Raw genomic sequence first — 57,671 nt, 5'->3', positions numbered from 1 at the left:
CGATCGCTTTAAGCAGGCCTATAATGAATTTAAACCTTTTGATGGAAAGTTTAGGGATAATGTGATTATCCAGGTAAAAAATGGTCCGATAGATTTTCAGCCAAGAGAACCATTTCACCCATTGTTTGGTGCTATGCCCAATACCCCGCTGATGATGGAGTTCCAGCTTACCCAGGAATATCTTGGCTTTTCAACCCATTTGGTTTATGAAGCGCCTTTGTTTGCCGAATGCCTGCAATCGGATACATATACGCCTGGAAAAGGTACAACCGTTGCGCGGGTGATCAAGGGTGATTTTAACAAAAAACTGATAACCGGCATGGCGGGCGTGGCTAATATTGGCACTGATTTAAACTGGTGCGGTCATCCCTTTGCTCAGGCTAACTGGTATGCCTTCGGCCGCATGGCCTGGAACCCTGACCAGTCTCCAGGTGTAATTGCCGCCGATTGGCTCAAAATGACTTTTACTAATGACGATAGGTTTGTGTCGCCGGTAAAAAACTTCATGCTGCAATCGAGGGAAAATACAGTTAATTACATGACCCCGCTTGGGCTGCACCATATTATGGGGGTGTCAACGCACTACGGCCCTGGTCCCTGGGTAGATAATGCCGGTCGCCCCGATTGGAATGCCACTTATTACCATAAAGCCGATTCGGCTGGGATAGGCTTTGACCGTACCGGAACAGGCAGTAATGCGCTATTACAATATGCACCCGAAGTTAAGGCACACTGGGGAAACTTGCAAACCTGCCCTGACGAATACCTGCTGTGGTTTCACCATTTAAGCTGGACCTATAAAATGCGTTCCGGAAGATCATTGTGGGATGAGCTCGTTCATCATTACTATATGGGGGCCGATTCTGTTAAACAAATGGGCCTTACCTGGGATAAAATGCAGGGCAGGATAGATGCCGAACGTTTTACGGAAGTAAAACAACTGATGCAGGTTCAGTTAAGCGAGGCAATAACCTGGCGCGATGCCTGTGTTTTATATTTCCAAACATTTTCAAAAATGCCTGTCCCGGTTATCTACCCCAAGCCGGAGCACCCGCTGGACTATTATAAAAAGATGAAGTTTTATTATGTGCCGGGCATAGGGGGCAATAACTACATGACCAATTAATCACCACCATAAACCAAACGCCAATGAACAAGCAATTTATCACCGCAAAATTAATCCCCGCACTTTTTGCATCCTTATGCATTTTGAGTGCATGTGACTCATCAACAAAAAAGACAGCTAATGCAGGCGATAGTACAAAAACAGATACCGGCAAAAAAGTAAAATATCTTTCCGAGCCGCTCATCAGTTCCATTTACACAGCGGACCCATCGGCCCATGTATTTAACGGCAAAATTTATATCTATCCATCGCATGATATCGATGCGGGCATCCCCGAAAATGATAACGGCGACCATTTTGCCATGAAAGATTATCACATCCTGTCGATGGATAGTATTGGCGGCAAGGTTACAGATAATGGTGTGGCACTTGATATCAAGGATATCCCCTGGGCTGGTCGGCAGCTGTGGGCGCCTGATGCAGCTTTTAAAAACGGTACTTATTACCTGTATTTTCCGGTAAAGGATAAAAAAGATGTATTCCATATTGGTGTTTCGACTGCTGCAAGCCCGGTTGGCCCGTTCAAAGCCGAACCTGAACCGATAGCAGGAAGTTACAGTATTGACCCTGCCGTTTTTACGGATACCGATGGTAAAACCTACATGTATTTCGGCGGCATTTGGGGTGGTCAGCTTCAGCGCTGGATCTCCGGTAAATACGAGGCAGATGGATCGAAAACAGATTCGAAACAGGAAGATGCCCCAGCCATAAGCTGTAAAGTAGCCCTGTTAAAACCCGACATGAAAACTTTTGATGGTGCAGTAAAAGACGCGGTTATTTTAGATAGCCTGGGCAAGCCGCTGTTGACCAAAGATCACGACCGTCGCTTTTTTGAAGGTTCATGGATGCATAAATACAATGGTAAATATTACTTCACTTATTCAACCGGCGATACGCATTTGCTTTGCTATGCAATAGGTGATAGTCCGCTTGGGCCATTTACTTATAAGGGCATATTTATGAAACCGGTGGAAGGCTGGACAACCCACCATTCCATTATCCAGATAAAAGGTAAATGGTATATATTTTATCATGATACCCAACTATCGGGCAAAACACACCTGCGCAACGTGAAGGTAACCGAACTGCAGCATAACGCTGATGGATCTATTAAACTGATCGATCCGTTTTTGTAATCTCATCGATATGAAAATCCTTAAAGCTTTAACCCTGTTACTGCTATTGCTTGATTTGTTGGGGACGCATGGTTTTGCGCAGCAGGTTAAGCCGGTTACTATCCCCAACTCCGAACACCGGCAAATGCACTCTGAACTGGCCGGTAATGATTATGATATTTATATTCATTACCCGGCAGGCTATGATACCGCCAAACAAAAATTTCCGGTATTGTATGTGGTTGATGGTGATAACGACTTTTCACCGTCGCTGGAGTATTTGGGACTATTGATGGCCGAATATCATATTCCTGAACCTATATTGGTGGCCATTGGCGATGGCGGCCTGATTGGTACGCCCGGCAACAAACGTAACCGTGATTTCACACCGGTTGCATTTCCCAATGTGGCCGAAAGCGGTGGTGCGCCGGCATTCCTTGCTTTTATTGAGAAGGAATTGATCCCAGCGATAGATGCCGGTTTAAAGGCCGATCCTACAAACCGTACGCTGTACGGATATTCGATGGGGGGCCTATTTGCAACTTATACCTTGTTTGAAAAGCCAACGCTGTTTAAAAATATCCTGATAGGCAGCCCTGCATTGGGTTATGGTAACGGAGCTGTATTTGAAACTGAAAAGCAATATGCAGCCAAACATAAAAGCCTGCCCGTAAATGTATTTATGGAAGTGGGCGGATTGGAAACTCCGGGACAGGTTGTGCCTAACAAACAATTGGTGGCGTTATTGGAAAGCCGTCATTATGAAAATCTTGTTTTTAAGCATATCATTATTGATGATGTTACTCATTTATCGGGTAAACCTGTTACCATGCTCAAGGCTTTGGCATGGGCGTATGCACGTAAGTAACAGATAAGATTGTTTTTTATATCCGCGTATTCAAAAAGAGTTATGAAGGCTCGCATATTGATATTTGTTTTGTGCTGTTTGGTAGCCTTTAAACCTAAGGCACAAAATACCGTAAAAGCAATACCACATTTACAATATTATGGCGATAATGCTGAATTATTGGTAGATGGAGCGCCGTACTTAATGACAGGCGGTGAACTTGGAAACTCGAGCGCCTCAAGCGCGGCCTACATGACCCCAATTTGGCCCAAACTGCAAAAAATGCACCTTAACACAGTGATAGCGCCGGTTTATTGGGAACTATTGGAGCCACAAGAGGGCAAGTTTAATTTTACACTGGTTGATGATTTGATTAAAAGTGCCCGGCAGTACCACATGAAACTGGTGCTGCTTTGGTTTGGCACCTGGAAAAACAGCATGAGCTGTTATGCGCCAGGTTGGGTTAAAACCGATCAAAAACGTTTCCCACGTGTGGCAAACAGTGCATGTGGGCCTGAAGAGATCATTACGCCGTTCTCCAAAGATGCTTTGCAGGCAGATATTAAAGCTTTTAGCGCGTTAATGCTGCATATTAAGGAGGTCGATAGTAAGCTCCACACAGTGCTAATGGTGCAGGTTGAAAATGAGATAGGTATGCTGCCGGATGCGCGCGATCATTCGAAACTGGCCGATGAAGCTTTTAACCGGCAAGTCCCGACAAAGCTAATTTCCTGGTTAAATTCGCACAACGACAAGCTTGTACCCGAAATGCAAAAAATATGGCAGGACGGAGGGAGTAAAACTTCTGGTAACTGGGAATCGGTTTTTGGCAAAAGCCCGGCTACCGACGAGCTGTTTATGGCCTGTTACTTTGCCGGATACGCTAACGCTGTAGCTAAAGCAGGCAAGGCCGTTTACCCGCTGCCAATGTATGTGAACGCAGCCCTTAACGCTCCGGGTAAAAAGCCGGGACAGTACCCTTCTGCAGGCCCCTTGCCGCATTTGATTGACGTATGGAAAGCAGCAGCACCGGATATTGACTTGCTGTCGCCCGATTTTTATAACCCTGACTTTAAGTACTGGAATGACCGTTATACCCGGCCTGATAATGCCCTGTTTATCCCCGAGCATCGTTTTGAGGATGGGGTGGATGCCAAAGCCTTTTATGCCATCGGCCATTACAAAGCGCTGGGCTTTTCTCCTTTTTCTATCGAAACTGATAACAAAACGGCAGGAGAGCCACTTTCCCAATCTTACAATATCATTCATCAGTTATCAGGTGAGATTAGCAAGGCCAAACGCAAGGGAACTATGGAAGGTGTATTGTTAAGTAAGGATGCGGATACTATACGGCTGCAAATGGGCGATTACATGCTCACGGTTTCGCATGATTTAACCCTGGGCTGGTCGCCCAAAGCAAAGGATGCAAACTGGCCGTTAACCGGAGGTATTATAACGGCTTTGGCTAATGATGAGTTTTATGTAGCCGGCACAGGTTTGGTCATCAGTTTTAAGCCGGTAAAAGATGGATTACGTGCAGGTATTTTACAGGTATACGAAGGCGTGTTTGTTAACGGAAAATGGCAGCCGGGACGCCGTTTAAATGGAGATGAAGATCACCAGGGAAGGCACTTGAGGATCCCGCTGGGCGAATATGGGATCCAGCGAATCAAGCTTTATAATTATAAGTGATCCATACAAAAACAGACCGGGTTAATTTCGGCATGTTGGGAATAATTTCAGTTATATATTTTGCGGATGTTGCTCACCGTTAATGCAGAAGTCAATCTGTATAAAGCAAAATAAAACCCGCTCCGTTAAATGAGGTCAGTCATAAACGGAGCAGCCGGGATAAAATTTTTATTAAGCGAATGCTTTATTAAAATGTGGTTGGCACATTGTTATGGGTGTAGTTTGTCCAGCATAGGAAACCGATATCACCATTAGGCAGGCCGTTACTGTCGCATACATAATTGCTGGCGATGTAGCTGGTTTCGGCAGTACCATAGTGACGGTTAGCCACCTCAATGCCCGGCCAGATGGGGTTGTTTACATTTCCGTTAGGAGAGCATGGCGGCGACACGGTGCCATGCATCAATTTGTATTGATAATTAAACCCGGTTAACAAACGGCTGCTGCTGGCTGAGTAAATAGACAGATCCCCCTGGATGCCTGCGATGTTTCCGGCATAGCTCAATCCGGTAAGTGAGTACTGGTAATGCACATAATCATTGTGCGAGCCGCAGATCTCGCCGTTCATCGAGCCATCTGAGGCAATTACATTGGGCAATACAGTTTTTACAGCGGTAATGCCGTTTTGGTATACAGTTTGGCTATCTTCAAACACACCGATAGCCATTTTTGCATATCCGGCAGATACATTCCAGTTGTTGTTAAAGTTGGGCACGTTATTGATGTAATTATCTTTCATGTTGTTCAGAAAGTTTACAAACTGGGTATTTTCGGCTGTAGTCCAGCCGCCGCCAACGCCACTGGCCGGGATATAATATTTGATGATTTCGGCTGCTGCTGCAAAGGTAGGCGCTGCCCACGAAGCCTCAAGCGAAGCCTGGTTAGGCTGTGAGCCGGTTACACTGAAGTTTTGAAAGCTATTGGCCCAGCCATCAAGTATTTGTTTTACGGTAGTTGCATATGAGGCGTTACCGGTTTTAGCCCAGCGTAGTGCCAGGGCATAGCTTAACAAGGCATCGCCTTTAAAAGCAATTTCATCGGGCGTGGTAACGCCGCCGGCAACCTGTACAGTGGCCTTGTAGGCGCCGCTGGGACTGTGGTTGTGGCAATAGTTGAGTACAAACTGGTAAGCCGCAAGCCGGTTGGCATCATTTGAATTGGCTTGCTGCCCCACATAATCAAGCGTTTGCTGCGTGTTGAGGATGCCGGGATGGATAAAGCCGGTAGCCTGGGTTTTTAATGCCGGTGAGGTAGCATCATTGCTCGCCCCCGCCGGCGAGATTTGTTTTTTAGCGCAATAAGTAAAAAATAACGCCACAAAAAGGGCCAGGCCCAATAGAGTTGCAAAGGTAGTTTTTGGTTTGCTGTTCATAAATTGGTTTTTTTGTTTACAATTGGTTTTACTGGCATAGCTTATAAAACAAACAACTTAAGGTTACGAGGCGCGTTATTGCCTGCATTAGGTTTTGCTGTTGTTTTAAGAAGGTGCCGGATAATTGGTTTGATGAAGCAAAATTATTGTAAAGTATTGATTAAAAGCAAGATGTAATCTTGTCGATACGCTTTGTCCACAATGGCACTTCGCGATTGGGGGAGCTGTTTTAATGGGAAAAAAAAATTAAATTTTTTTTCCCTGATACGGTTTATCCGCATAATGAATGGTGGGTTGGGGCCCGATTAAGAGTAGAGATCAATATAAAAACAAAAGCCTGCAATTGATTACAGGCTTTTGATAAAATGATATCAAGGAAAGCAGGAGTCGTGCAGACAATACAGGCTTTCGGCCCTCTGCTTTTAACTTTCGGTTTTCCTGCTACTCATTGGTAAGAAAACCTCCTTTACCATGATAAAGATCAAGCTTGCCGTTAAGCTCAATTTTTATTACAGACATATATTTATCCTGCTGGCTTTCGGGAATGGGGATGTACAACAAGCCCGGTACCGCACTCCATGAAATTTTACCTACAATTTTATACGTTAACGCTGTATCGCTGCCGAGAACGGTTATTTTTTTGATGCTGTTTTTTAAACCTTTCACCAATACCGGCGCGCTTGTTTTAGCCGGAACAAACAAGTATACAGTTGTTGAGTCTTTTGACAGGGTACTTGCACCATAATAATGCCCTTGTGGCATACCGGCTACCGTATTAAAAACACCCTCGCCGTTTTTTTTGTTCCATGCACCCAATTCTTTAAGCATATTAACTTCCTGCGGCGGAATGCTGCCATCGCCTTTGGGCCCGATATCCAGTAGTAAATTGCCACCATAGCTTACGGCATCAGTAAAAATGCTGATGATTTCATAAGGGGTTTTAAAATTTGTGTCCTGTGGCTGATAGCCCCAGTTATCGTTAATGGTCATACAAAGTTCCCACCAATTGTAATTAGGCCTTGATACCGGGAAGTTTTGCTCAGGGGTATCATAATCGCCAAAACCCTGCAGGCGTCCGTTTATGATAGTGTTGGGGTTGTAGCTTAATAGTTTTTGTCGCACTGCCGGTGCGTTCCATTCTTCGGCACTATGTTCCCAATCGCCATCAAACCACCAAAGGTCGGGGTTATATTGTTTGGCCAGTTCATCCAGCTGTCCGTTCATAAAGGTTAAATATTTTGCCCATCTCACCGGCTGTGCATTTACCTGGTACCTGCTGCTGTCTTTCAAAAAGCCCGGATAGTCTGCATGGCTCCAATCTATCAGCGAAAAGTAGGCGCCTGCTTTTACACCACGTGCGCGCAAGGCATCATACAATGGCTTTAACAGATCTTTTTTGGCAGGAGTTTTTTGTACTACATTCAGCGGGCCGTGTTTGCTGTTCCATAAAGCTACACCATCGTGGTGTTTGGTAGTCATTACCGCATAACGGGCGCCACTTTCTTTAATCAGCTCTGCCAGCTCATCTGGGTTATATTGATTTGCCGTAAAGCCTTTTAGCTGGCTCATATAATCAGGGTAGCTGATCTTTTTGTTATGAAAACTCCAGCTTTCATCTATCCCTTTTACAGAATAGATGCCGTAATGAATAAATATGCCCAGCTTACCATCGGCAAACCATTGCATTTTTTCTTTGATCTCATCAGGATTTACACGGTGTTGCGCCTGCGCGTAACCAGTGTATAACATGGTAAAAAATACCATAAAAAGGTGTGATAGATTTCTTCTCATTTTCAAAAGTAATTATTGGTTTTATAAATCTAAGCAATACTTTTTAAAAAAAATAAAAAGTTTTCTTTCTTTATTAAATTAATTTATTTAAATATGCAGATATAAACCCCTGCCGCATGTTTCTTAAGCATATTGACCTCATTAAAGGCCTGTATTACAGTAAAACAGCTTCCCTTAACGACCTGAGTATTTATACGGGCCGAAGCATTCCTTATGTGACCAAGGGGATAGCCGATTTGATGAAGTTAGATATTGTTAAGGAATTCGGTATAAGGGCCTCAAGCGGGGGCAGAAAGCCTGCAACTTATTCATTGATAGCTGATACCGGTTTTATCATTTCGGTAGCTATGAACCAGTTTTTGACAAGAATTGTAATTGTCAATATGAATAATGAGTTTGTGGGAGGGGTGCAGGAGTTTGAGTTAAAACTGGGCGATAACAAGGATGCAATCCATTCAGTAATAACCTTTATCAAAGCAGTAGTTGTTAATTCAGGATTACCACAAGATAAATTTTTAGCTATAGGCATTACCATGCCTGGGTTTATTGACGCGTTTTTGGGTAATAACCTGAGCTTTCTTAAAGCTCCGGAAGAAACATTGGTAAGCTACATTACGAAACAAGCCGGACTTCCTGTATTTATTGAAAACGACTCGACGGCCATAGCCCTGGCCGAGCAAAAATTTGGGCTCCCTATTGCCCGTAATAATTCCATGATCATCAACCTGGGCTGGGGCGTTGGTTTGGGGATGATCATCAATAAAGAGATCTTTAAAGGGCACAGCGGTTTTGCGGGAGAGTTTAGCCATTTGCCGCTTCATAAAAACGGAAAGCTATGCTCATGCGGTAAGCAGGGCTGCCTGGAAACAGAGGCTTCTTTGCTGGCTATTGAAGCTAAAGCTGCTGAGGGCCTGAAACAGGGGCAGGTTAGCAGCCTCCTAAAATACGATAATGTATCGGCAGATAATATCATTGACGAAGCACTTAAAGGTGACGCCTTTGCAATAAAAATCATTGCCGAGGCAGCTTATTTTATTGGCCAGGGCCTGGCCATATTGCTGCATTTAATGAATCCCGAAAGCATCATTTTAAGCGGAAAGGGGAGCGTTATCGGTAAATTATGGCTCAGCCCCATTCAGCAGGCCATGAACGAGCACTGCATTCCCCACTTAACCACCTACACCCAATTAGCGGTTTCAAACCTGGGTAATAACGCGCAACTGTTAGGAGGCGTAACCACAGTGATTGAAAATCTATATAAACTTAATCCGCAGGCCAATATTTCTGAGCCGACATAAACATATTCAAGGTCTTTTTTTTAACTCAATTAATCAATTTTCATGCAACAATTTTATCTAAACTTGAAAAGGTGGGTGGTACTGCTACTGCCCCTTTTTATCTCGGCAAATTTATTTGCCCAAACCAATGTTACGGGAGTGGTGCGCGATGACGCCGGGCCTTTACCGGGTGTTACCGTGTTAGTTGTAGGTACAACAACCGGTGTACAAACCAACATAAACGGTGCATACAGCATTAAAGTGGCTAAAGGCGCAGTGCTTAAATTTTCATCTGTAGGTTATACACCAAAAGAAGTTACCGTTGGTGACGATGCCGTGATCAACGTAACATTGGTTGCGGGCAAAGGCGAATTAAATGAAGTAGTAGTTACTTCATTTGGTATCAAACGGCAGGAAAAAGCATTGGGTTATGCCACTACTACCATTACCGCAAAGCAATTAACGGAGGCCGGTAATACTAACTTTGCTTCGGCATTGTACGGTAAGGCTCCTGGTGTTAAAATTACTACTGCTCCAGGTGGTTCAAGCAGTGCTGTAAACGTGCAGATCCGCGGTATCAACTCACTTAACTACAACACTCAACCCCTGTATGTTGTAGACGGTGTTATTATCCGTAATAACAGCGAGGCAGGTGCCGGTGGTTCAAATAATGACGGATACTGGTCTGATCAGCGGATCAGGGGTAACGGTATCCTGGATATCAACCCACAGGATATCGAAACGCTTACCGTGTTAAAGGGCGCAAGTGCTACTGCGCTTTACGGATCTGACGCTATGAGCGGTGCCATTGTTATCACAACCAAAAAAGGTTCAAAATCAAGAGGCCTTGGTGTTGATTTCAACTATGTAGGCACTGCAGAGCAGGTTGCTTTTACACCAAATTTTCAAAACGTTTATGGCCCGGGTTATGACCGTGCTACCAACCTTGCAGGTGGTTTTACCGAAGATGGCTGGTTAGCTGATCCTAATTCACCATCAGGATACAGGCCGCGTTTTAGCTCATACGCGCAATTTGGCCCTAAAATGGAAGGCCAGAAAATCAGGTGGTGGGATGGCGAGATCAGGGATTACACTCCGCAGCCAAATAACTACAAAGATCTGTTTCAAACAGGCTATAGCTCAAACGCCAACATCGCTATATCAAACCAAACAGATAATGTTAACTACCGTTTGTCGGCAACCCGTTTGGATTATACCGGTATCCAGCGCGGTCAAAAACAACAAAAAAACTCATTTAACTTAAATACCACTGTTAAGTTAAGTAATAAAATTAGCGCGGATATCGTTGCGAGCTATGTAAATACCTTAACCCATAACCGTCCGTACCAGTTGGGCCGTGTTTTAGCCAACTTTGGTGGCTTTTTAAACCGTTCGGAAAAAGCGGATGTATTGCTTGATAATTATCAAACATCAGCAGGTTATAAATACGTAACGCTTGCCAATGCAGTTAGGAACCCAGTTGAAGCTTTCAAATATAATATGAGCGGTGCGGATATTATGGACTTTTTTTGGACTCAGTTAAAGAACAGCGAAGATGAAAACGAAAACCGTTTGATCACCAGTGCTACGTTAAACTGGGATGTACTTAAAAATGTAAAGTTCCGCGGACGTATTGGCAGTGATTATACCGGCCGTAATACCGAGTCACAACAATACAATGAATATCCTATAGCTTTTAACTCCCCGTCAAGCACAGGTTATTATGGTGTTACAAAAGGACAGTATTCAGTTACTTACGGTGACTTATTGTTAACCTATTCGCCCAAATTAACCAAAGATCTAAGTATGTCTGTTAGCGGTGGTTATACTTCGCGCAGCGAAACATACCGCGATCAATCATCAGGTACTAATGGGGGCTTGGTTACCGAAAATTTCTTTTCTATATCTAACTCATACGGTGTGGCAAATACAAGCGCTACCCGTGGTTTCCTGAAAAGCCAGGCCGTTTTCGGAATCTTGAACTTTAACTACAAAAACTATTTATTTTTAGAAGGTACCGCACGTAATGAATCGGCTTCGACGCTTCCTACACAAAACAATACCTATTTTTATCCATCGGTAAACTCGGGTTTTGTATTTACAGACGCATTTCAAATGCCTGAATTTATCAGCTACGGAAAATTAAGGGCATCATATGGTGTGGTTGGTAATAAAGCACCAAGATATGTCCCTAACGTATTGTACAACCAATCATCATTACAAACACAAAATGGCTCAGTTACCCAACTTACTTTTGATGCTACCTATGGTAACCTGCAGTTAAAGCCCGAAATGAAATACGAGCAGGAATATGGCCTGGAGGCCCGTTTCCTGAAAGACCGCATAGGTTTTGATTTCACTTACTACAGCAATCAGGTTAAAAACGTAATTATGGCGTTGAACGTTGCTCCATCAACGGGTGGTGGCAGCTTACTGGCTAATGCCGCTACTTTACACAGCAATGGTTTGGAGGTTGGTTTCAACGGCAAGCCAATTGTTGGTAAATTTAACTGGGATGTGCGTTTAAACTTTGCTATCAATCATTCAAAAGTAAACAACCTGGCACCAGGTTTTGACAGGCTTACCTTCTACACAGGCGATCAATCTGCATTATTGGTGGTGGCCCAGCCAAATCAGCCTATAGGTAACATATTGGTTTACCCTATAGCCAAAGATGCTAATGGCAACAAGATTGTTAATAGCGATGGTTTATACACTATTGATAAATCAAAATATGTGAACGTAGGTAATATACAACCTAAAATTGTAGGCGGTATTGCCAACACTTTCAACTATAAAGGCTTCTCTCTTGATGTATTGGTTGATTATCGTTGGGGTGGCAAAATGGTATCAAATCCGTTAAAATATGGTACTGCTGCCGGCATGTACGAAAGTACTTTACAGTATCGTGATGCAGCCCATGGTGGTTTGGCCTATTACATTGATGGCAGCGGCGACAAGCATTTAGGAACTGCTCCAAACGGAGGAAAAACCTATAACGATGGTGTTGTGTTGCCTGGTGTAAACGAAAACGGGCAAAAAAACACCACTATTGTTGATGCAGCTTCATATTACCTGAATACCTATGACTGGGGCGAAAACTCTGTAAACGAAAACGCAGTATTTAAAAACAACTACGTGAAATTACGTGAAGTTGTGTTGGGATACAGGTTGCCTGCAAGCGTAAGCAAAGCACTGCACCTAAACAACTTAAGGTTCTCTTTAGTAGGCAGAAACTTATTGTATGTATACCGCACACTTAAAAACCTTGATCCGGAAGCGCCGATTGGCGACAAATGGTACAGGCAAGGTGTGGATGAAGGTTCCTCACCTGCAACCAGGAGTTTTGGATTTTCATTAAACGCGAATTTTTAATAGTAGAAGTCATTAATTATGAAAAAGAATTTTAAATATATAGGATACGCGTTTTTGCTTGCTTTATCATTAGGGAGCTGCAAAAAAAGCATCGACGAAAAATTTAATAACCCTGAAAAAACAGCAACGGTAACTATTCCGTACATGTTTACCGGTATGTTAAATAATACCAGGGTAAGGGCCGAGTACTGGCAATACAGAACGTTTGTATTAACCGCTACATCTTATTTTGGGCAAACCTCTTATTTACCAAACACCAACACTGTATATCAGCCGAATGACGGCTACATGGGTAACCGTTGGGAGGACTTTTACCACCCTAACGGCTCAGCCAATGGTGTAATGGCGTTGTATCGCACAATGGAAGTTACGTATAACCAAATGTCGGCTACAGATAAGGCAACTAATGATGTGATCATGAATGCTGCCCGGGTAACTTTATATGATCAGGCATCACAAATGGTTGATTGCTGGGGCGATATTCCGTTTAGCGAGGCTGGCAGCCTTGAAACAAGCGCAACGGTTAAAAACCCTAAGTTTGATGATCAGGTAGCGCTTTACAAAAGCTTCATCGCTGGTTTGGACGCTGCTTCAACCTATTTTAAAACAGCTACATTATCAGATCAGGCCACTAAGGCGTTTACAAAACAGGATATTTTGTTAGGTGGCAGCGTTGACAAATGGAGAAGATATACTAACTCTATCCGTTTGCGATTACTAATGCGTATGTCTTTTTATGACGAAGCCGGATCAAAAGCTGAAGTAGCTAAAATGCTGGCTGACCCAACTTCATATCCATTGATTGACGGCGGCAATGCTGCTAATTACAATCCTGCTTCTACAGATGTGTTACTTACTCCATTAACCAACTACACAGGATCATTACAAGACGCTCTTACTGAAGGAAATAGTAATGGTGCACCTGATTATATGTTAAACACTGTGATGTTGCCGGCTAATGACCCCAGGATACCTGTAATATTTGATAAGGGTGTTGATCTGACAGATCCGAATAACCCTAAACCGAACACAGAGTATAAGGCACAGGTAGTAACAATGCCAGGTGAGGAAGGTTCAAGAACTTTTACTCAGTATTCAGTTGTTAACCCAACCACTTTTTTAACCAATAATAAACTTCCAGGTATCGTGATGACCGCGCCTGAAGTTAACTTCCTGAAAGCTGAAGCTTTTGAGCGTTGGGGAGGCGGTGATGCTAAAAAGGCATACGAAACTGCGGTAAGCCAGTCTGTTTATTTCTATTTTTATCTGAATAGTTTAGGTACCGGTGTTAAGCCAACGTTGAACGCAGCAGATGTACAAGCATTTCTTCTGAATAACACCACGACGGTTGCGGGCGGACCAACTGTGCTGTATACGGGTTCACAAACAGAGAAGCTGGCAAAAATATGGATACAGAAATGGGTACATTTTGGCTTTATGCAAGGCACTCAAGCCTGGAGCGAATACAGACGTACAAAATACCCTAAACTGACGTTTCCAAGTACTGGTAAACTGGCCAATTACACTACGCCGCCAACCCGCTTGGTATATCCAAGTGTCGAAACTGGTTTCAACAGCCATTATAATGATGTAAAAGCAAAAGATACACGTACAACAAAGATCTTCTGGGATGTAAAGTGAGATACCAGATAATAGTTGATTGAGGAGCTGCCCACGTTTGTGGGCGGCTTTTTTATTTGCAGATCGCGGCATGATATGCGTTGAATCAGTTGAACTTTCAAGTGTGCTATATAATACTATTTATATGGCAGTTCCATATTTCTCTAAAAGATCACGTATGAATTTATTGCACTCTTCGCCCATGGGCAACGGCCGGTAAAAATAATTTTGGAAATACCAGCACCACAGCATCGGGATAAATATACAAATCGAAAAACTCGATAATGGCGGCGATCAGGCTTGTTGTGAGGAACCGCTTTAAAGGGTTCGCGGAGGTGGGTTGCTGGTTCATAGTACCAAACAAATAACTAAACTATTACCTGTTGTTGAACTGGAACAGGGGAGATGTGGATGTATTTCCATTGGCGTCTTTAGTTACAACGCGCCAGAAATAGGTTTTTCCGTTTTCTACGGGCACAGGATAATAAACAATATTGGCATTGAAAGGCAAATCGCTCTTAAACAGGGGTGGATCATTAACATTACCGAAGTAAAGATCAAAATCCACAATATTATTGGATACAGAGCTTCCCTTCCAGGATACTGTTACAGTAGGAAACGATGTTACCAGGCTTTCGCCCTGGTATGGGCTTAGCAGTTGGGCCGGGAAAGGCGCGTAAGTAGTTACCCCTTTGCCGGCCAGGTAAAACCTTCGCTCTTCGCTTTGCCCTTCGCCTATTTTGTTCACTGCCACAACAGTCCAGCTATAAGGTTTGTTTCGTTTCAGTGTTATAGTAAACGAATTGGTATTTAAGATTTTCATAATCCCGGATTCATGAAATAAATCCTGTACATAAAACCGGTAGCTGCTAACGTTGCTAACGGCTCCCCACTTAAATGTTATAGCAGCGGTAGTATCAGATAATATGGTGCCGCTGGTACAGATCTCGTTTGGTGCCGGAGTAATCAGCAATGGGCCAGCCGGCTTATCATCAGGTTTAACGATTGGGTTGTCACTTTTTTTGCCGCAACCTGCTGTCACTATCAAAAGAGCCAATAATAACCACTTTATTTTCATTACTGCTTTATTATCTTGTAAACATTTTCTTTATTATCCAGCTTTAACCGCAAAAGGTAAACACCAAGTTGAAAATCGGCTATGTTTACCTGTAGTACGCCATAAGGGTTAGCTATTTCTTTACTGTAAAGCACCCTGCCGCCATTTATGCCGGTAATACTTATTGACGCGTTTGTGGCTGTGCGGCTACCAAGGTTAACATTCAGCACATCATGCACCGGATTTGGGTAAAGAACAATATTATCGGCCAAATCGATCAGCTTTTCAATTATACCCTGACAAAGTTTATCGGTGCTTATTGCAATTTTATTAACACCATTATCAAGGGGCAGTGTAGTATTACCCCCTACGGTGTATAGTTTATTATTAACGGTTATATTATAAACATCGGCTCCAGCCAGTTCAAGGCTAACGGTATTGTTGGTTTTGTTTACAGTGGTATAAGCCCAAAGGTCTTTAGGCTCGTTAACCAAAATGTTAAAGCACTGCTGATATTCGGGATAATCATCTACGGTAATACAAACGTAGTAATTGCCCGGAGGCAGGTCGTCAAACCGGGTGTCTGATTTAAACTTAATCGTTCGGTTAGTTCCCCCGCTTATCGTGGCCGTATAATTGATAGCTATGTTGGCATGAATAGCAATGCTGCCGTTATTGCTGCCTTTACAGGTTACACTTGTAGCCGACAGTCTGAAATTATCAACCGGTAACGATAATATCACACGTAGCCGCACCGGATCTGATGTTACTATATCATTGCCATAAAACATACTGGCAGTATAGTTGCCGGTATTCTTCACCGAAAGGCCCGGACTTGTTGCCTTGATTATCGCCTTACCGTCTTTATACCATTGCACCTTAAATTTCTCGTCATAGGGATAAACACTCATAAAAACCGAATCGCCAAGATTAACGGCGGCCTCGGTGGTGATATAACTATTTACGTAAACAGCAGGCTTAGTCAAAAAATGAAATACCGATAATGACGTGCCCGGACCGGATGGGCCATCAAGTGCGATATAGCCCTTGCTACCTTCACCTGCTACAGCGGTTATACTCGTTCTTGAATTTACTTTGAACGAGCGTACCGGCGTACCACCTATGGTAAGGCTTGTGGTACCTGTAAAATCGGTTCCCCTTATTTCAACGGTAGTGCCGGCCGGTCCACCATCGGGACTAAACGAGGTTATTTGCGGAACACCGGTTAGGTTACGCATAATGTTAATGCCAGGTTCGCCCCCTGTACCATCCAGCCCTATTATCTCAGGTTTGGCATCGCCGTCAAGATCGGCAAATGCAAGGTCCATAGGCGCACTTAGGTTTATAGTTACAGGTGTGCCGAAGTTAATGGATACACCACTCTTGTTTTGATAAAGCAATACTTTGCCATCGTTGGATACGCCTATATCCACCTTACCATCCCCATTAATATCGGCAGCAACAATAGCTGATGGTACGGCCGACGTGCTCATTGAGGTTGCTTTAACTAAAGCAATGTTGCCAGGAGTGCTGCTGTTTTTCCACACCGCTATGCCCGGCGTACTTTTCATGGTCATGGCAACATCGGTTTTTCCGTTATTATCAAAATCACCAACTGTGATACCGTTAATTGTACCACCAGCTAAAAAATCTACCCTCGGTGCATAAGTGGCACTGCCTTTGGTGCTGATATTACGATAAACCCCAAGGGTATCGGCAAGGTGCACTAATATGTCGGTTTTTCCATCTCCGTCTATATCAGCTAAGGTAACGTTGGGTAAAAATGGCTGCTGCGGAAACGAACCTGAAACCAGGTAATCTGACTGCCCATCGCCATCCATGTCTGAAACCGCTATACCTGTTGGGGCAAACCTGTCATCATAAAAAAAGTCGGCTTCCCACCCCGAAACTGTTTTTACCACACTCGCGCTGCCGTAAAAGTTAGTTGGGTTATAGGTTGATTTGATATAGGTAGGTTTCTGGTTGTTTAAACCCGCCAATATTACGTCAAGATCACCATCCAGATCCCAATCGGCCACTGCCAGGTGCGACGATCCATTCCGGTAACTATCCGAACCGCCCGAAATGTAAACACTTTGTACACGTTGAATGCTAATATTGCCCGGAGTACTTTTGTTATCTACAAAGTAGTTTAAATTACCTGCGTCACCATATGCAGAAACTGATATATCGGGCTTGCCATCGTTGTTGTAATCAACAACAACAAACGACCGGGCGTTGTTGCCGGCCCAAGTATTAGTAGGAGCGCCGAATAAATCTTCGCTTAAATCCCCTCCACCGTTAAAGGTAGGTGTAAAGTATCTTGTAGAAGTGCTTGTTGCATAGGCTGTTGCGACGGTAAGCGATGAGTAGGTAGCACCTATAGGCACCTTAACCTGTAATGAGTTGGCTGTGGCCGTAACAACCCGGGCCTTTACTGCGCCGAAATACACAAAATTTTCTGCAGCTACTGTACTGAAATTATTACCGGTGATGGTAACCAGGGTACCGGGGCTTCCAGTTGCCGGGGCAAATGATGTAATAAGTGGTGTAAAATGATATTTAAAACCGTTATAAGCAACAGTAAGGCCATTCTTCATGGTTATAACCAATTTGCCCTCCTTATTTCCTTCTCCCAGTTGTATCGAGATCTCGTCATCGTTCCAGTAGGAATTGGATACATTAAAACTTAATACAGCGTTACCATCCAGGGTAACACTTTTAACATCAAAAAAACCGATGCCTGATATCACAACAGTCGAATTATAGCAACCATCTTTATTATTCAGCGATTTAATGACTGGTTTGAGTTTAAAGACGGTGGCTGTTGTATCGGCTCCGTTGAAATCACTTTTCACTATAATATTGCCGGTAGCATTACCGTATGGTACAACAGCCCGGATTTCTGATTTAGATACTAATCTGAACTTTGCTTCAATATTATTAAAGAACACCTTATTGGCCCAATCAAAGCCGGTGCCTTTAATGGTTACGGTATCGTTTTTAACAGCATTGGCCGGCAAAAATGATAAGATATTTGGCGGAGGGATATATGTAAAGCCGGCAAAAGTTGAACTTGCTTTTTTAGTGCTTACTTTTACATCGCCGCTTGCACCTTTGCCAACAACCGCTGTGATATAGCCGTTGGAACTTGCCGTTACAGATGCAGCCGGCACACCACCAAATGTTACGCTTGTGACATTAACAAAATGCTCGCCATAAATACTAACACTTTGGCCGGAGGCCGCGGCAAGCGGCTGTATATCGGTTATTTTTACAGCCTGGCTAAAGGTGGTTACTTTGATTAAGGTATCGGTATATAGCTTATTGCCTACAACCAACTTCAAGGTATCATTAGGGCCATAAAGATCAATAGTATAAGAGGCATTATATGTGTTTGCTATAACCTTACCATTTACTAACCATTTATAGGTGTTGCCCGTTTTACTATAATTATTTAACTTAATTATGCCAGTGCTGGTGGCACCTGTTTCATCCATGGTAAAATACGCCCTCGGTACCACCGTTCCGCCGCTATTACCACTTAGTGCAAGATACCCGTGGCCACCGCCAACCCAAATTGCATTACCTTTTATCTGGATGTCATTAAGTGAATAATTAAAATAACTGTAACTGTTATCGCGATACAGGCGCTCCCATATTTTACCTTTATTGGTTGTTTTAAATACATCAAAACCTACGTTTTGGATAGCATACGCGGTGCTATCGTTCACTACTATCATTTTTGAGAATTTGACAGGTGCCAACACTTCATCGTTTTGCTGGGCCCAGGTATTGCCGCTGTTGGCCGAGATCAAAAGCCTTCCATCATCGGTGTTTGCCCAAACATTATTATTATTTACAAAATACATACAGCTAACGCCGTGGTTAATTATTGCATTGAGGGTCCAGTTGCTACCGCCGTCAACCGTGGCGTAGCGCGGAGCAAAGCCCCCCAAATTGGCACGGTAGGCCTGTACAACGGTTTCGCTTAACACTTGTAAATTAGTGAAATTGAAATTTTCCTGGGTAAAGCTCACTACCCAGGTAAGCCCGCCGTCAGTCGTTTTTAAGATACGGTGTTTGTCAACCGCATATCCCGTAAGGTTGTTTGCAGCGAAAGCCATGTCGGTGATATAGGAATCGGGAATTTGGCTAAACTGCGAATGAAATACCACTTTATAGGTACTACCACCATTAGTTGAATAAAGAATAGCAGGTACCAACCCATAGTTACCATAAATCAAAACTCTGTTCCGGTCGAAAGCTTTTACACCGCTCAGTTCAAAACCAAATGTAAGGTTAACCGTGTAGCCGTTAAAATTAACATTGGTGTTGGTAATGGGCTTATAAGTAATTGTTTTGCCGCTATCCGCAGTAAAACCAAGCATTTTAGAAAAAGCGATATAACCTTCGGCACCGGCGTAAAAATCTACGCGATGTATATGGCTGTTTTCATTAGCTTCAACATGTAGCTGTTTAAACTGGGAAAATGCGGGCTTCGTAAAGGATAGCAACAGGCATATTAAAAAGATATACCTATAGATATTAGGGCTACTTGTATGTTGCCAATGGTATTTTAAGCAAACAGAAAAAGAGGAAATCATTAAAATTTATGATAAGGATAGCGACAATAAATATACACATTATATCCAGTATAGATTGACTTTTTTCAATATCCTATTTTTGTAAAGAGATGATGCTATTACTATAATACCGCTGCCCGGCTTGGTTTTGCTGAATGCTCTTGAATTTGACACTTATGCTGAAAAAGAACAGTGGTTTTTATACTGAATAATTATTTCCTGTTCGAAATGGCAATTTTGTACAAGTAAAAGCTGCGATAGGAACCCACCTTGTTTTTATTGACTAAGGGATTTGTAGTATGGTGGATTTGAACCCAGATGTTTTTATTTAAAAACCTAAAAAATAAATTTTCAAATAAATATCAAAACAAAAAACCGAACTTTTGGGTTCGGTTTTATTTTGCGGAGAGGGAGGGATTCGAACATTTCCATGTATATTATTTATTATCAGTAAATTAACTAAATAAAAAAAATGACTCACCGGGTGACTTACCATTTTTTTGCCTTTTTACGTGGCGCAAATCCTGAATAAGGATAGAATGTTTAGCTCAAATCAAAAAAGTAATTCAGGAATTATGCTTGTAATAAATAACTGTTATCAGCCGGGGTTAAATCAGCGCAAAAGAATTTTTTTAACTGTCAATCAGAGGGTCGTTGGTTCGAGCACAGTCTTAGTGTGCGGAAAATCAATGATTTAATACCATTCGCCAAAGTGGTTTTTTTATTTGCATAAAATTTGCATACATAACCCCCATTTTGGTTACGACCAACCTTATTTCTTCCTAATGGTTTTGCAGCTAATGATAACCATCTAATAGGTATATGATGAAGTGTTTAGTCGATTTCTCCTCCTTGTTAGGCCGCAGTCCCAATTCAAAGGGCACTTTCATAATTGTGGATCGTGTTGGCGGCGGGTAGAGTATTGATAAACCTGCCTTTTACCAATCTATGTTTTTGGGAGGACAAAGGGGAAACCTACTGGGTTATTAAATGTTCCTGCCATTGCGCGGTATCTCAGAATAGCTACTTATCATACTCCATCCGGTAAATTTGCTATCTCTTAACTAAGAATTTTGTGAAGGGTAACCAGACGGCACCCTTGGATTTTGTATTATTTAAATCGCTTCGTGATAAATCCAATGCAAAGAATGTGAATTTAACATAGGGCAAAATACCTTTGGCTGTCGGCTACAATGTCCATTATGGAACCTTGCCCGACAAACTTATTTAAAGTAGAACTTTTTTAAGCTTGGAAATAACCAAAGTGAATGGGCGACCTGACTTTCGGCGACTTGCTTTACTGCTTCTGCAATGCCATCTAAATTGTCCAAAATGTCTTGTTTTAATCGGTTTAAATCAGCTTCTTTAACTGAGGTTATCCCTTTAGCTTGTTCAACAAGCACCTGGCTATAGTTTATCGCCGTATCAAAGAGTGGTAGAAAGCTATTGGTTAAGTTTTTCATCGGTTTTAAAGCGCTATCTATAACCTCGTATAATGTTTTTCCATCCTCGCGCTTTTCTCTTTTTCGACAATAGCAGTACCGAGTTGGGCTAGTCTAATTGCTACTAAAGCACCCTCAAAACTAACCGTTACCCCGACTGTGCCTTGGATAATACTGGCGATATTATAATAATCCCCGAGTGGTAGGAAATCGTGGTAATGCTCAGCAACTATTAAAATGATAATGGTGATCGTGGTAATTACTGCTAAAAATGAATAAAACGAAGGCTAACCCGGTTCATGGCGCTTAAAACTTAGCTATAAATATAATAACGGTACTTGAAATTTATTTCTTTTTATTGATCGGTAATTCAAGTTATTTTTTTGTGAAGAGGAGTTAGCTTCATGGATAATGATTGTTTGGTTTGCTGTAACTTTCGTTATTGCATGATTAAAGTGGTTTTAACCTAAAATTCAGATAGAAAAACGAGAAATTATTTTGTATAAATTGCCCTTTTGCGTAACTGATGATATTTATCTTTTATTTCCGTAATTTTTTTCTTGATAATTTATAATACTTAAAAAAAAGTAACCAGTGCATCTTTTAAAACGCTTTTTTTAATTTTAATTCTTTTCATCTTTAAAAAGAGGTTTATTTTATTCATTTTTTTAAAAATAAAAAGCATTTTGGATATAATATACTAAAAATGAGGCGAATATTATTTTTATGACCGCTTGTTATATTAATTTATATTATAGAAATTGTACATATACATATTTACCTGGTGACGAATGAAAATATCAATGCGCCTATGCCTGGCTTACTTAACAAGGGCATATTGCTGAAAATGGACATTTTATCAAAATTTATATTTACTACTATCCGTGTTCAGAAGGATGGAATAGCGCAGTAGATTATGTATGAATTTAAAGTTTTATATATTAAAAATTACTCGCGCTTGTTGAAAGGCGCTAGTTTAATAACTATACCCTAAGCCATTTATGATATCTAAGTCACGTTACACTAACTCCGAAATAATCACTATTGAGTTTCTAAGAAGAATGGGGGCTAAAGTAACTTCGGAGGCTGTTGTTGAAGAATTACGACAGCACCCTGATTTTCCAAACTTACTCGCCATAAACGACGTGTTGAATAATTACGGTTTGAATACAAACGCTTATCGGATTCCCCCTGAGCATCTTACAGAAATTCCGTCCCCGTTCATTGTAAATACGAAAAAAAGGGGACAGGAATTTTTAATTGTTGCACGGGTGGATGAAAAAGAAGCCGAATTAGTGGGGAATAGCCGGAAGCCAGAGGTATTGTCGCTATCTCAATTTAAAGATGCATTTGCCGGTGTAATCCTTGTGCCCGAAGATATCAAAATCATGGAAAACAAAACTGCCGCTAAATCTAACTATTTTCATTTCGATCAAATCCGGAACCCGGTAATATTAGCATTCGCTATTTTGTTACTTTGCGCGGGTGGGATACTGATCGGCAACGATCCTTCTCCATGGCAATTTATCACCCAGTTGTTTTTAAAAACTGTAGGTTTAGCAGTGTCTATCTTACTGTTGGTCCAAAGCGTAGATCATAATAATCCATTGGTTCAAACACTTTGCGGTGTCGGTAAAACAAATTGTAATGCCATTCTATCATCAAAGGCAGCCAACGCTTTTAATGGGCTTAGTTGGAGTGATATAGGTTTTTTCTACTTTGCCGGCACATGGCTTACGACTTTGATAATTGGTAAAGATATATCAACGCGACAAATTCTCGCCCTGTTAAATTTTGCAAGTCTCCCATATACTGTTTATTCAATTTATTATCAGGCGAAGGTTGCGAAACAATGGTGTCTTTTCTGTTGTGCAATTCAAATTTTGCTATGGTTCGAGTTTGGTTCATTCGCAACAATTTTTGAATTCCAATTCAAATTGCCAACCAATGATAATCTGTTGATTATGCTGATTTGTATGGTTATCCCGGCAATCGGATGGCTACTAATAAAACCGGTGCTATTGAAAAGTCAGCAAGTTGATTTGATTGAAGATCAATTACGAAGCTTTAAATACAATACTGACGTTTTTAAGAACTTATTAAAAGTCAAACCCAAATATGCTATGCCCAGCCCTGACTGGAGTATTGTTCTGGGTAACGTTGAGGCCAGCACTATAATAACTATGGTAAGCAACCCATATTGCCCGCCCTGTAGCTTGGCCCACAAAATAATTGATGAATGGCTAACCAAGGATTTTGATATCCAGGTTCGGATCCTGTTTACTGCTAATAACACTGACGAGGATTATAAAACACCCGTAGTGCGCCACTTTATGGCATTAAATCAATTGGAGGATAAAACTTTAGTGAAAAAAGCGTTGCACGACTGGTATGAACAAAAGCAAAAGAACTATGACGACTGGGCGCAACTATATCCGGTTAAGTTAAATAACCGCGATTTTGCCCAACTGGATAATCAAAAAAAATGGTGCTCTACTGCTGAAATTAAAGCAACGCCAGCTTTTCTTATAAATGGACACGTACTGCCGGAAAATTACCGTCTAAGGGATATAAAATATTTGTTAGCACAACAATAGCAAAGAAACTTTTCGCGAAAGTAAAGGAGCCTACCCTTTGAGAACGTATGCCGTCAACTGTTGGTACGTTAATCCAACAATAATACCTAACAAATTTATTTCACATGTCAAAATTTGCCAAACTCAGCCGTGCTGAGATGAAAAATGTATTGGGAGGAACAGCTCCACCACCACCTACCAGTTGCACTAACGATTGCGGCGGCACCGCCGGCACATGCTCAACAGGATATGATTGCGTTAGTGAGAGCTGTCCAGATGATAAAAACTATACTCATAACATATGTGTGGCTAAATAATTGCGCCATATATATTTGATGTAAATAAGCAATTCGCGATAATTCGTAGTCGCGGATTGCTTTTAAATTTCACGACAGTGCATGTTTTGCTCAAACCTAATAAGCTCCCATTTTGCTGGCAGCGGAGATAACCCTAGGCAAAGATGAAGAATAAAATAATATATCTAATTCATGTTTTAACAATTTTGTCGACCATATGGTCCGGGAACCTTTTTGCTCAAATTCCTGTGCGAAAGGGCCCTGTCTCTGCCATCGAAATCGAAAAAGCATTGTCTGTTGTTAACCAAAATATGGATAGTATTAATGCCCACCAGGACTATATTTATAAAATGGGGTTGAATAACCCTCTCTTGTTAAGTCAATATCGTGGCTGGATCAGTAAATATCCTCAAAAGCTGAGTATCCCTTTATCGTTGGGTACCGCATATTACAAGGCGGAAATGTCTCAGGCAAAAGAATTTTTATTAAGGGCTGCGAAACTCGCTCCGAACAACGCGCAAATATGGTATATGCTGTCGGCCGACGCTTTCAATAGAGGTGAATCCACTTTGCAATCTAAATATTTATTGAAAGCTACATCTGTTGAGCCTTCAAACGCTGCCTACGCTTACTATTATTTAACTACTTTCAAAGATGTAGATCAGGATGTCTATAGAAAGAAAGCCATCGAATTTATAAATCGTTTTCCGACCGATTCTCAGGGAGCACAGGTTCTCTATTGGTTGGGAGAAGATGCAACGGATCTCAACGAGAAAATTGATTATTTTGAAAAATTACGAAAATCATACCCGCCAAAAGAATACAAATGGACTACATACGGTATGACATCATTGGCGGATGCCTATTTACAAACCGATCCTGAAAAAGCGTTGATCCTCATCAATACCATGGGCGACAATAAAGACTGGCAACTTAGGAAACAAGCCGCTTTACAGCTAATCAAAATTAAGGAACTTGAAAAGCAGAAAAATTACAAGGCCGCAGTTATCGAATTTGATGAGCTGATTCTTCCCCGGTTTAATTACATAGATGAATTTATAACGTTGAAAAAAGCATCGCTACAGGAGAAAGCGGGCGATGTCAAAACCGCATATGATAGTTTAATTGAAAAGGCGGCAAAACTTCCCACTGATAGCATGAATAACGCGATAGAGAATTTTGGCAAAAAATTAGGAAAGTCTGATCGACAAGTTAACGATGACATTAAAACTGCTATAGCCAAAACTGCTTCTCTGGCATCTCCATTTAAATTGGGACTTTATACTGGCAGGGACAGCCTCGATCTGAATTCGCTCAAGGGTAAAGTAGTTTTGATAACATTTTGGTTTCCAGCTTGTGGGCCGTGTAGAGCCGAGTTTCCTTATTTTCAATCCGTAATCAATAAGTTAAATAATACAGATATTGCTTATCTCGGTATAAACGTCTACCCTGATCAGGACCCTTATGTTCTTCCGTTTTTAAAAAATTCCAAGTTTTCATTTATTCCATTACGTGGTAGCGCCGACTTTGCTTTAAAAAACTTCGGAGTAAAAAGCGAGCCCACGAATTTTCTTATTGATAAACAAGGAAAGATTGCTTTTAAAAACTTTACTATCGATCAAAAAAACCAACGAAGCTTGGAATTGATGATCAGGTCACTATTGTGAAACTGAGTGGAAGAATCGATACATAGCACACGTTGTAGTAACAGTATAGCCTACCTTATTTCAAACTTATGGCTTTCCAATTTTACAAGCAGCCCGACCAAATGGACTGCGGCCCTACATGTTTACGCATGGTTGCAAAACACTTTGGACGTAATTTTAAGATACAAACTTTACGTCAACTTTGCGAAATCAATCGGGAAGGGGTTTCTCTTTTAGGGATAAGTGACGCCGCAGAAAAGATCGGCTTCCGGTCGCTTGGAGCCAAGCTGAATTTAACAGATCTTAAAGAAGCGGAAATGCCTTGTATACTCCATTGGCGGCAAAATCATTTTGTAATACTCTACCTAATAAAGCACGGTCGTTATTATATTGCTGATCCGGGCAGCGGCCTTGTTACTTTATCAGAGTCGGATTTTCGGAAAAGCTGGGTCTCTGATCAAGATGTTAACGAAGGAATCGCGCTGCTACTTACCCCAACACCGCATTTTTATGAACAGGAAGATGAAAGAAACAACTCGATTACATGGAGTTTTTTATTGCGTTATCTGATCGCCTACAAACAATTAATAGTACAGCTCTTGTTCGGTTTAGGAATTGGCAGCCTGCTTCAACTTGTCGCTCCTTTTCTTACACAATCGATAGTGGATATTGGCATCAATGTCCGTAATCTAAACTTCGTATACATTGTTATAATTGCGCAGGCTATGTTAATTGTCGGCAGAGTGAGCGTGGAATTTATCCGCTCGTGGATACTGCTTCATATCAGTACACGCGTAAACATATCTATTCTTACCGATTTTCTGATCAAACTGATGAAATTGCCTATTAGTTTCTTTGATACAAAGATGACGGGCGACATCATGCAACGTATGAATGATCAGCGCCGCATAGAAAGTTTTCTCACGGGATCAACACTTACTACGTTGTTCTCCCTATTTAATTTGTTGATTTTTTCTGTCGTACTGGTCTATTACAACGTCTTGATATTTGGCGTCTATCTGCTCAGCAGCGCGCTATATATTGGCTGGATCGCAGCTTTCTTAAAAAGGAGACGCGATATTAATTACAAAAGCTTTGAGATTTCTGCCAAAACCCAAAGCAGTGTAGTGCAGCTGGTCAGTGGGATGCAGGAAATAAAACTAAACAACTGCGAACAGCAAAAACGATGGGAATGGGAACACCTGCAAGCGCGTTTGTTCAAGTTCAATGTTAAAAACCTTGCTCTGAATCAATACCAGCAAGGTGGTTCCACATTCATTAATGAATCCACCAACCTGCTTATCACGCTTCTAAGCGCTAAGGCGGTTATCGATGGGCAACTTACTCTGGGAGCCATGATGGCAGTGCAATATATTATCGGGCAGTTAAACGCTCCTGTACAACAGTTCCTGCTATTTATTCAAAACTTTCAAGATGCAAGGATCAGCCTTGAACGGTTAAACGAAATACACGAATTGTCGGATGAAGAACCTGTAGAAAAAGAATTCAGTCAGCATTTACCACAAAACTTAAGCATTAGCCTTAATGATATTACGTTTAAGTACCCTGGTGTCGGGAATGAACCTGTTCTTAGAGGACTAAACTTCGAAATTCCACAAGGCAAGACCACAGCGATTGTCGGTATGAGTGGTAGCGGGAAAACGACAATTTTGAAATTGTTGCTGCGTTTTTATGAACCTGATACGGGAGAATTAAAGGTTGGTGGGCAATTATTAAATAATATCGGCTTTAAACGTTGGCGCAGCGCCTGCGGCGTTGTTATGCAGGATGGCTTTATTTTTTCTGATACAATAGAACGCAATATAGCCGTAGGAGATGAATATCCTGACAAGGTTAAACTTGCTTACGCAATTAATGTGGCAAATATCCTAGATCTGATAGAGAGTTTACCGCTTGGCTTGAAAACGAAAATCGGCGCGGAGGGCAATGGCATAAGTCAGGGGCAGCGCCAGCGGCTTTTAGTCGCGCGCGCTGTATACAAAAATCCCGAGTATATTTTTTTTGACGAAGCAACAAACGCACTTGATGCTAATAACGAGCGGGTTATAATGAATAATATGAGGGATTTTTTTACTGGCCGAACGGTGGTAATTGTAGCCCATCGGTTAAGTACGGTCAGTAATGCCGATAACATTATTTTGTTGGAGCACGGCGCCATTATTGAACAGGGTTCCCATCAGCAGCTAACCGCAATTAAGGGGAAATATTATGAACTTGTGAAAAATCAGCTTGAATTAGGCACCTGATAAATATTTTATGCCATTTAATACAGAAGTAGAAAGCTCTACCCGCCATAGCGATGATATGCAGGATATTATCACTGCTATACCTTCATGGATACTGCGCTGGGGAACAACTGTTTTCTTTTTTGCTTTGTTGCTGATCCTGAGTCTGTCAGCTCTAATAAAGTATCCGGAAATTGTTAAAACAAAACTCAGCATCACATCCCCTAACGTAGCTAAGACCATCGTTCCGAAAATTACCGGCCGATTGCAAAAATTGCTTATAAATAACGGCGAAACCGTTAATGCGGGCCAGCCGCTGGCGTATCTGGAAAGCACGGCAAACCATCAACAGGTGCTTAATTTATTAGTGTCGTTAAAACAGTATCAACGGCAGTTTACATCGGGAAATACGATATTTGCGGATTTTTTTAATAAGCAGCATTATGATGAACTCGGTGAATTGCAAACAGCTTTTCAAACCTTTAGCCAGTCGTTCCTTACGTACAATGCTACTGTCCGAAGCGGTTTTCTGATAAAAAAGCGCGCCTTTCTAATGGATGATATAATCAGTTTAAATCAACAAACTGTTCAACTCAATAATGAGCGCATGTTACAGCAACAAGACCTTTCTCTCGCTGAAGAAGATTATAATGTGCACCGTAAACTGGCTGATCAAAAAGTCGAAACACCGGCAGAATTAAGACAACAGGAAAGCAGATACATAGCAAAAAAATCACCGCTCATACAATCAGAAGCAGCACTGATAACAGCTAAAACAAATTTACTGGCAAAGCAAAAGGAAATATTGGAGCTCGATAACCAGGTTATAGAGGAAAAGACAAAATTCTCTCAGGCGTTAAACAGTTTAATAAGCCAAATGGAAGATTGGAAAAACCAATATGTATTATCGGCTTCCCAAAGTGGTAAGATAACATTTGCTGGCAATATTCAACAAAACCAAATGGTATCTCCGTCTACCGAAATCTTTTATATTAATCAAAGCAGTACAACCTATTTTGGCGATATGAGTATCCCTCAGGACAACATGGGTAAGGTTAAACAAGGCCAGCAGGTTTTAATAAAATTGCGTAGTTATAAGTTTGAAGAATACGGAATACTAAAGGGTCGGATAATTTATATTTCTGAAGTACCTTACAGGGATAGTGTATTCTCATCCAAGGTTAGCTTTGAGACCATTAATCCAACCATTAAAAAAAGCATAAGATTGCGGCAGGGTATGATTGCCGATGCTGATATTATTACCGACGATGCTACACTTTTACAAAGGCTTACCCGCAATTTAATAAGGGCGATAAATACACAATGACAATAGTCCTATCCTTCTCGCTGAAACTAACCGTGAAAGTCGATATGAAATGTTTGTCAAATAGTAAAGTAAAGAAACTTTTCGCAAAAGTAAAGGAGCATATCCTTTGAAATAAATATGCCGTTAACTGTCGGTGCGTAATTCCGATAATAATCAAAAAAACAAATACGATATGCCAGAATTTGCCAAACTCAGTCGCGCTGAAATGAAAAATATTTTAGGTGGAACAGCGCAACCTCCGTCTAATTGTACTAACGAATGTAGCTCTACTTCCGCTTGTCTAACCGGCTCTATATGTGTAACCGAAACTTGTCCGGATGATAAAAACTTTGTTCACTACATTTGTGTAAGAGAATAATTACACCGTATAAATATTTTGCATTAGCAACTTGCGATGATTCATTATTATATATTGCTTATGCAAGTTTTATTATAGAACGCTCGTCATTCCTGCAATATTTTCTATTGGGTTGGCAGCCCGAGCAGGACTCGAACCCTAAACTGTGCGGTTCGAGAAACGCACAGTAGGAGTTCATTAAAAATGCTTTAATTCGTTCAGAATGCGCATTTGTTCTAAAAAGTGGTTCGAATTCTGCCCAGTTAGGGAGCCTTAAAATCAATGATTTAATCCCACTCGCCAGAGTGGGGTTAAATCATTGATTTTTTTTATTTTAAAGCATTATTTGCGTTTTATTTCTCAAAGTCTACGAGAAAGGAAATACCATTTCACTGACAGTTTTCACTGACATTTCTCCAAAGATCACCCCGTGTTTCTCATCCTCCTATTTGCGATCATCCTAAAGAAGCCGCCAGTATTAATCATGGGTTTGTAATAAAAGGTGCTGCCTACTTGACGTTGCAAACTACTAGTTGCAGGGTATACAATGCAGTCTCCTCTTTTTCTTTCGAGCACAAAAGGGTTTCTTGTTATTATTGTTTGTCGGGTTAGTATGTGTGTAAACTCGGAGAGTTTTCCATATAGTAACACGTAGGCGCAGTGCTATCTGGTTCTTTATTGCTCCCGCTATGTCCGGTTTTATAACCCTCCCCTGATTTAACTACATGCCATATTCTTCGTAAGCACTTATGGGCTACTTAACGATTATCTTATTTGATTGTTTCCCCACATGGGTCCGGTAATAGGTTTGCATTGTTGCATCTCTTCTTACAGATACCCAGGCACTTTCAATCAAATAACTTCTGATCAGCGTTTTACTTCGATGAGTTAGTCCTCTTACCTGTACCGTTTCACCCGTGCTGTAAATGCTCGGTATCAGCCTCACAAAACTGGCTAACTGATCAAACTTCCGGAACCCTTTTCATATCACCAAGTTCGGCAAGTATGCCAATGGCTATGATGGGTCCGATTCTAGGTATGGTCATTAGTAATTGAAAATCGCTTTTAAAGTGCATCGTAATATACTGCTGAAGCTCTATGTTAATATCTAGCCATTCTTGCCTCACAAAGCTCAAATGTCTAAGTTTACTTTGCAAGCTGGAGTTACCGGTAGGATATTTCCATTCAAGATTACCCAGCCATGTGGTCATTTCCCTGATCCAGGTAGCATTATCAAACTTCAAGGGCAACTTATACCATAATATAATAGCTCACCCTTGACCTGGCTTTTAAGTTTACGCATAACTTTGGCCACGTTGTTCTTCTGCCTGAAAAGGCTTCTCAGCTGTTCCTGCTGCTCATCTGGCACGTAGGTCCCGGTAAGATGGCCTGATTGTAACTGCTTGGCTAAACTCCTGCAATCCATCCGGTCATTCTTTTGATCTTTGTTCTTGGCACTCGTTGGTATATCAGATGGATTAAGCACTTTGACGTCCCAGCCAGCCTGTGTCAATTGCCGATTAGGTATAAACCCACAGCAGGATGCCTCATAACAACATTCTACAGGGTAATTATTAAAGTGCTGATTTACGTATCCAATCAGCGTATCAGGCTCTGATGGCATATTGAACGTCTTGTGCCGAAAAGGTCGGTCCTGATACTAACCGCCCAGCTCTTTTTATGAACGTCTATGCCGATAAACAACCGTGGTGTTTGCATAAGCTTAGTGTTTGGTTTTAAACAAAGCTATTACATAAATACTTGACATTTTATTCCGGCTTGGACTACCTTCGCGATAGTGGTGAGTAAGGTAATCTCACGATAGGAATTTATTCGTTGTTGTCCTCTAACCAATCAGGAACCAGTGTATAGAAGAAATAAGATTATCGAATAATTTTTCACATGTAGCCCCCACTTTAGGTCGTATTTTTAACGTCAGCGGAAGGAACAAAATCTTTAGTAGTCCCTTCCAAATAGAGGGGGCAAAAAAGCAATGTGCACGAAATGCATGCTTTTCGACGTCATTATTTTGATAAATATTGATGGGCCGCAACTACATGGATAACTTTACCATTTTTCTCCAGGCGATCGGTTTGATCAAGCGTCACGATAAAGCCTTCATCAGCATTGAAAAATGTAAGCGCTTCAACCACACCATCCAACTCACGGTTGATATTATCAGGGTTTAATTCGAAACAAACCTGAACGGCCTCTATCAATTTGCCGTTATTCGTGGTAACGAAATCGCATTCATTCTTTTCAGCAAAATAATAGATCTCCCGGTGTTTTTGACGCAGGTGCAGGTAAACCAAATTCTCGAACTTTCTGCCATTATCTTCTGTAAAAGAACCTGAATTAACATTGATCAGGCCGGTATCTATCGCATAAACCTTCCTCGGGTTTGCGATTTGTTTTCTTAAAGAATAACTAAATTTTGGCACGAATTGTAACAGATATGAATACTCCAGGTGTGACAAATACTCCATAACTGTACTGGTAGACCCGATCTCAAACAATGTCTTGAGCCTGTTACCTGTGATCAACTTTGAAACATTAGAGAGCAGGTAAAATGCCAGCCGCTGCAACGTCTTAACATCCCTGATGCCATAGCGAACTGCGATGTCCCTGATCAAAATATCCTCGAATAATTGATTTAATATTTCAGGGATCCCTTGCTTTAAATATTCCGGGAAGCCGCCTAATTCTAAATAACTCAATAAGGAGGGTTTATCATAAGATAAATCTTTAAAGGCGCAGAATTCGTGATAAGAAAAAGGGAAAAGCTCTTTTGTGATGTGCCGCCCGGTTAACCTGGTTCCCAATTCCCGGCTTAATAAAGAGGCATTAGAGCCTGTTATTACTAATTTATAATCTTCATCCAGCTTTTGCCTCGCATACCTTTCCCATTCCGGTATAATTTGGATCTCGTCAAAAAAAAGTACATTACTTCCGCTGGCCTTAATAGATTCATCCAGCCTGGCGAAGTCGGTAGGGCCAAATTCATAAAGCCGGGGATCTTCAAAATTAAGATATAATGCATCAGGATATCTCTCTTTGAGTAGTTGGAAGAGCAGCGTGCTTTTCCCGCATCTCCTTATTCCCGAAACAATTAATGCCAATGTCGAAAGGTCTGGCAAAGTTGCCAGCGCATCTCTTTTCAGACCAGGATCTTTTTGCGCCAGGTTCGCTTTTTGAGTTTCAATAACCTGGTTAATAGCGGATTGAAGTACCATAATAATTCATTTGACACAAAAATACAAAATTGTTTGTTAGTAAAATACAATTTTATTCGATATCAAAATACAATTATGCTCGTCGGTAGATAGCCAAATTCAGAATTTATATGACTATTACGAGATCAAAGAGAATGTCGTTTTAGTTTCCAAGAGGACAGGATAATCTGAGAAGTCCTCTGGAGGCACTGAGAGCCTTTTTTCTAAATTAGAGCGGAGGAGAGTTAGGGAATAATAACTGGATTAATTTCCGCTATAAATCAACGCCTTGTATTTTCATTCAATTAGAGCTCACCTAATAAACCACCTTATAGAACCAAATCGCTTGTGCTTATTTAACAAAGATGAAGGTATCAGTACATAAATTAACAGGTCAACCTCCTATGGTTTATTATTAAAGAAAATTGCGAAAAAGGCTGTCTTGTTAATTTTATTAGTGTTTTAAATACAATTAATTTGCTTTTTCAATATAAATTAATTGTATATTGGCTCCGTTATAACCTAAAATTAATTTGTCCTTTAACAATATTATCCGCTTAGGGTGTGTAAACGTAAACAGTAATCTGAATTGATTAAATTTATTGCATTTAATTAAATGTAATTTAAACGCTTATAATGCCGGATGCATAATGACGGTAAAGGTGATTTATCTTGAATGAAAAGGCTTAGTGATCATACGGATATTCAATTAACAGAGCTCTTTACGCTTGGAGATATTGATGCGTTTGAAGAGATCTATAACAGATACTGGCTAAAGCTTTACTCAGCCGCATATAAGCGCGTGAAAGAAAGAGAAACTGCACAAGAAATTGTACAGGATTTTTTTACCAGCTTTTGGATCAACAGGGAGCAGGTGAAAATCCAGACATCATTGCAAGGCTATCTTTTTACTTCTATCAAATATCTTGTATTAAACTATAAAAGGGCCGAGGCTGTAAGAAACTCATATGCCGAGATCCTGCTGCTGGTGAATAACAGCTTTGATAATTCAACAGAAGAGAATTACTACTACAAAGAGCTGTTGGAACGTGTTGAAACAGAGGTAAACCAATTACCTCCAAAATGCCGCAATGTATTTGAGCTAAGCCGCAAGCAATACAAAACCAATAAGGAAATAGCCCAATTGATGGGTATTTCAGAAAAAACCGTCGAGAATCATCTTACCAAAGCATTAAGATATTTAAGGGTTAATCTTAACAGCTTGCTTTTACTTACTTTCCTATTTCTGCGCAAATAGCTTTCCCGCTTTACAAGAGGTTGTTTAGGCATTCAGACATCTCTCTTTTTTGTCTTAATCGCACTTCCTTAAATTTTTTTGAAAAAAATAACAATCAAAGTAGGGGTTGGGCCTTACCTGGGTTACATCTTATTATAAACCATAAATAATTCTTGTCCTAAAACAAGCTCAATGAAGAAGAATTTACCTGCCGAACTGTTGGATAAATATTTTGCCGGCACCTGCAATGAGCAGGAGTTGGCTACAATTCATGCCTGGTATGCTTCTTATCAACATGCGCCCGATGATATATCTGTTTTATCCGAAGATGAACAGCGCCTGTTTAAGGCCCTGATGTGGGAGAATATCAAACAGAATATTGACGTTGCAGAAAATGAAAATGTGGTTTCGCTACAGTCTGGAAAGTCCAGACTGAAACAGATAGCTTATTGGCTATCGGGTGTGGCCGCTGTGCTGATAGCAGTGTTTTTTGTTTGGCTAAGAACATCTCCTGCGGGAAGTACGCTTAAAACATTTAACGATCAGCAACTGGTATTTACCAATACGACCGGGACTATCAGGCAAATCACCTTGTCAGATGGCAGCAGGGTATGGGTGAGCCCTAATTCAACCTTAACCTATTTAAAAGCCTTTGAAAAGCAAAGCCGAAAAGTATCCTTAAGCGGAGAGGCATTTTTTGAAGTTACCAAAGATCACACGCGCCCGTTCTCTATCTACACAGGTAACGTAATAACCAAAGTATGGGGAACAAGTTTTCGCATCCGGGCCTATAGCGGTGATAAAACAACTAAGGTTGATGTAGTTACCGGGAAAGTTTCGGTATCGGTTGCCGGTAAAGGTACTACGCAGGTAAATAATACGCAGACAGCTATTGCCGATTCTGGTGATGGTGTAATGTTGCTGCCCAACCAGGAGGCTGTGTACGATAAGCCTACTGATAACCTGACAAAGAACATGGAAATCAAAGATGTTTCGATAGGTATGTGGAAAAAGGCGAGCCTGTCATTTAATAACACGCCGCTAAGGGATGTTTTCAGGACATTGAATGAAAGTTTTAATGTAAATATCAGTTCGGCCGATAATAAGATCAATACTGATAACCTGAAGGCTGATTTTACCAACGAAAACCTTCCCACAATACTGGAGATCCTGAAAAAAACGCTGAATGTAACTTATCGTGTTAACGGTAACCAGTTTGTATTGGAAAGTACTAAATAACCAATTATATAAAACACCAATAAAACCCTAATTAACCTATATGGATAAAAGAACCGATACATAAACAATCCCCTCAAATTTTCCTGGAAAAGGAAATAGGAGTGCTGGAGACACTCCTATAAACTTTTAATCCCCGGTGTGCAACGCCTTTAACAAGGTGATCCGGGAATCCTTTGTCTCAATTTTTTCAAAAAGAAACACTTAAATGTATGAAGATTTATTTACAAAACCACTTTGACTGGTGTAAAATTATGAGAATCACTTTTAGTCAAGTTATAATCCTGCTCGTTTTTACAGGCGTTTCCCTGGCTAATCCCAGCAAGGGGCAGAGCCTGCTTGACAGGCGTGTTGATTATAATATTCAAAATGCAAGCCTCATTAAAGCAATCCAACAGCTGGAAAAAGCAACCAGCCTCAAGTTTGTTTATCATATGAACCTTGTTGAAAAAGAACAGGGCCTTTCGCTTGATGCCAAACAGGAAAAACTTGGCGAAGTGCTTGATAAATTGCTAACCCCAAGAGGAATAACGTTTGATATTATAGGTGATCAGATAGTTTTAGGCAAGGCAAATTCGGTAATTAAACAAAACAATACCGATGATAAAGAAAACGAATCGCTGGCGGTTGCCAAAACCATTACGGGTAAGGTAACTGATGATCATGATCAGCCCCTGCCCGGTGTTACAGTAGCGCTTAAAGGTACTACCATGGGCGCGCAAACTGATGCAAACGGAAGGTACAGCCTTAATATTCCGGATTCTGAAACGGAACGGGCTATCCTTTTATTCTCATTTATTGGTTTTACATCACAGGAAATTCCGGCCGGTGGGCGTACAGTGATCAACGTGCAGTTAAAAGCTACACCAAGCTCATTAAACGAAGTAATTGTAATTGGTTACGGCAGCCAGCGTAAAGGTGATGTAACCAGTTCGGTAGCCACAGTTAAAGCTGAAAATTTTGTAAAAGGCCCGGTATTGGACGCCGGTCAGCTTTTGCAGGGCAAAGTTGCTGGTCTTACTGTATCTGCCCCAAGTGGCGACCCGACATCAGGGTCGCAAATCGCGCTAAGGGGTAATTCCACATTGCTGGGCGCAAATACCGATCCGCTTGTTTTGGTTGACGGTGTCCCCGGAAATCTAAAAACCGTAGTGCCTGAAGATATTGAAACTATTGATGTGCTGAAGGATGGGTCGGCAGCGGCAATTTATGGTGTGCGCGGTACCAACGGTGTTATCATCATCACCACAAAAAGGGCCAGCAGTAATTTTACTAATGCTGTTGATTACAGCGGTTACATAAGTACGCAAACACTTGCCCGCGAACCCAAATTACTAACAGCGACCGATTACCGTGAACAGATTGCTGCAGGTACGAGGCTTAAAGACTATGATCAGGGCAGTTCAACTGATTGGCTTAAAGCAATTTCAAATAACCTGCCTATAACTACGGTACACAACATTACGTTCAGGGGCGGCAACAGTAAAACCAATTACCTGGCCTCGGCTAACTATCGTTCGTTAAACGGTATTTTTCAAAAGTCTGATAATACTACGTTTTCGGGCAGGGTTGATATCAATCACTACATGTTTGATGATAAGGTAAAGATCAACTTTGGTTTACTGCAGCAAAATAACAGCTTTACCCAAACTCAGGATGGAGGTACTTTCAATGGCTATACTTATCGCCAGGCCATATTACAAAATCCTACATCGCCAATAAAAAATGCGGATGGTACTTATTTTGAGCAACCAGGCATTTTCAATTACCAAAACCCGGTATCAATGTTATACAACAGCGATGGCCGCACCTCAAACACAACAGCGAAATATAATTCAACCATAACCTATACACCAATAACTGGGCTTAAACTTTCGGCATTGGGCTCATATACCAGGTTTAACCAAACTGCCGGTTATTCAGAAAATAAGCAAAATATCTCCACCATCCGCGATCATTTAAATGGTTATGCAGCGGTAGGATCCTTACAATCAATTGATAGGTTGCTGGAGCTTACAGCTGAGTTTAAAAAGACCTTAGGTAGCCATAGCTTTTCTGTTTTAGGCGGATATAGCTACCAGGACAATGACTCATTCTCCTTTTTTGAACAAAATCATGATTTCCCTACCGATATTTTCGGTTATAAAAATATAGGTTTGGGCCGTGCCGCTGCCAAAGGTTTGGGCGTTGAAAGCAGTACCGGATCGCAAACAAACCTGATCAGCTTTTTTGGCAGGGCAACTTACAATTATAAAGACAGGTACCTGCTTTTGGCCAGTGTCAGGCGCGAAACCGCTAGTCAGTTATATGGCACCAAAGAACCATGGGGTACTTTCCCGGCAGTACAGGTTGGCTGGAGGTTAACCAAAGAACCTTTCATGCAAGGGCAGCATATTTTTGACGACCTTAAATTCAGGGCGGGTTATGGTGTTACGGGTAACCAGCCAGGCAAGAGTTTTTTAGGTGTAGGGCTCATATATTATGGCAACTATGTGCTTTCAAACGGACAATGGATCCAAACCCTCGGCCCTTATCAAAACTCCAATCCTTATTTGAAATGGGAAGAAAAGCATGAAACTGATCTGGGGTTAGACTTTAGCTTGCTGAAAGGTTTGGTGACTGGTACGGTTGATCTTTATGATCGTAAGATCAAGGGCTTACTGTATGATTATGCAGTGCCCAGCCCTCCAAATTTGTTTAACTCAACAAGGGCCAACGTAGGCACCATGCAAAATAAGGGCATTGAAGTATTGCTCAACATTACGCCCGTGCGTACCGCTAATTTTCAGTGGACTACCAGCTTTAACTTTTCAACCAATACCAATAAGCTCATCAGCTTATCGAATGACCTGTATAAAGCAACCAGCGATTATTTTACAACTGGTGGTACGGGCGAGCCTATTCAAACTTTTACCAACATAGTTAGGGTTGGTAAGAATATCGGTGATTTTTATGGTTTTAAAGTAACAGGTGTTTCAAATGACGGCCAATGGATATACGAAGATGCTAATGGCAAGTCGGTTCCGTACAGCCAGTTTACACACAGTTTTGAGGATAAAAAAGTACTGGGTAACGGCTTGCCAAAATATTATGCCGGCTGGAACAATAATATCAGGTATAAAGACTGGGATTTTAGCGTAACCATGCGCGGCGCTTTCGGCTACCAGATCCTTAACTTTCAACGCATGTATTATGAAAATACATCAATACAATACTACAACCGTTTAAAATCTGCAAGGGATAAGGTTTTTGGCACAGCAGTACTTAATAGTAATATGCCGCTTGAGTTTAACAGTTATTATATCGAAAACGGCGATTTCTGGAAAATTGATAACATCAATCTTGGCTATACCTTTAATAGCCTTAAATCTAAATATATCCATTCGCCGCGCATTTATGTGTCAACGTTAAATACGTTTGTAATAACGGGCTATAAAGGTGTTGATCCGGAAGTTGACAGAAGCGGGCTTGCCCCCGGTAATGATAACCGCGACAAGTATCCAACTACAAGGACATTTACAATAGGAGCAAGCGCAAGCTTTTAATCATTAACATCATGAAAAAGATATATTATATACTTAGCAGCCTGGTTATTATTACTGTAATAACTTTTACAATATCATGTACCAAGTTAAAGGACGAGAATTACAACACCATTATATCAAGCAAATTTACTCCGGGTGCGGATGACCTGTCGGCTTTATTAGGTGCGGCCTATACCTATTGGCGACCGCTTGAGCTTGGCCGCAGTGCCAATTCAGTTTTTCGTACCAATGAAATCTCGGCCGATGAACTGGTGATCCCCTCACGCCCCAACGGTTGGGTTGATGGTGGTATCTATCGTAGAGTACATGAGCACAAATGGACATCTGACGAGGCTAATAGCTACGAGATATGGAATAATGCTTACGCCGGCATTACAACTTGCAACCGGGTAATATACCAGATAGAGAATGGACTTATTCCCGTTACTACCGGGAAAGAGGCTGCCCTTGCTGAATTAAAAGTGCTGCGCGCCTCGTTTTACTATCCGCTTTGTGATTTTTTTGGCAACGTGCCTATCATCACCAAATTTGATGTGCCAGAAGGGTTTTTACCAACACAGAGCACCCGCAAAGATGTTTATGATTTTATGATATCTGAAATCAATGCCAATTTGCCGCTGTTAAGTGCTGCCAATGATATATCAACCTACGGAAAATTTAACCAGTGGGCAGCGCATGCCCTACTGGCTAAAATATATTTAAATGCCGGTGTTTACACAGGTACACCAGCCTGGGATAAATGTATTACGGAGTGTAACAGTATCATAAATTCAGGTAAAGGCTTCGCACTTGAAGGAAGCCAGGTTTCGGTTTTTGTTACCGATAATGAAAATTCAAAAGAGATCATTTTTGCTATCCCGTTTGATGAAAAGTACACCGCCGACGGAGCCAACGCTTTTGCCCTGCACATGGAAAGCCTTGAGCCTGAAAATCAGGCGACCTATAATTTTCAATACTCACCATGGGGCGGGATATGCGCTATCCCGCAGTTTATCAATACTTTTGACCCGGATGACAGTCGCCTAAAAAATAACTGGATTCAAGGACAACAGTATACTTTAGCAGGTTTGCCTATTAATGGATCGTTAGGTGCCTATACCAATAAACCACTTAATTACATCAATGTGGTACCTGGAGTTGATTCGACAGAAGAGGTACATGGTTTCCGTTTAGGTAAGTTTGAATATAAACAAGGTGCGTTATTAGGCTTAAGTAACGACTTTCCATTGTTCCGTTATGCCGATGTTTTAATGATGAAGGCCGAATGTTTACTTCGTAGCGGTGATGCTAATGGCGCTGCTACATTAGTTACCCAGGTTAGGCAACGTGATTTTGCAGCAAACCCGGCAAAAGCAACCGTAACAGGCGCCCAGTTGCAGGCGGGCAGCGTGTATGATTATGGCTTGAGAAACCACATAAAAACCACAACTGAGGGTGGGGCCGATATTCAATACGGAAGATTTCTGGATGAGCTTGGCTGGGAATTTAATACCGAAGGCCGCCGCAGGCAGGATTTGATCCGCTTTGGCGTATTTACCAAAAAATCCTGGCTTTCACATTCGCCTAATGGCGATTACAGGGCCTTGTTGCCGCTGCCAAGGCAGGAAGTTGTTAAAAATCCTAACCTGAAACAAAATACAGGCTACTAATAAAATTAATACCAGGCACAGGATGGTCGGCTGATCTCCTGTGCTTTTGAACTAATATATCATCAGGATGAAAAAAAGATTACTTATTGCATTATCATTTTATTGCGGCGTTGCTTACGCGCAAACTAAGGATTACCCCATTAAGCCGGTATCATTTACCAATGTAAAGCTTAACGATAAGTTTTGGACCTCGCGTATCGAAACCAATCGCACGGTTACCATTCCGGCCTCATTTGCCCGTTGCGAAAATACCGGCAGGGTTAAAAATTTTGAAATGGCGGCTGCCCGCAGTGGTAAATTTTGCACTAAGTTTCCGTTTGATGATACCGACATTTATAAAACTATTGAAGGGGCGGCTTATTCAATGGCCGTTCATCCCGATGCAAAGCTGGATGCTTATGTTGATTCATTGATCACAATAGTAGGTAAAGCACAGGAATCGGACGGTTATCTTTACACCGCTCGTACTATTGACCCACTGCATCCTCATGCATGGTCGGGCCCGGAGCGTTGGGTTAAAGAGAATGAACTAAGTCATGAGCTATATAACTCAGGCCATATGTTTGAAGCAGCCGCGGCACATTACCTGGCTACCAACAAACGCAACTTTTTAGATATTGCCCTTAAAAATGCCGATCTGCTGGTTAAAACTTTTGGACCGGGCAAAAGGCATGTAGCACCGGGACATGAGATTGTGGAAATGGGCCTGGTACGCCTGTACCGTATCACCGGCAAAAAAGAATATCTCGATCTTGCTAAATTTTTTATTGACGAAAGAGGGCACCGCACCTATGATAAAACCAGTACTGACGAATGGAAGAACGGGATGTACTGGCAGGACAATGAACCTGTTATAGCACAGGAAGATGCCGAAGGTCATGCCGTAAGGGCAATGTACCTGTACTCGGGCATGGCCGATGTTGCCGCTTTAACCGGTGACAAGGAATACATTACCGCCATTGACAAGATCTGGAACAACATGGTTGGCAAAAAGATCTACGTGCAGGGGGGAATCGGCGCAGTACCGGGCGGTGAACGTTTTGGTGCCGATTACGAGCTGCCAAATACAACTGCTTATAATGAAACCTGCGCTGCCATAGGCGATGTTTTCTGGAATCAGCGGATGTTCCTGCTGCACGGTGAGTCGAAATATATCGATGTGATGGAAAAGGTTTTATATAACGGGTTAATTTCGGGTGTTGGGCTGGATGGTAAGACATTCTTCTACACCAATGCCATGCAGGTAACCAATGGGGTTACACATCATGAGCTTGAGCCCGAGCGTTCCGGCTGGTTTGAGTGCTCATGCTGCCCAACCAATATGGCGCGTTTCCTGCCGTCGTTATCAGGCTATATGTATGCTCAAAAGGATAATAATGTATTTGTAAACCTGTTTATTGCTGGTACAGCAAATATGGAGATTGATAATAAAAAAGTGAGCATTGTTCAAAGCAATAATTACCCGTGGAATGGTGCACTGTCGTTTGCTGTAACACCGGAGACGGCAACTAATTTTGCTATGCACATCCGGATCCCGGGCTGGGCAAGGGCAGAGGCGATCCCGTCTGATCTGTATGCTTTCCAAAATAAATCGGCTGCAAAAATCAGCCTGAAACTAAACGGCAAAGCGGTTGCTTATAAAGTTGAAAATGGCTACGCTGTAATTAACAGGCAATGGAAAAAAGGCGATAACATCCAATTAAACCTGCCTATGGAAGTTAAAAAGGTTATTGCCAATAAAGCATTGGTTGATGATAAAGGTAAAACAGCCCTTCAACGCGGCCCGATCATGTATTGCGCCGAGTGGAAAGATAACGGCGGAACGGTGAGCAATTTAGCAATCCCTGCAAATGCAACTTTTAAACCTGTAGCCGAACCCAGCCTGTTAAATGGCGTAACTGTTTTAAAAGGAGAGATCCTAAGTAAAACAAAAGGCGAAGCTGCTAAAAAGGTAGAGCTTACGGCCATCCCTTATTATTCATGGGCAAACCGTGGTAAAGGCGAAATGACCGTTTGGTTTCCCGAAGTAAATTCCGCTACCAAATAAACATATGAAGCCTCAGCAACTCTCCCGCAAAAAATTAAGATGGTTCAGGGTAATAGCTTTCGGCACCCCGGTACTTATTTTGTTGCTTGCCGAAGGATTGCTGAGGCTTTTCAATTACGGACATGATACCAGTTTGTTTATCAAATACCCCGATGACCCTAACTATTGGGTGATCAGTAAATACGCATCCGAAAAATATTTTACCGATACTGCCAATGCCACCAAAGGCAATATTGAGCCTTTTAAGGTTGAAAAAGCGAAAAATACTTTCAGGATTTTTGTGCTTGGTGAATCGACAACAGCCGGTTACCCGTACATGCACAATGGATCGTTTCATCGTTGGCTGCAGTACCGGTTAATGCACATCTATCCTGATATTAATTTTGAAGTAGTCAATGTATCGTTAACAGCTGTAAATTCATATACGGTACTTGATTTTGGTAAACAGGTGATTAATTACCAGCCCGATGCAGTGTTGATTTATACCGGTCATAACGAATATTATGGTGCTTTAGGCATTGGTTCAACCAGTCATATTGCCAATAGCAGGCTTTTGGTGCGCGCTATAGTTGCACTTAAAGAACTTCGATTGGTTCAACTGGTCAATAATGTAATTGGTAGCTTTAAACCGGCAGCTTCCAACCCCGATCAGCGTGAAAACCTGATGAAGCGTATGGCGCAGCAACAGGCCATACCTTATCAATCTGAAGCATATAAAGCCGGGATAGCGCAGTTTAAGGACAACATGACCGAACTGTGCCAGGTTATGCATGATAAAAATGTGCCCGTGTTTTTAAGCACATTAGTGAGTAACGAAAAAGATTTGAAACCTTTTATCAGCGATGGATCTGATACTTCGGCCAATATGTTGTATGCGAGGGCAAATGATGCGTATCAATCAGGTAAATATGCGCAGGCAAAACAGGAATATATCAAAGCAAAGGAGTTTGACCTTTTACGTTTCCGCGCTCCCGAGGCGATGAATAGAATTATAACGGCTTTGTCTAAACAATACTGCAATGTGCATTTGGTGAATAGCCGAACTGTTTTTGAGCAGCACTCGCCAAACGGCATTTTGGGCAAAGAAACCCTGCTGGAGCATGTACATCCAAATTTATATGGTTATGCCCTGATGTCGGGCGCTTTTTATCAATCCATAAAAAGCGCCCGATTGATTAAAGCTCATCCCGATAAGGAAATGAGTTTAGCTGAATTACTCAACCGGATGCCTGTTACCAAAATTGATTCATTGTATGGCGCTTATACCATCATGATGCTTGAAACAGGCTGGCCATTTAATAAGCCTATCCCTGCAGGGTTTAAACGCGGCGATGATATCGCTTCACAACTGGCTGGTGCACTATCGGTAAACCGGATCAGCTGGCTGGATGCTATGGATCAGCTGTTCAAATACAGTATGAAAGCGGGTGATAAAAAGACGGCTCTGAAAGCAGTTGAAGCCGTTATGCTCGAAAAGCCTCAAAATACAACCTATCCCATTTATGCAGGCAGGCTAAGCTTTGAGCTGGGCGATCCTGACGGGGCCGCTTTTTACTTTAAAAAAGCCTATGAGCTTGACCCTTCTTTTGCCAACACGCAAAATATGTACCTGGTATTTTTAAAAAGTGATCAGCCCGCAAAGGCTGCTCCCTACATTGATTCGGCGATACAACAGCATCCTTCGGATATTGAACTGGTGAATTTAAAAGCTATAGTGGCAGAGATCATCCGCCTAAAAAACATGGCCGGTAAAAAATCCAACATGCAGATAGCTGCGAACTACCATGCCATTGGCGCAGACGAGGCCGCCACGAAATATAAACAGCAATGAACATCAGAAAGGTAAATCAGAAATTTGGCTTGGTAGCCGGCGGTGCATGTTTGCTTATGGTCGCATGGCAATATTTTGTACACTATCATGCTATCGTCTGGCTGTTAGCAATCGGTATTTTGCTGATGTTATCGGCCCTAATCATCCCTCAAATTTTAAATCCTTTACGATTGGTTTGGGATAGGATAGGCCACGTCTTAGCTGTGATCAATACTGCCATCATTCTATTTTTACTGTATTTCCTGATCATTACGCCGGTTGGTGTCATCATGCGTTTATTTGGTAAAAATGGCCTGGATTTAAAGTTTGAGCGTAGCGCAGCCACTTATTGGAAGCCTGTAAAAACGACCGGCCAAAGTTCAATGAAACAACAATTTTAATACACAGCACTATGGAAGTGATAGCAGAGTTTTTTATGTTCCTGAAATCAAGAAAACGGTTTTGGCTTTGGCCTTTGTTTATCCTGCTGTTTTTACTAAGCCTGCTGCTGGTTTTGGCACAGGGATCGGCGCTTGCACCGTTCATTTATTCCTTGTTTTAGGTTCATGTATATTCTTGGTATTTCGGCTTATTTTCATGATAGCGCAGCTTGTTTGCTTAAGGATGATTACATCATTGCAGCCGCCCAGGAAGAACGCTTTACCCGCAAAAAGAATGACGAAAGCTTCCCAATAAATGCTATAAAATACTGTTTAGTTGAAGCCGGGATCTCTTTAAATGGGATTGACCATATTGTTTTTTACGAAAAACCGTTCCTGAAGTTTGAGCGCCTTCTGGAAACTTACCTGGCCTTTGCTCCTTCAGGCTTTATTTCGTTTATGAAAGCCATACCGATGTGGCTCAAGGATAAACTATTTCTGAAAAAGAACATTATTAACCAATTGAAACTCATCGATGAGGATTGGGACTCAAAAAAGTCAAGCCTGCTATTTACCACACATCATCATTCTCATGCAGCGTCGGCCTTCTATCCTTCGCCATTCAATAAGGCTGTTATTCTGACTGCCGATGGAGTAGGCGAATTTACAACCACATCTGTCGCCATTGGCGCGGGCAATAAAATAGAAGAGGTCAAAGAAATTTGTTTTCCGCACTCTATCGGTCTGCTTTATTCGGCATTTACCTATTATCTTGGTTTTAAAGTTAACTGCGATGAGTATAAGGTAATGGGGCTGGCGCCTTATGGCAGGCCCGTTTATACTGATCTGATATTTAAACAACTCGTGAATTTAAAAGCAGATGGGTCATTCAGGCTGCATCAGCAATACTTTAACTACTGTACAGGCCTTACCATGACCTCGTCACGGTTTGATAAGCTGTTTGGCCAACCCAGACGAAAACCGAACGAAGCGATTTTGCAATTTCATATGGATATCGCCAGTTCCATACAGGTTGCGGCAGAGCACATCATGCTTGATTTAACCATAGCTTTGTATAAAGAATTTCAGTTTGATGATTTATGTATGGCCGGTGGCGTAGCTTTAAATTGCGTCATCAATGGTAAAATATTAGAGAAATCGGGCTTCAAACGGTTATGGATCCAACCTGCCGCCGGAGACGCGGGCGGTGCTTTAGGTGCGGCATACGCAGTATACTATGAACATTTAAGTAACGAAAGGAAAAATCCCAATGGCACAGACAAAATGCGGAATGGATTGCTCGGGCCATCTTTTAATGCCAACGATATTAAGGAGTGTTTTATAGATAATCATATCCGGTTTGAAGAATTAGAAACAAAGCACTTGCACGAAAAAGTAGCCGCAAGTATTAACGATGGTAAAGTAGTTGGTTACTTCAAAGGACGGAGTGAATTCGGTCCGCGTGCTTTGGGCGCACGAAGTATTCTTGCTGATCCGCGAAGGATAGATATGCAATCCGTACTAAATCAAAAAATCAAGTTCAGGGAATCGTTCAGGCCGTTTGCACCTGCGGTTTTAGAAGAATACGCCCCGACTTATTTTGATTTTGAGGGATCAAGTCCTTACATGCTAATGGTTATAAGGGTTAAGTCAGAATTGCGAATAGTCCCTTTACCGGAAAATGAACTATTGCAGGGGTTTGAACTGTTGAAAAACAAAAGATCGGATATTCCGGCGGTGACACATGTGGATTATACTGCCCGGATCCAAACTGTGAACTACAGAAACCATCCCGATTTTTATGATATGATCAAAGCATTTTACAATTTAACAGGCTGCCCCTGCCTGTTAAATACTTCATTTAACCGGATGGATGAACCTATGGTGAACTCACCACAGGATGCTATAGACTGTTTCCTAAATACGGGTATAGATGTTTTAGTAATCGAAAATTTTATGGCTGTTAAATAATGTGTCTCGTCCTGATTTTACTTGTCGTTTTTGAGTGGTAATACTGGAATCAGTTTACACCGATATTTCATTAGCCCTGATTAGGATGTGGGAAACTCCTTCAGTTTTCCATATCCTAATGCGTTTTTCTTTTTTTGCTTCTTTTTTTCTTTTTGCGGGCACAGTCTCAAATGCCAGTAACCTGACTTTCCTCCTTCCCTTTTTTAGGGCGCGGATAGCTCTTCCAACGCTTCCTGATTTCACCGGACATACCATGTGCCTGATCTGGTGATGGTAATTCAAACTTGCATGCGGGCGTTGCTCGTTGTAATTGCCGATGATCACTGAGATGCTTTTCTTTGCCTCTTTATGGTTCTGGTAGACCTTTTTTGGAAAGAATTCATTCTTGATAATTCCATTAACGCGCTCGGCAAGTGCATTCTCATATGGACTACCGCTTTGGGTCATACTGATCGCGATCCTGTCTTCGTTTAACAGGGCAGTATAATTCTGCGAGCAATATTGTATTCCACGATCAGAATGATGTATCAGGATAAATGGAGGTATCCGCGTTCTACTGTCTACTGCCATTTCCAGGGCTGCAATGCAACCAACTGCTTCCAAGCTGGGATGTAGGGCATATCCAACGATCTTTCTGGAATAAACGTCTGTGATCAGGCTCAGGTAACTGAAGCCTTCCAGCGTACGGATATAGGTGATATCACTCACCCAGAGCTGCTCCGGTGCTGACAGGGATAGATGCGCGATCAGGTTAGGATATTTTCTTAACCAATGATGGGAATCCGTTGTTTTAACCATACGCCTTCTCCGGCGGATCAATAAGCCGTGAAAGCGTAACAGATCATACAGCAAGTCCCGCCCCATCTTTATCTCATGCTTTTCCATCTCCGGAATGAGCATATGTAATAGTTTTCTGGTTCCCAACATAGGAACAGCAGCCGGAACTCGCCCACCAGCGTCAACACAACCATATGTGCGATACTTGTCCTTGAAGCCTTATGATGAGCTAAGTAGTAAGCCTGACGGCTTACACCAAACAGTGCACAAATAGCTACCAGGGTATATTCTGAACGCTTTTGCCGCATTCTTAAGACTGTTTGGTACCACGCTTTTTCGGATCTTGATATGTAGGTCACTTTCTGCTACCTCAATCATCGTTTCCAAGGCCAGGTTCTTCAATTGGGATAGCTCTAATGCCTCAGTAAGCTCATGTATTTTTTTGATGAGCAACTTTGATTCCTGACTTTGGGTCATCCCTGGAACCGATGAAGAGCTGTTTGCATTCAGCAAAGTAGTCAAATTAAGCTTACCTGCCCATGCTTTTATCGTATTCCTTGAACACGGTATTTCCGGGTGGCTCCCAAGCAACTGGTCATCCCAGTTTTTATCTCTTCTACAATCTTTATTTTGGTCTGTTCTTCGACCTTATCAAATGGCTTGCGTCTTACGACGGGAGCTACTTTCTTTTTCTTCCCTGGTATTGTTTTCATTTTCTTGTTTTTAGTAACAAGCTATAGCAGGACGAGACAGTTTGCATGTCCCAGCATAACAGATACACTCTCAATCGGAACGTCATTGGCAAGTGTAACAGTCGTCGCAAAAGTGTGACGGGCTATATGAAAGGTTAATTCCGTCTGAATACCGCAAAGCTCCGCGATCTCTTTTAAATAATCATTGACTGTCTGGTTCGAGGGGGCCGGGAAAACAAGTCCGGAGTTTGAACATTTCGGATGCCGCTCATATTTTTGCATGATTTCAATGGCAGCCGGAAGCAAGGGTACTCTTGTTGGTACATCCGTTTTTTGGCGATTTGTCATGATCCACTTTTCACCGTCAAAACGGTCAATGATATCTGTTCGGCGTAACTGCTTAATATCAATGTATGCAAGACCTGTGTAGCAACTGAAAAGGAATATATCGCGAATCTGTTGTAGACTTACTGACGAGAACTGTTTTGTTGCTATGGCAGAAAGATCATTTTCCTCCAGACAAGTACGTGGAATCCGTTTGACTTTACCTTTGTATTTTACAAAGGGGTTTTTGTCTATCCAGCCATTGTCAATACTTAACAAAATGATTTTCTTAAAATTTCGAATGTATTTTACCGCAGAATTATTGGCGCACTTCCGCTCAGTACGCAGCCAGAAGTCATAGTCCGTAATAAACTGATAGTCGATTTTGCGGAGGCCGATATTTGTCAGATTATAACGCCATTTTAAAAATCGTTGGATATGACTTAACGATATTCTATACCGGCCAAGCGTGCCTTTCGTAGTTTCCTTTCCCACAAGTTTTTCAAAGCGTTTATTGTGTTCTTCAAAAACTTCGATGAGCATTTTGGGACGTTCCTCCTTTCCGAGAAAGCGATTCCTGAGGCCTTCCGCAGTAATCTCTTCCTCGCCTTTCACCATTGAGCCGTGCACTTCATCAATTTGGGCGCGCAATGTATCAAGATAATTGTTAAAAGTTTTCACAGTCTCCCTGGTACCTTTCATGCGTCCGGCTGCACTGTTCCATTGTGAGGGCTCGCACTCCCTGGAGATGGCTGGTTCTGAGCGGCGACCTTCAATGGTGATCCGCATGTAAACCGGCACCGGGCCGGCTGTGTAGTTTCTAGGTTTCTTCAAATAGAAGAGCAAACTGAATGTTGTTTTCATAAAAAATAACTCAGAAAAAGTTAAACAAAATTAGTTCTGCGTCACGTTTTTGACAAGATGTTCATTTTTTAACTACCTGTAAATAAGATAATTAATTGCTTTCTGGTGAGTTAGGTTTAATCCTTGCTGACTCACCGAATTACTCACCAGAATTATACTCATTTTCGTACAAAACAGTGCGAATTCTGAAAAAAGAAAAGCCTGCAAATATTTGATTTGCAGGCTTTTAGTCATTTTTGGTGTGAAAATCAGCGGAGAGGGAGGGAACAACTTTCATTAAATGATGTTCTCAAAATCAACGCTTTATATTGTAAAAAACTTCGAGGACACCATTTAGGTCCCTCAACAATTAAACCAAATCGCTATTATGTAAATGCAATATAAGGATTTAAAAGTCTTTACGACATTTCAGCTCAATTTTTTTTTATGCGATTTTGCTGTATTATTTTGTTCACCCTCTGCTGCACTGTTGATTTATCAGCTTTCGAATTGATATTAATTGATTGCGTTTGGATCAGGCTTTTGATATAACCTTCTAGTTGACTATTTTGTGAACATTCGAACATAAGGTAGCCATATAACTTAATCAATACAGTTTGCTTCAATATACCAACTTTTATTGACGACATAATCTCAGGTAAATATCCTTTGTATGCCTTTAAATTTAGGTCAACGAGCAAAAAATATAATAACATAAGTTTAAACTGGTTATCGCTCTTGATATCAACTTTTAAAGTTTCTATTTTATCAAGAATTATCCTCTCCAAATTGTTTTGTGCAAGCGCGTCGTATAAAAAGTTTTGAACTATCAATGGCATAAAAGTGGATATAAGCCGCATCATCAACTTCTCCTTTGTTTCGTCTTTATCCTCTTGCAACTCTGCTTTCACCTCGTCTAACAAGTTAAAGCCCATTAAACAAGTAGATTGCAGAATAAAATTCAATACATCATCGTTAAATTTATCATCTGGTAGAGCACTGTTTCTGAAAACACGAGATAAGATGAAAAGGGATTTTTCGTAATTTGTATGATTTAACTCAATTTTCTCATAAAATTTCTTCGGTGATACCTCACTTTGTTTATCATATGCCACTTGCATGTCAGAAAAATACTCGTCCTGTTGCTCTGTCGTTAGCGCACCATTTATCTCACTTTGTAATTTATCAATCGGTTGTTCTAGGGATCCCGACACCTTTAACTCAAGATTTCGGTCTATATTAATTGAATCATAATGTTGAGTTAATTCCGAAAAGATAACTTTCGTTTTCTCGAATATTTTCTTTACATATTCTTGATCCTTCCTGTTAAATCCCGCACAAAGTTCTAACTCATTGCTGAACGAGAGGTAATAATGATCATCGGAAATGACTTTATCCCTAAATTCTGGATGATCTTTCATATAGTAGGCGATAAAGAACTCGAAAACACCAGTCAGTCTAATGGTGTAGCGTTCTACGCCGTTTTTTCTTAGTATTCCTTTTGACAAAAGTATTCTTAGAATTTCTTCAACACCGATAACAAACCGCTTATTGTCGTTTATGTATTTTTGAGTAAAATTTATGATTTCTGTGTAAGTTGCAGTGTAGCCTTCCTTACTATGTTCAGTCACTAGAAAATGAGACATTTTTGAGAGGAATTCTTTAAAATCCTCAAATTCAATTTTCAATGACCTGTCGTGAATTAAACGATCTTTGTCTAGCAAGTCATCGATGTAATATTGAATTAATTCAAAGTTGTTTCTAACGTTTGCTTCCTGGTTTTTCTCAAAGACCCAGATAAATAACGAGACAGTCCAAAAGTTCGCTTGAATATTTAGTTGCTTAAGAACCTTGAAAATTTTATCTAATATGAGTTCTCGTTTTGTGGGTGTCAAATTTGGCCATTTGTTAGCCAATAGCCTGACTTCACTTTTCGAAATCTCTTGAATAAATATATTCTTATAGGTCCTACCGTCGAAATGATAAGTGTCAAAAGACGTAATTAATGTTTCTTCGGCAGTAGCCACAAATGAGATATTCTCATAGCGGTGTAGCAATTCATTTAATATATCATTGAAGTCTGAAAAGTTAGGATCGTAGTTGTCGAGAAGTAATCGAATTTTATACTTGCCTATCAGTTCTTCGCTTTTTGCTTGGTTTAATTCATAATAACTTTGTATAACGTTGATTATATTAAACTCGGACGATGAAAGTTTGTACTCTTTACAATCAAGATAAATGGAAATAGTACGCGACATAGTGAAACCCTTTAACAAATCCAAGTGAATCTTAAATAAGTTGGACGTTTTTCCACTCTTGTCTTTTCCATATATGACAAAATTGTCACTTGTGAAGGTTATTGTTTCTAAGGAAATTTTCGCACTGTCAGATTTTTGTTCAACAATCTGAGCTTTAGTTTTGGCCTTGAGAACCGGCTCTGTGAACAGATCTATGAAACCCTTGCCTTCTTTGTCATGTTTAGAGACAAACAACTCATTGGCCCTTTTTAGACCTTCAGAATATCGACGTCGCAATGTTTGCCGGAAATTATTTTGCTCTTTCTTTTCATTATTAACAGGAATTGAATCTTCAAATATTTGTGGTATATCATAAAAAGTATTTTCAATTTTGTCATACTTTCTCGATTCTATTTTTACATCAAACGAATCCGTATCGACTTCAATAATACTGTAGCCTATATTTGAATAGTTATCTAAAGCTAAAGTTGCTGGAGAGAAACAACACAAGATACCTTCATCAGCGCAGATATGCAGTGACTGTCTTCTTAAATGCACATGTCCAGAAAATAAAAGATGAAATTCACTGTGAATCAAATTTTCAATTTCAGCCGCATTCCAATCCTTAAAATCTGAGATTGGGTGATGAAGAAGCGCTATTTTGAAATCAGCCTTTTGTTTTATTTCATGTATCGCTGTTTTCAAAACAGAAATAGGGTACATTAAATTTCCTCTGTCGGTTTTCGAATCCAACGCTCTCCAAGCTGAGTCCAAGCAAACAATGCCGATGCGTTTATCTTCAAATGTTCTATAATGCGTGCTATATAGGCTACTTACCTTGTCAGCATCCGGAAGATTATTCAGTTGATAGAAGGATTTTTCAAATTCTTTATAATTTCTCAGTCCTTCCAAACTTAGCTTAAAAGATTTTCCATCCTGATCGGTTACAAATTTTTCTAACTCCTGATTAGATTTAATTTTTGAAATAGATTCAGTGATAGGGGTTAGTTCGATTCCTTGACTTACATCATGATTTCCAGCACACAAGAAAATATTCTCGTGCGGGATATTAATTTCAAAACAAATTCTATCAATAAGTTCCTTTTTCGCTCTCTCAAAATCTGCTTTATTGGATCCTGATTGAACGAGATCGCCCGAAAAAATTAAAAAGTTGATTTGAGCTTCGGTTTTGATGCGCGTGACTAAACTTTCAATTAATTTGGTTTGGTCAAATTGTACTTTTTTGCTTGACTGATAATGAAAATCAGTAAGGTGTAAAATTCTCATGTTAGGTTTAAGGATTAGTTTAAATTTCTGAAATATAATAATAACATATATTTATATCGGAATTTAATGAATATCACTTTACCTTTTCTGAGTATTGGCAAAAGAAAATAAAAGGAATTTGTTAAGATAAAGACATACCAAAACTGTAAACGTATTTCAGGACGAGTCAAAGGAGCAAGCGGAAGTTGGGCAGAGCCCTACTTTGCTTGCCCTGCGCTTCGCTACGGGGTTTTTTAGTATACTTAAAGTATATTATGACATCTCTACATTAATAAAATTGCAGAAAACAGTATACTATTGGGTATACTTAAGACTTGTTAAAACGTTGATTAAAAATAATAGCTTTTTAAGATTGTATAGATCATTACTATTGAAACTCGCAAGAGATCAGTAAAGAGCCGCGCCAAAATATTAATTTAGCTTGAATGGAATATAAGAGATTTAAAGACATACAGCATCTTAATCATTCGGGTCGAATTCCTTACGAGTTACTGTTAAAAACAAAAGAATGGCGAGATATTCGTGAGAAAGTTCTTTTACGCGATAATTATACCTGTACGAATTGCTATAAAGCGGCTACGGTTAAAATGAATCCTACAGACCTCGGATATTATCGAAAGCCTAATCCCGAAGAAATTGAGAGAAATCGCAAGCCGATAACTATTGATTGGGGAGATGGAATACTAAGAAAAATGTATCATGCCCCAATAGTAGCTGTAAAAATTGAAAACCCTGTGATACTTCATGTTCACCATCTTTACTATGTGTTGGGAAATTTGCCCTGGCAATATGACCTTCAGGCTTTGGTCACTGTTTGTCATGCATGCCACCTCGAAATACACAAAACCCAGCAGATTCCTGTTTATTCCGACGACAATTTAACACAGCTTTTAGAATTAAAATTTTGCGATAGATGCTTTGGGACAGGTTTTCTGGCCCAATTCATTTACTTTCATGAAGGGGTATGCTTCGCCTGCGGTGGTTACAAATTCACCGCAGTTTAATTCATACCAGGCTTATACTTTCTATTAATATTGGTTTGTAACGAATCTTTCTACCTGAAGAAATCCTTAAAAAAGACCGACGGGATAAACGTTTTTGTATAGCAAAAACATTAACTCGCTCCCTATAACAATGAGGTATTATCCATCTATTATCCGTTGTTTCGTTATTTATGAGTTGTCATCAGTAAATCCTTTACGAAGCCATATAGATACCTTTTGTTTAGGCAAACATGGGCATACATATTTTGGCGATCTTCTGTTAAGCAACCACGAGCGAGAGACGTGGTTGCTGTCAAGGGAACGTGGAATAAATGGACTCGTGTGTGAATGGCCTAGTGGGTTTATGCCGCGAAAGTCCCTTTACTGCTTTCACGTCGATGGCTACCTTTGCGGTTACAGATGACCGGGAAAAATTTCGCAAGCAGATCGACCGTTCACAACAGGTCTATACGTGTTCTTCACTTTCAAGCTAAACATGCAATGGAACGTTCACATGATTAATTACGAGGTATCAATCAATGCTCCTAATAATCTAATTATGATTAAATTAGAGCACAAATATATGCGATAATAATACATGGATGAATTTACTACTCAAAGTACATCGGCGTACTCCCAAAAGGTTTTAGAACCAGTTGTGATTGAAGAAACGTCGACCACTAGAAGAATATTTATCGCGGAGATCAACGATAAGAAGACGCTAACTTACGAAACGGTAAGCGGTACAATAATTCATCAAAGAAAAAACTTGAAGGATGAATGGGAATCTATCGATTCTATTAATCTGGCTGGATTGAAAGGCGGTGAAGGCGTTAAAATCAAATTTGATAGTAAACAAATAAAGAAATTATTTGATGGTCTAACTAAGTTATATGCAATTAGCAAGGAAGGGGTTAAATCAGGAATACAAAAATTTATAGTGTCCAATGCAGAGGATTCGTTACTTATACCTAAAGAAAGGCGAGTCTTAATAACGTCACTAATCACTAAAAATTATGGAGAAGAGGTATGGAATGAACTTGTTAGTAGCGACCCAGATTTGGCGACTAGACTATCAATTGCTCGAATTCATGCCAAGCGAAAAATGAGTTTAGATGAGTTTGAATCCAATATAAACATGGATAAAACAGAAAGTTATTGGCAAGAATACTTCTATCAAAATCAATGGATATTTGGTTATGGCTTAAATTTTAAATTTCTTGAAGTAGATACAGATCAGCCGAACTATGGAGGAATCAATTATAAAGGGAAGGGAAATCAAAAGGGGGATTTTCTTACTCATACAAAGGCTGAATCCAATTTCACTGTCCTTGTTGAGATCAAGAAGCCCAATTCAGATTTATTGGGAAAGACAAAAACAGGCGAGGGCAAACGATATCGTAATGGAGCCTGGTTACTTGGTTCGGAGTTGCTTGGGGGGGTACTTCAATTACAAGCTAATTGTAAGACGTGGCAGCGATATTCTCATTATCCTGAAAATCGGCAATTGATTGAAAATCGAACCTATACAATCAATCCTAAAGGCATATTGATTATAGGATGTACAAATCAACTCATTAATTCCGAGCAAATAGAATCTTTTGAAAATTTCCGGATTAACTTGAATGGTATAGAGATAATCACATTTGATGAGTTACTTGAACGAGCAAAATTTATACTGGATATCGATGACAAATCTCAGATTAGCGATCACACTGAGGACGACAGACTTCCCTTTTAAATATTGAGGCAATTATTACATTATGAATGCGTCCAGCAGAATAAAAAAGAGAAAAACGGCTAAAGATGTCTTAAACTCCATAAACGAACAACAAGCCAATTATCTCATAGTACACTACTCTTGCGAAAGTTTCTTCGATATACCATATGGTAGAACTCCTAGAATAACATCGATAGCTGTAAAATACTTTGAAACAGGACAAACAAAATCTTTCTCCATTCACAAAGTTGCTGAAGTGAAAGGTATTGCGTTTGACGAAATTGAAAAAAATTATGATGATTTAGAGCGGATCATGTTGGATGAATTCTATTCGTTTGTAAACGAACATAAGCGATTTAAATGGTTTCATTTAAACATGCGTAATATTAATTTCGGTTTTGAGGCTATCGCCCATCGCTATAGTGTCTTAGGCGGCACGTCTATAAATATAGATGATGGGGCGAAATTTGATATTGGCAGACTGCTGAACGATTTATATGGATCTAATTACATTGGGCATCCAAGAATTGAAACTTTGTGTAAAAGAAACAATATTACTATGACTGATTTCTTAAATGGAGAACAAGAAGCACAAGCTTTCAACGCAAGGGAATATGTTAAGCTTCATCAATCGACCTTGCGCAAGGTGGAGAACCTACAAGTTATTATTGAAAGAGCAAATGAAAATAGTCTCAAAACCGATAGCACACTCATTAAACAGTATGGGATTAGCCCTCAAAGCTTATTTCAAATGATGCAGGAAAACTGGCTTTTTGCATTTATAGTTTTTATACTAACGCTAATTATTTCAACTATCGTCGGTAAAATATTTTAATAACAAATATTAAATTAAGAATAGCGTGATCGAAAAACTTTCATATTATTTTGCCATTACTGTCACTCTGTTTATTTGTTTGGTGACCATATATGCATTCTATATGTTACTGTACTCTATACTTTTTAATGCGTTAATCGACAATATTGCAATTTCTAATGTTGGTTTTGTGGTATTATTAGCTTTATCAAATATCACCTTTACTTGGTCGAAGACTTTTGACGCGACTAAACCAGAAGAACTAAGAATATCGCAAAATCTTAATAGGGGAGCGTCAAGGGGAATTATAGCAGCAATTTGTTTTATTTTGGGGTCACTTTTTAAGTATATTGCCATCAATTACATGAAGGTACACTATAATGTTGCCTTTGGGATAGAACCTGATAAATATTTATTCTTAATTGCAAGTACTCTATGCTTCACGATTGCATGTTACTATACGATAATTCTTCTTTTTCGCTTAATACTAACCTATTATAAAAATAGGCTAATGAACAGATAGCCATCATCAAACCGCAATCACGACAAACTGCTGTACATAAATGATAAATTAGTCAATTCAAGAGCGATTTTATAATTCAGGAAGCTTTCATATTAATTAAAGTAATGTTCGCATTTATAAAATTCATAACGTTAAGTGATTTATTATTGATTGAATAGCGATGTACTAAACGCAAAAATCGCCCTATTTTTTTACAACATCGGTTAACGTTTGTTTAAGTATCTCGACCTTTTCGCGCTCACTGTTCAATAAACGCTCGTAAAGCTTTTTGTTTTCGTCCAAAACTTCCAACCATTTTTCTAAAGGATTAAAAGTACAATCGTGATAGTTTTGATATTGACCTAAAGCACCACTTCCCGCGTTAGCTCCCTCATAATTATTTTGGATATTATAAATTGCCTTTTCCTCATCAAAATTCTTAATCGCCTCTTCGGGAACTCTCAACGCTTGCGCTACCTTTGACAGTAATTCAGGTTCTATAACTTCTTTAGATTCCAACAGGGATATTCTTTTCTGGCTCCATTCATCACCAAGAGCAATAGCCAATGCTTCTTGTTTGAGTCGTAGGATGAGCCCCCGGCGCCTTGTTTTATTACTAAAGTAGGTTTCCGAGAGCTTTCCTCCAAACCGTACGTGCACCTCTCAGCGCATACGGC

The 57,671-nt window shown here is 40.7% G+C and carries 39 protein-coding genes and 1 pseudogene (1 of these 40 running past the window's edge); 25 read left to right on the top strand and 15 right to left on the bottom strand.

Annotation, left to right across the window (positions count from 1 at the left end; genetic code table 11):
- The 4 genes in view from ABIC84_RS25105 to ABIC84_RS25090 are tightly spaced (at most 42 nt apart) and all read left to right on the top strand, a layout consistent with a single transcriptional unit that may run on beyond the window.
- A protein-coding gene (locus ABIC84_RS25105; RefSeq protein ID WP_429265358.1) for an alpha-glucuronidase family glycosyl hydrolase crosses the window boundary here: on the top strand, nucleotides 1-1,126 show its 3' portion. Its footprint begins 1,007 nt before the window's first position; only the last 1,126 of its 2,133 coding nucleotides appear in the window; its start codon lies off the left edge, out of view; the stop codon is at nucleotides 1,124-1,126.
- Nucleotides 1,127-1,149: 23 nt separating this feature from the next.
- Nucleotides 1,150-2,262: a glycoside hydrolase family 43 protein gene (locus ABIC84_RS25100; protein WP_429265357.1), complete on the top strand. Its 1,113-nt coding sequence runs from the start codon at nucleotides 1,150-1,152 to the stop codon at nucleotides 2,260-2,262.
- 10 nt (nucleotides 2,263-2,272) lie between these two features.
- A complete protein-coding gene (locus ABIC84_RS25095; RefSeq protein WP_176625501.1) occupies nucleotides 2,273-3,109 on the top strand; it encodes an alpha/beta hydrolase in 837 nt (278 codons plus the stop codon).
- A 42-nt stretch (nucleotides 3,110-3,151) separates the two neighbouring features.
- A complete protein-coding gene (locus tag ABIC84_RS25090; protein ID WP_429265356.1) occupies nucleotides 3,152-4,780 on the top strand; it encodes a DUF5597 domain-containing protein in 1,629 nt (542 codons plus the stop codon).
- A 187-nt stretch (nucleotides 4,781-4,967) separates the two neighbouring features.
- Here ABIC84_RS25090 and ABIC84_RS25085 read toward each other — a convergent pair whose 3' ends face one another.
- Together ABIC84_RS25085 and ABIC84_RS25080 are read right to left on the bottom strand one after the other, a co-directional pair.
- Nucleotides 4,968-6,152: an alginate lyase family protein gene (locus ABIC84_RS25085; RefSeq protein ID WP_429265355.1), complete on the bottom strand. Its 1,185-nt coding sequence runs from the start codon at nucleotides 6,150-6,152 to the stop codon at nucleotides 4,968-4,970.
- A 441-nt stretch (nucleotides 6,153-6,593) separates the two neighbouring features.
- Nucleotides 6,594-7,943, bottom strand: coding sequence for an alpha-L-fucosidase (locus ABIC84_RS25080; RefSeq protein WP_429265354.1), 1,350 nt, complete (start codon nucleotides 7,941-7,943; stop codon nucleotides 6,594-6,596).
- 116 nt (nucleotides 7,944-8,059) lie between these two features.
- Between ABIC84_RS25080 and ABIC84_RS25075 the strand changes: the two genes are divergently transcribed.
- Genes ABIC84_RS25075 through ABIC84_RS25065 form a run of 3 tightly spaced genes read left to right on the top strand, consistent with a single transcriptional unit; the run spans nucleotide 8,060 to nucleotide 14,236 of the window.
- Complete coding sequence (locus tag ABIC84_RS25075; protein WP_426582209.1) at nucleotides 8,060-9,241, top strand: ROK family protein; 1,182 nt, start codon at nucleotides 8,060-8,062, stop codon at nucleotides 9,239-9,241.
- A 42-nt stretch (nucleotides 9,242-9,283) separates the two neighbouring features.
- Nucleotides 9,284-12,595: a SusC/RagA family TonB-linked outer membrane protein gene (locus tag ABIC84_RS25070; protein WP_426582207.1), complete on the top strand. Its 3,312-nt coding sequence runs from the start codon at nucleotides 9,284-9,286 to the stop codon at nucleotides 12,593-12,595.
- Nucleotides 12,596-12,613: 18 nt separating this feature from the next.
- Nucleotides 12,614-14,236, top strand: coding sequence for a SusD/RagB family nutrient-binding outer membrane lipoprotein (locus tag ABIC84_RS25065; RefSeq protein WP_426582205.1), 1,623 nt, complete (start codon nucleotides 12,614-12,616; stop codon nucleotides 14,234-14,236).
- A 163-nt stretch (nucleotides 14,237-14,399) separates the two neighbouring features.
- Here ABIC84_RS25065 and ABIC84_RS25060 read toward each other — a convergent pair whose 3' ends face one another.
- From ABIC84_RS25060 to ABIC84_RS25045, 4 genes are all read right to left on the bottom strand, one after another.
- Nucleotides 14,400-14,567, bottom strand: a complete 168-nt coding sequence (locus ABIC84_RS25060) for a hypothetical protein (protein ID WP_426582203.1) — start codon at nucleotides 14,565-14,567, stop codon at nucleotides 14,400-14,402.
- 24 nt (nucleotides 14,568-14,591) lie between these two features.
- Entirely contained in the window at nucleotides 14,592-15,293 is a 702-nt protein-coding gene (locus tag ABIC84_RS25055) for a hypothetical protein (RefSeq protein ID WP_426582202.1), read from the bottom strand.
- On the bottom strand, nucleotides 15,293-19,789 hold the full coding sequence (locus ABIC84_RS25050; RefSeq protein WP_429265353.1) for an IPT/TIG domain-containing protein: 4,497 nt from the start codon (nucleotides 19,787-19,789) through the stop codon (nucleotides 15,293-15,295). The genes ABIC84_RS25055 and ABIC84_RS25050 overlap by 1 nt, the downstream gene beginning before the upstream one ends.
- Before the next feature lie 1,292 nt (nucleotides 19,790-21,081).
- Nucleotides 21,082-21,321, bottom strand: a complete 240-nt coding sequence (locus ABIC84_RS25045; protein ID WP_429265352.1) for a hypothetical protein — start codon at nucleotides 21,319-21,321, stop codon at nucleotides 21,082-21,084.
- Nucleotides 21,322-22,084: 763 nt separating this feature from the next.
- Here ABIC84_RS25045 and ABIC84_RS25040 point away from each other — a divergent pair.
- The 6 genes from ABIC84_RS25040 (at nucleotide 22,085) to ABIC84_RS25015 (ending at nucleotide 29,391) form a co-directional block, all read left to right on the top strand.
- The gene (locus ABIC84_RS25040) at nucleotides 22,085-22,213 is read left to right on the top strand and encodes a hypothetical protein (RefSeq protein ID WP_426582196.1); all 129 of its coding nucleotides are present in this window, start codon (nucleotides 22,085-22,087) and stop codon (nucleotides 22,211-22,213) included.
- A 148-nt stretch (nucleotides 22,214-22,361) separates the two neighbouring features.
- Nucleotides 22,362-23,897, top strand: coding sequence for a vitamin K epoxide reductase family protein (locus ABIC84_RS25035; RefSeq protein WP_426582194.1), 1,536 nt, complete (start codon nucleotides 22,362-22,364; stop codon nucleotides 23,895-23,897).
- A gap of 104 nt (nucleotides 23,898-24,001) precedes the next feature.
- The gene (locus tag ABIC84_RS25030; protein ID WP_426582192.1) at nucleotides 24,002-24,193 is read left to right on the top strand and encodes a hypothetical protein; all 192 of its coding nucleotides are present in this window, start codon (nucleotides 24,002-24,004) and stop codon (nucleotides 24,191-24,193) included.
- A 143-nt stretch (nucleotides 24,194-24,336) separates the two neighbouring features.
- Nucleotides 24,337-25,839, top strand: a complete 1,503-nt coding sequence (locus ABIC84_RS25025) for a redoxin domain-containing protein (protein WP_426582190.1) — start codon at nucleotides 24,337-24,339, stop codon at nucleotides 25,837-25,839.
- 68 nt (nucleotides 25,840-25,907) lie between these two features.
- The gene (locus tag ABIC84_RS25020; RefSeq protein WP_429265351.1) at nucleotides 25,908-28,085 is read left to right on the top strand and encodes a peptidase domain-containing ABC transporter; all 2,178 of its coding nucleotides are present in this window, start codon (nucleotides 25,908-25,910) and stop codon (nucleotides 28,083-28,085) included.
- 10 nt (nucleotides 28,086-28,095) lie between these two features.
- Nucleotides 28,096-29,391 (top strand): HlyD family secretion protein, encoded by a 1,296-nt coding sequence (locus ABIC84_RS25015; RefSeq protein WP_429265350.1) that lies wholly within the window; start codon nucleotides 28,096-28,098, stop codon nucleotides 29,389-29,391.
- A gap of 1,091 nt (nucleotides 29,392-30,482) precedes the next feature.
- Here the strand turns inward: ABIC84_RS25015 and ABIC84_RS25010 are convergent.
- The 4 genes and pseudogenes from ABIC84_RS25010 to ABIC84_RS24995 all read right to left on the bottom strand — a co-directional run.
- A pseudogene (locus ABIC84_RS25010) lies at nucleotides 30,483-30,695 on the bottom strand (transposase); the annotation flags it as partial.
- On the bottom strand, nucleotides 30,691-30,774 hold the full coding sequence (locus ABIC84_RS25005; protein ID WP_429265370.1) for a transposase: 84 nt from the start codon (nucleotides 30,772-30,774) through the stop codon (nucleotides 30,691-30,693). The pseudogene ABIC84_RS25010 and the gene ABIC84_RS25005, both read right to left, overlap by 5 nt.
- A 194-nt stretch (nucleotides 30,775-30,968) precedes the next feature.
- A complete protein-coding gene (locus ABIC84_RS25000) occupies nucleotides 30,969-31,352 on the bottom strand; it encodes an IS110 family transposase (protein ID WP_429265349.1) in 384 nt (127 codons plus the stop codon).
- Between the two features lie 400 nt (nucleotides 31,353-31,752).
- A complete protein-coding gene (locus ABIC84_RS24995; RefSeq protein WP_429265348.1) occupies nucleotides 31,753-32,961 on the bottom strand; it encodes an ATP-binding protein in 1,209 nt (402 codons plus the stop codon).
- A gap of 655 nt (nucleotides 32,962-33,616) precedes the next feature.
- On the opposite strand from ABIC84_RS24995, the gene ABIC84_RS24990 reads away from it, so the two are divergent.
- The 9 genes from ABIC84_RS24990 to ABIC84_RS24950 all read left to right on the top strand — a co-directional run bounded on the left by ABIC84_RS24990 (nucleotide 33,617) and on the right by ABIC84_RS24950 (nucleotide 46,815).
- Nucleotides 33,617-34,198: an RNA polymerase sigma-70 factor gene (locus ABIC84_RS24990; RefSeq protein WP_429265347.1), complete on the top strand. Its 582-nt coding sequence runs from the start codon at nucleotides 33,617-33,619 to the stop codon at nucleotides 34,196-34,198.
- A gap of 171 nt (nucleotides 34,199-34,369) precedes the next feature.
- Nucleotides 34,370-35,416 (top strand): FecR family protein, encoded by a 1,047-nt coding sequence (locus ABIC84_RS24985; protein WP_426582177.1) that lies wholly within the window; start codon nucleotides 34,370-34,372, stop codon nucleotides 35,414-35,416.
- A gap of 251 nt (nucleotides 35,417-35,667) precedes the next feature.
- A complete protein-coding gene (locus ABIC84_RS24980) occupies nucleotides 35,668-38,958 on the top strand; it encodes a SusC/RagA family TonB-linked outer membrane protein (RefSeq protein ID WP_429265346.1) in 3,291 nt (1,096 codons plus the stop codon).
- Between the two features lie 11 nt (nucleotides 38,959-38,969).
- A complete protein-coding gene (locus tag ABIC84_RS24975; RefSeq protein WP_429265345.1) occupies nucleotides 38,970-40,607 on the top strand; it encodes a RagB/SusD family nutrient uptake outer membrane protein in 1,638 nt (545 codons plus the stop codon).
- A 67-nt stretch (nucleotides 40,608-40,674) separates the two neighbouring features.
- A complete protein-coding gene (locus tag ABIC84_RS24970) occupies nucleotides 40,675-42,654 on the top strand; it encodes a glycoside hydrolase family 127 protein (RefSeq protein ID WP_429265344.1) in 1,980 nt (659 codons plus the stop codon).
- A gap of 4 nt (nucleotides 42,655-42,658) precedes the next feature.
- On the top strand, nucleotides 42,659-44,485 hold the full coding sequence (locus tag ABIC84_RS24965; RefSeq protein WP_429265343.1) for a GDSL-type esterase/lipase family protein: 1,827 nt from the start codon (nucleotides 42,659-42,661) through the stop codon (nucleotides 44,483-44,485).
- Complete coding sequence (locus tag ABIC84_RS24960) at nucleotides 44,482-44,865, top strand: SxtJ family membrane protein (protein ID WP_429265342.1); 384 nt, start codon at nucleotides 44,482-44,484, stop codon at nucleotides 44,863-44,865. Before ABIC84_RS24965 ends, ABIC84_RS24960 begins: the two co-directional genes overlap by 4 nt.
- An 11-nt stretch (nucleotides 44,866-44,876) precedes the next feature.
- Nucleotides 44,877-45,026: a DUF5989 family protein gene (locus tag ABIC84_RS24955; RefSeq protein ID WP_429265341.1), complete on the top strand. Its 150-nt coding sequence runs from the start codon at nucleotides 44,877-44,879 to the stop codon at nucleotides 45,024-45,026.
- 4 nt (nucleotides 45,027-45,030) lie between these two features.
- On the top strand, nucleotides 45,031-46,815 hold the full coding sequence (locus ABIC84_RS24950; protein ID WP_429265340.1) for a carbamoyltransferase family protein: 1,785 nt from the start codon (nucleotides 45,031-45,033) through the stop codon (nucleotides 46,813-46,815).
- Nucleotides 46,816-46,869: 54 nt separating this feature from the next.
- On the opposite strand, the gene ABIC84_RS24945 is transcribed toward ABIC84_RS24950, so the two are convergent.
- The 4 genes from ABIC84_RS24945 to ABIC84_RS24930 all read right to left on the bottom strand — a co-directional run bounded on the left by ABIC84_RS24945 (nucleotide 46,870) and on the right by ABIC84_RS24930 (nucleotide 52,975).
- Nucleotides 46,870-47,742, bottom strand: coding sequence for an IS3 family transposase (locus ABIC84_RS24945; protein WP_429265339.1), 873 nt, complete (start codon nucleotides 47,740-47,742; stop codon nucleotides 46,870-46,872).
- A gap of 395 nt (nucleotides 47,743-48,137) precedes the next feature.
- A complete protein-coding gene (locus ABIC84_RS24940; protein WP_429265338.1) occupies nucleotides 48,138-48,305 on the bottom strand; it encodes a hypothetical protein in 168 nt (55 codons plus the stop codon).
- 21 nt (nucleotides 48,306-48,326) lie between these two features.
- Nucleotides 48,327-49,472, bottom strand: coding sequence for a site-specific integrase (locus tag ABIC84_RS24935; RefSeq protein ID WP_429265337.1), 1,146 nt, complete (start codon nucleotides 49,470-49,472; stop codon nucleotides 48,327-48,329).
- 413 nt (nucleotides 49,473-49,885) lie between these two features.
- Entirely contained in the window at nucleotides 49,886-52,975 is a 3,090-nt protein-coding gene (locus ABIC84_RS24930) for a metallophosphoesterase (protein WP_429265336.1), read from the bottom strand.
- Between the two features lie 425 nt (nucleotides 52,976-53,400).
- Here ABIC84_RS24930 and ABIC84_RS24925 point away from each other — a divergent pair, with 425 nt between their 5' ends.
- The 3 genes from ABIC84_RS24925 (at nucleotide 53,401) to ABIC84_RS24915 (ending at nucleotide 56,513) form a co-directional block, all read left to right on the top strand.
- The gene (locus ABIC84_RS24925) at nucleotides 53,401-53,979 is read left to right on the top strand and encodes a hypothetical protein (protein WP_429265335.1); all 579 of its coding nucleotides are present in this window, start codon (nucleotides 53,401-53,403) and stop codon (nucleotides 53,977-53,979) included.
- A gap of 577 nt (nucleotides 53,980-54,556) precedes the next feature.
- On the top strand, nucleotides 54,557-55,699 hold the full coding sequence (locus ABIC84_RS24920; RefSeq protein WP_429265334.1) for a Shedu immune nuclease family protein: 1,143 nt from the start codon (nucleotides 54,557-54,559) through the stop codon (nucleotides 55,697-55,699).
- Nucleotides 55,700-55,721: 22 nt separating this feature from the next.
- Entirely contained in the window at nucleotides 55,722-56,513 is a 792-nt protein-coding gene (locus ABIC84_RS24915; protein ID WP_429265333.1) for a hypothetical protein, read from the top strand.
- 685 nt (nucleotides 56,514-57,198) lie between these two features.
- Here ABIC84_RS24915 and ABIC84_RS24910 read toward each other — a convergent pair.
- Entirely contained in the window at nucleotides 57,199-57,561 is a 363-nt protein-coding gene (locus tag ABIC84_RS24910; protein ID WP_429265332.1) for an XRE family transcriptional regulator, read from the bottom strand.
- Nucleotides 57,562-57,671: the final 110 nt, after the last annotated feature.

Origin of the sequence: Mucilaginibacter sp. 3215, from assembly GCF_050433785.1 — a bacterium.
Taxonomy (GTDB): Bacteria; Bacteroidota; Bacteroidia; order Sphingobacteriales; family Sphingobacteriaceae; genus Mucilaginibacter.
Note: the sequence above shows the minus strand (reverse complement) of the source record. Positions and strands in the feature narration are given on the sequence as shown.

What these genes read in the sequence shown, in the direction of transcription:
- ABIC84_RS25100 (WP_429265357.1), top strand. Translation starts at nt 1,150, where the DNA reads ATGAACAAGCAATTTATCACCGCAAAATTAATCCCCGCACTTTTTGCA.
- ABIC84_RS25095 (WP_176625501.1), top strand. Translation starts at nt 2,273, where the DNA reads ATGAAAATCCTTAAAGCTTTAACCCTGTTACTGCTATTGCTTGATTTG.
- ABIC84_RS25090 (WP_429265356.1), top strand. Translation starts at nt 3,152, where the DNA reads ATGAAGGCTCGCATATTGATATTTGTTTTGTGCTGTTTGGTAGCCTTT.
- ABIC84_RS25085 (WP_429265355.1), bottom strand. Translation starts at nt 6,152, where the DNA reads ATGAACAGCAAACCAAAAACTACCTTTGCAACTCTATTGGGCCTGGCC.
- ABIC84_RS25080 (WP_429265354.1), bottom strand. Translation starts at nt 7,943, where the DNA reads ATGAGAAGAAATCTATCACACCTTTTTATGGTATTTTTTACCATGTTA.
- ABIC84_RS25075 (WP_426582209.1), top strand. Translation starts at nt 8,060, where the DNA reads ATGTTTCTTAAGCATATTGACCTCATTAAAGGCCTGTATTACAGTAAA.
- ABIC84_RS25070 (WP_426582207.1), top strand. Translation starts at nt 9,284, where the DNA reads ATGCAACAATTTTATCTAAACTTGAAAAGGTGGGTGGTACTGCTACTG.
- ABIC84_RS25065 (WP_426582205.1), top strand. Translation starts at nt 12,614, where the DNA reads ATGAAAAAGAATTTTAAATATATAGGATACGCGTTTTTGCTTGCTTTA.
- ABIC84_RS25060 (WP_426582203.1), bottom strand. Translation starts at nt 14,567, where the DNA reads ATGAACCAGCAACCCACCTCCGCGAACCCTTTAAAGCGGTTCCTCACA.
- ABIC84_RS25055 (WP_426582202.1), bottom strand. Translation starts at nt 15,293, where the DNA reads ATGAAAATAAAGTGGTTATTATTGGCTCTTTTGATAGTGACAGCAGGT.
- ABIC84_RS25045 (WP_429265352.1), bottom strand. Translation starts at nt 21,321, where the DNA reads ATGAAAAACTTAACCAATAGCTTTCTACCACTCTTTGATACGGCGATA.
- ABIC84_RS25035 (WP_426582194.1), top strand. Translation starts at nt 22,362, where the DNA reads ATGGGGGCTAAAGTAACTTCGGAGGCTGTTGTTGAAGAATTACGACAG.
- ABIC84_RS25030 (WP_426582192.1), top strand. Translation starts at nt 24,002, where the DNA reads ATGTCAAAATTTGCCAAACTCAGCCGTGCTGAGATGAAAAATGTATTG.
- ABIC84_RS25025 (WP_426582190.1), top strand. Translation starts at nt 24,337, where the DNA reads ATGAAGAATAAAATAATATATCTAATTCATGTTTTAACAATTTTGTCG.
- ABIC84_RS25020 (WP_429265351.1), top strand. Translation starts at nt 25,908, where the DNA reads ATGGCTTTCCAATTTTACAAGCAGCCCGACCAAATGGACTGCGGCCCT.
- ABIC84_RS25015 (WP_429265350.1), top strand. Translation starts at nt 28,096, where the DNA reads ATGCCATTTAATACAGAAGTAGAAAGCTCTACCCGCCATAGCGATGAT.
- ABIC84_RS25005 (WP_429265370.1), bottom strand. Translation starts at nt 30,774, where the DNA reads ATGACCATACCTAGAATCGGACCCATCATAGCCATTGGCATACTTGCC.
- ABIC84_RS25000 (WP_429265349.1), bottom strand. Translation starts at nt 31,352, where the DNA reads ATGCCATCAGAGCCTGATACGCTGATTGGATACGTAAATCAGCACTTT.
- ABIC84_RS24995 (WP_429265348.1), bottom strand. Translation starts at nt 32,961, where the DNA reads ATGGTACTTCAATCCGCTATTAACCAGGTTATTGAAACTCAAAAAGCG.
- ABIC84_RS24990 (WP_429265347.1), top strand. Translation starts at nt 33,617, where the DNA reads ATGAAAAGGCTTAGTGATCATACGGATATTCAATTAACAGAGCTCTTT.
- ABIC84_RS24985 (WP_426582177.1), top strand. Translation starts at nt 34,370, where the DNA reads ATGAAGAAGAATTTACCTGCCGAACTGTTGGATAAATATTTTGCCGGC.
- ABIC84_RS24980 (WP_429265346.1), top strand. Translation starts at nt 35,668, where the DNA reads ATGAGAATCACTTTTAGTCAAGTTATAATCCTGCTCGTTTTTACAGGC.
- ABIC84_RS24975 (WP_429265345.1), top strand. Translation starts at nt 38,970, where the DNA reads ATGAAAAAGATATATTATATACTTAGCAGCCTGGTTATTATTACTGTA.
- ABIC84_RS24970 (WP_429265344.1), top strand. Translation starts at nt 40,675, where the DNA reads ATGAAAAAAAGATTACTTATTGCATTATCATTTTATTGCGGCGTTGCT.
- ABIC84_RS24965 (WP_429265343.1), top strand. Translation starts at nt 42,659, where the DNA reads ATGAAGCCTCAGCAACTCTCCCGCAAAAAATTAAGATGGTTCAGGGTA.
- ABIC84_RS24960 (WP_429265342.1), top strand. Translation starts at nt 44,482, where the DNA reads ATGAACATCAGAAAGGTAAATCAGAAATTTGGCTTGGTAGCCGGCGGT.
- ABIC84_RS24955 (WP_429265341.1), top strand. Translation starts at nt 44,877, where the DNA reads ATGGAAGTGATAGCAGAGTTTTTTATGTTCCTGAAATCAAGAAAACGG.
- ABIC84_RS24950 (WP_429265340.1), top strand. Translation starts at nt 45,031, where the DNA reads ATGTATATTCTTGGTATTTCGGCTTATTTTCATGATAGCGCAGCTTGT.
- ABIC84_RS24945 (WP_429265339.1), bottom strand. Translation starts at nt 47,742, where the DNA reads ATGTTGGGAACCAGAAAACTATTACATATGCTCATTCCGGAGATGGAA.
- ABIC84_RS24940 (WP_429265338.1), bottom strand. Translation starts at nt 48,305, where the DNA reads ATGAAAACAATACCAGGGAAGAAAAAGAAAGTAGCTCCCGTCGTAAGA.
- ABIC84_RS24935 (WP_429265337.1), bottom strand. Translation starts at nt 49,472, where the DNA reads ATGAAAACAACATTCAGTTTGCTCTTCTATTTGAAGAAACCTAGAAAC.
- ABIC84_RS24930 (WP_429265336.1), bottom strand. Translation starts at nt 52,975, where the DNA reads ATGAGAATTTTACACCTTACTGATTTTCATTATCAGTCAAGCAAAAAA.
- ABIC84_RS24925 (WP_429265335.1), top strand. Translation starts at nt 53,401, where the DNA reads ATGGAATATAAGAGATTTAAAGACATACAGCATCTTAATCATTCGGGT.
- ABIC84_RS24920 (WP_429265334.1), top strand. Translation starts at nt 54,557, where the DNA reads ATGGATGAATTTACTACTCAAAGTACATCGGCGTACTCCCAAAAGGTT.
- ABIC84_RS24915 (WP_429265333.1), top strand. Translation starts at nt 55,722, where the DNA reads ATGAATGCGTCCAGCAGAATAAAAAAGAGAAAAACGGCTAAAGATGTC.